Here is a 55829-nt window from a genome sequence, read left to right as displayed (position 1 = left end):
ACGCCGCCGCAAGCGACCGCGCCGCCATCCCCGCAACACGCCGCCGCCGACTGCGCCCCGCAGGAGCGCCCCAACCGCGCCACCGCGCCCGACGGCACCACCACGGGCCAGGCTCGGGAACCGCTCGGCGACAAGCTGGCCAAATCCGACGGCGTGCTCTGCCCGCCCGCCGGCGTCGACCCCGAAATGCACGCCCCGGCGCCGTCAACCGACGGCAAAATGCCCGTCATCCCGCCCCCCGGCAGCCCCGGCGGCGACCCCAATGTGAAGCCGAAATAAGGGAGTTTCCGTGCAGGCGCCCTTCGCCTCTCCCCGCCGGGGAGAGGCCGGAATCCGCGCTTGCGCGGATTCCGGGTGAGGGGGCCCATCCACGAGCCCAGTGCCGGAAAGGCCAGCTTTCCCGCGGACTTGTCGCGCCGAAGCCTTGGCGAAGGCGGAAGCTTTTCGGATTGACTTCCCACCGCCCCCTTCCTTATATGCCGCGCGTTCGCGAGATCGGCCGTTTCGGCCGCCGCGATCGGCTCGTGGCGGGGTAGCTCAGCTGGTTAGAGCACGGGAATCATAATCCTGGGGTCGGGGGTTCGAGTCCCTCCCCCGCTACCACGTATCCCCCACTATGATGGTGGGCGTCCGGAAAGACCCCTCCGCCGACCAGTGCGGCCAGCTTTCCCTTCACCTCGACCTCGAACCCTTCCCCAGGGCCTTTCGGGTGGACGATGACGCTGTACACAAGCGACCTGAAGTCGGCGACCAACGGGCCGCGGTCGTCCTCTGCGCTTGCGTGTCTCGCTATCGTGTCGGCAAGCGCATTAACTGTCTCGATGTAGCGGTCCAGCGTTGCCGGATGCAGAGAGATGGGGGCAGGGGCCTCCTCGAGGGCAGCTATTTCCGCCTCGACGCGCAACCGTTCTTGCTTCAACTCGGCGATCCGTTGCTTGGCATCCTCCTCGGAAATCACGTAGTTGATCACGAGATCAATGTTGCGCTGACGCTCGCCTTCGATCCGGTCACGTTTGGCCTCTAGCCGCAGGCGCTCCGCGGAAGCGTTTCGCGCAAGCCGCTCTCGTTCACTATTGTAGTTGCGGACGTAGGTCCCGATCAGCCGTGGGTCCTTCAACTCCTCGACCATCCCACCGAGCACAAGTGTTTCGATGTCGCGCAAGTAGATGATCCTGCGATTCGAGCAACTGCCACTCTCGCGCACAGCTGAGCAACGAATCCTTGTCTTTCCGGTCTTGTCGCGGTCGTGAACTGACAGGCCCGATCCGCAACAACCGCACCGAAGAAGACCCGATAGGAGATGTGGGGCTCGTCGCTTCATGTGGCTGGCCAAATGCCCCCTCTCAGTCTTCAAGGCGTGCGCCTGCTCCCAAACTGACTGTTCGACGATCCGCAGTTGGGGCGCATCGATGCTCTGCCACTCCTCACGAGGGTTCGGACGAGACAATCGCTTGCCCGTATCGGGATCCTTCACCATCCTGACCTTGTTCCAGACGATACGGCCAGCATAGAGCTCATTGAAGATGAGTCCCGTCCCGCGCTTGGCGTTGCCATTGATCGTCGACGCATTCCATCGCCGGCCTCGCGGCGGATGGATATTTTCCCGATTAAGATCCTGCGCGATCTCTCGTGGTGCCCGCCCCGCTGCGTATGCTGCAAAAATCCGTCGGACAATCGTAGCTTCATCTTCGATGATTTCGAGCTCGCCGGGCTTGCCAGGTGCCGCTCGATATCCGTAAGCTCGCCCTCCTGCGTGTCGGCCTTCGCGTACCACACCGGCCATGCCGCGGCGGACCTTCTTCGCGCCGTCCTCGCGCTGCATCTGTCCGACGAGGCCGCGGATCCCAATCAAGATGGAGTCCGCAGTGCCATCGTGGACGGCCTGGATCTCGATCCCCTGGAAAGACAACCTTTTGTGAATGCCGGCCAGATCCTCCATGTCACGTGAGAGCCGGTCCAATGCCTCTACGATCACCACCGTGAAGCGATGCTGACGTGCGGCGTCCATAAGCTGCATCAAACCATCGCGGCCAAATACTGATGCCCCAGAACGCGCCTTGTCTTCAAAGGTAGCAACGACATCGAGTTGGTGACGAGCCGCATAAGCGCGGCACAATGCAATCTGGTCTTCAGTCGATTTTTCGTTTTGAAGCTCGGTCGAGAACCGAGCATAGATCGCCGCGGGTTTCATCTCGAATACCAGTCCTGATGGGCTTGTCGCCAGCGGCATCAAGATAATTCTTCATGAGGCGCTCGCTATCGAGAAGATGATCGCGCCTTGCATCGGCGATTGCAAGTGCTTCAACAAATCGGACCAAAGCAGGATCTAGTTCGCCTGAGGTTGCGCGCCCTGGTCCGCGATCGACTACTCCTACCAATCTCGCGCGCTTCATCCGAGTAGGATGCAACGATAACTTGAGAAAAGGCAGGGCCTTTTTGCTCGAGCGTTGAATCGAATGTTATAGCGTAGAAAAAGGACGACCGCTTCGAAACTAGAGATATAAGTCTCGACCAGCTATCGGTATAGCAAGTACCCCACGAGTAGCGTGGTTAGTACCGGGATCGCCCCCAGCACCAAAATTGATCCACGACTTTGACGCTCCAGCACGAAGAGTGTCATGATCACAGCACAAAGAGCCAGCAGCGCGACACCATGTAAGGTCAATCGATCCCAGCCCACAATGACGTAGCGTGACAAGTTCCACCCGCTTTGCTGGAGATCCCATAAAACGCCCTCACTGGTCATGAGCAAAGCGAGAGCGCCCGCAGCAGTGAACGGCGGAACTGCGGCGAGCAGGCTTATGCGCTGTTGCCGCTTAGTAGCTAAGCGCACCGTTGCGGCTAGTCGCGTCAACACGAGGAAGTGGACGGCCATGAGGAGCAGCGCGCCGAAAACAATCGTTCCGGATGTAATTGTTGAATTGATCGTTAGAAATCGCCAAAGCGATGCACGTCTGTCGTCGAATGTGGCAAGAGTCGCGCTGGCCGAGGTAAACAGGAGTTGAAGTACAAATTCGAGGACGAAAGCACTGAAGAAGCCTAGCAGGCCGAAAAGCATCATGTCAGCACGGTACACCGCACTGTGATCAGTCATGGCAATGGCGCGCGTCGCTGGCGCCGGGTGCAGTCCGAGAAAGCGGGACGAAAACCTGCTCAGTGCGGTTGTGTCGCGCGTGGTCACTGAAAAGACGTTGGCGATAGGTCCAACAGCTATTGTCGCGGCGGCATCAGCATAAAACTCCCGAAGTCGCACTGCGGAGCGCCGCTCCAGCATCAGCACCAGGAAGATGCTTCCGAACAGCACTAAGTTTGCGACCATTCCAATTTCCATCCAGCCGAAGAGCGCCTTTCTCACTTCAGGCCATCCTCCAACATTGCCGATGTCTGCCAATGCAACCAACATATTGAATAGGGCCGATCCGTAAGCGATTGACAGAAAAAGCGTAGCGGTGGTGTAGACAACGGACAGCCAATTCTCATGAAGCGGGTCACCGGCGGCCAAATGTGCGTATTCATGAGCTAGTCGGTAGCGAAACCCTTCAGGTTCGCGTCTTATAAATGGCAAGGCCCCCCGACCGACGCCGACAACGTCGCGAGTTCCTATCCGCATCGCAAGAATGCGAGAGTCTCCCATTCCGCCGAGCGCTACCGCCACAACGCGCGCCCCGAAAGTGCGGTTCAAGTCCCGGAGCATCCGCCGGGCCGAGACTGTGCGTAAGGAAGTTATCCCGGATGACCGCCGACGGACGTATGTTGCCACGCAGAGCATCATGCCGACCACAGTCAAAGAGAAGGCAAACAGAATGAAGGCGACGACGAAATGTCCGATTGGTTGGAGCGCGGGGAATTGGTCTAGAGAAAACGGAAAAGAGCTGCCTAGGTAAACGACCGCGATCGTCGTGACGAAAATCGTCGCGAACCAGCCTCGGTATCGGCTCTCAGCACGTAGCGCATCGACAATCGTGGCGCGCTCACTGTCATTTCTTTCCGGTGTCATCTCCGAACAATCGGGTCGCGACTTTCTTGGTTAGCCGTTGGGCATCACGTGGCGACAGCTTAGCTTCAACAACGAGCCGGCCGACAATCGCCATGATCTCTGCCTTGCCCTTGGCGGTCACTATACCACTCAATTCTGCTTTTTTGGGGTCTCCAAGCCAAGTCTTCAGCCGTTCTTTGGCGCCATCAACCAGGAAGCCCTCAACTGTCTTCTTCGGTACGTCGGCTACCCAGGACTTTAGCAGTTCGAAAAGATAAAGCCCGATCGCCACTACGGCGGGACCAGCGCTCGCCAGTTCTGGAATCCCCCATTCTGGACCAAGTCGTCCACGCTGACCTTTGTGGCCCACAGCTTTGACGTATTCGCCGAAAAACTCCAATTCGTCTGGTTCGGTTTCGGCGAGCAATGCGCGAGCCAACGCCTGATGTTCCGCTGCAGACCTTGTCATTCTCTCTCCTAACGGAATTATCCCTGCTTCAGGCCGCGCCATTTCGCTGCCTGGGATAGCTTATTCGAGAACGCACTTAGGTACGATTCTAGTTTACAGGATACTAGAACCTCCATACTATTTATGCGGGTGGGGGCTTTGAGATGGCGAGCGCACACGTCGCTTACAAGGCGGCATTATTTTGTGCTGCGACAGCAATCGGCGGTTGTGCACAAGTGCCGAAGATGCCCGGTGATTTCATGTTGCCGGTGCAGGAGATTGTGGCTCACGCCGTCTGCGAGCTACGGTTCGCTATGCATGATGCTCAGCGCGATCATCCCTCTTTCTTGGCTCATCCCTGGGCGATCAGCATATCCGTCACTCCAAAGATTGATTCTGAAGTCAGTCTCCGAGCCGGTCTGACTGGCAAGAGCAGCAGTGTGACCGTGCCCTTTTTCAATACATGGGTTGCTGGCGCGGCGCCTGGCGCTGAGTACGACATGAAAGGGCACACTGACGGAGGCGTTAGCTATGTCGTGAAAAGCGGGCAACTGCTGGACGACAGGACTTATCCGTTACCTTGTAGGCGCGACAGTGCTAGCTATCATGCGCTTGCTCGCAATCTTGGTATCTATGACTGGTTATCTCGAACGGCAGCGGCTGCCGAGGGACACATCAGCAAGCTGACGAAGATCGACAAACCGAGTTACAATTCTCAGATCGTTGTCACGTGGGACGGAAGCGGCTCGTTCACTTATAATCAACCGTTCGGAACGGACTTCCTCGGGGCGATGGGGTCGTACAAGGTCGACGAGTCTGTCGCGATATTGTTCAGCGCCGAGGATAACCCCCCTCGGAGACCCATTCGGACCTTCCCGGGCGGTACGCCGTATTCAAGCATAAGTACAGGAACCGGCGTCTCACCTGCTACTCAAAATCGGCTCGACATCCTCGGGCTGCAGCAGTCGATCGTAAATCTCGAAACGGCCATCAATCGTAGAAGATGACGTCATGGACACCTTCTTAATGATCGTAATGTTCTTTGTGACGCCGCCCGCTCTCGGCGACAACAGGCCATGGGCGCTTCAGTCAACGCAATCCTCTCAGTTTGAATCGTGGGACGCTTGCAATGACGTTATCGAGCATCAGCTGATTCCGGCGGTCCAAACCACGGATACCGTTGCTCTGGTCGGGTGGTGCGTGCCTAAATCCTACAAGGGGAAGGCGCGAAACGAAACCTTCAGCCTCGAAGGGACGGCGCGTAGCCAACTCCCAGCAAGGAGATCTGAACTGAGGAAACTGGCCCAAGACCCGGATAGAAAGAAAGAGTTCGGGTCTTGTTACTCATTCGTTCCAGGATCGGGGGTAACCACGCGAGTTCTCGGGCAATGCGAGAATATTAGGCCGCACTGACCTGTTGGCGACAACGTTACTTCGTGGGCACTTGTCCATGCGCCGCGTTACCCGGCTCACGAACGCCTTCTCAAAGAAGGTGGAGTACCACTATCACGCGCTCTCGCTTTATTCGTCTGGCGTAACTTCATCAAGCCGCACAAGCCGCTCAAGGGCCTTACCCTTGCGATGCCTGCGGGCTTGGTGTCGGGCTCGCTTGCCGTAGCCGCGCGCGGTGTACCCGGGCCGATCAACTATGCACGCCGTGCCGGCGAGGGCGAGGCTTCCAAGGAAGTTCTTGTATTGGGACCAAAATCGGGCCGCTCAACATCCCCAATTTGTCCGAGCCTGGCAAAACCCTGTCTTTCAGCACGCATATCTGTGAAATGGAGAGGCTTTCTCACTTGCGGCCAATTGGCCAGAAATACCTTAAGTTTCTGCTTGGCCGTCTCTTCTTGCTCCTGATCGATTAGGATTCCACCGATCCCGAACCAATCGAACCATGCTTCGCTTTCGCAGACGGCGAGTCCGGGTGTCGAGATCCGGTCTCATCGATGTACAAATTGAGGATAGGTTTCTTGTCAGATGATTCCTGCGCCATAAAGGCGATATAGCACTGACTCTACAACCATGTGTCCATAGTCTCTAGCCGAAACTGAAGAGCCCACCGCTAATTTCAACTGACGCGCGACCCAAAGTTCTATTGAACAAATCAATGAACATGCAAATGAAGGGATCCGGGCTCCGGCCCGTACCGCTGGGGGTGAGGCGAAGCAGTTCGATCGCCTCGCAAAGTATAACGTAGGGCGTCGTTCCGCGGCGCTTGCGCCACAGTTCATGCAAACCGTGCATCACGTGCCTGCGACAGGGTGATCGATGCGCGACAAATCGGTGTTCAGGCTCAAGAATGCGCCTTCGTCCTGCTCACGCAGGCGCGAAGTAATATCGAGAAGCTCTCGTTCGCTGAGGACAAGGAGCCGCGAAGGACTGCCCCGAGAACCAGAGTATCGCGGCGGTCCGCCAGAGCACGAACAAGGGCCACCAGATCTTGGGACTTTTGCCGCCGATAAAGATTTTTTCCAGCCTGCGAGGAGACCCTCCCGAGTGACATCTCCTGTTCCTCGGGGGAGGAGCCGCGGCGGCCCGCATATACGCCAATCAGCCATGGTTCGACAAATGCTTGCGGCGAAGGAGCAGGTAAGCCTCGAGAATTGATCAGTGCTTTGCCGAAGTGCACCACTGGCGAGCCAGACATCCCGTGACGCGTGGCCGAATCCAAAGAAGATCGGCATCTGGCCTGCGATTGACCAGAGGCTCCGAAGCGCCGGAGCCACGCTTCCAAATCGGGAGAGTCCCCCGCAGGGCCAATCCCAGCGGAAAGCCCAGAATAAAAAACGCGGCTCCGACCGGCGCATAGCCGTATTCCCAATAGTCGGACTTACCGTCTTTCGAGGGTTGGTAGAGAAAAGCAGCTTTGAAGGACGTAATGCGGTTCCTTTTTTCTTCGTAGTTCGGCATCCAGTCATTGAGACAGATCACGCCGATGTCGACCTGTTGGGCCATCCTGCCCTGCTTAAGGAAGCCGCGATGTTGCCACCACGTGGGCTGCCCATCTTCGACTAGCCCGGCGCCGCAGTGCCCGCACTCCTCGTCGTAGCGGTTTCCATGGTGATTCCAACAGGGTCGAATGCGAACTCCCTTCAGGTAAGGACCAACGCACAAACTCAAGTGGCGATTGAGCCCTCCCTCGGGCAGCGAGCGACGCGGCTTCATCCTCATATTCGGTCGATGCGTCGCAGGCGTCACAATCGAAGGACCGAGCAGAAATTTTTTTCGGCGCAGCGCCTCGCTGCATGATTCGCTTTGCGCAACTGTGCAGGGAGTTCGCGCGCGAATCCTGCGGCATAAGTAGGAAACTGCAGAATTTATGCGCCGGTTGTGATCCGCTACGCTGCAGAGCGCGTGCGCATCTCGGATCGTGCGTGCATGTATGATTCAGATGACAATCGAGTTCAACCTTATGTAACCAATCCAAACTAGGGGTCTCGCGAAACGATCTCGAATTTCATTGGAAATCTCATGCCCGCTCCCAAAATCGCGAAACGGCTGGTATCAACAGTTCTTCGTCAGCTTCGACCGAGCCTACGCACCCAGATTGGCTTGCTGGGAATCGTGAGTGTGCTTGTAACTGCCGCGACTTGCGTTACGGGACTTAATTATCTCGCGAAGGCGCAGAGCGACGTGAGCGAGAGCGCCAATCTTCGCGCCCACCTGACATCCCTTTCCGAAGCCTTTCTTGAATCGCAGCAGCTGGCACTGGAGTTTCTGCGCAAGCGTGATGAAGCCGTGATCGCGCGACAAGCCCAGGGCATTAAGAACGCACTGGCGGACCTCAGCCAAATAGAGGAGCAGGCCGCTTCATTGCCCGAGGGCGATCCCCTGAGAGACGTGACGTTCCTTCGCGCCGGGATCAACCTTTACGCGACTCGTTTCAACAACGTTGTCTCTGCGCAGCGGGTGCTCGGGCTTACGGAGAATGATGGGCTCCAAGGTAAGCTCCGCGAAGCCGTGCATCAGGCAGAGGCGCGACTCGCACATTTCAACGAGCCACACCTGGCGGTATTGATGTTGATGATGCGACGGCACGAAAAGGATTTCATGCTGCGTCATGAGGAGAAGTACGGTGATGAGCTGGAAAAGCGCGTCGCCGAATTCGAGGCCGCGCTCGCTACCTCAGAGCTTCCTCCGGAATCCAGAGTTGAGTTGAAGAAGCTTGTTGCTTCTTATCGATCGAGCTTTCTGGCGCTTGTTGTATCGCAACAGGCGCTGGATGACCAAGTTGACGATCTCGTCCAAATCTACGGCCGGAATCGTCCCCTTCTGTTGAAGGCGATCGCAGCCGCGGACGCTCGCGCTGTCTCTGCGGAAGAGCATGCGTCGCGCCTCAGAGCGACTTTGGGTTGGACAATCGGGTTATCCACTCTCGCAATCGGCTTCGTCGCCGTGCTTATTGGGCAGAAGCTGGCGAAACTGATAACCCGCATGAGCGCAGCAATGCGTCAACTCGCGGCTGGGCAATTCGATGTCACGCTGCCGGGTCTTGGCCGTTCAGACGAGATCGGCGACATGGCTCAAGCCATGGAAGGGTTTAAGGTCAGATCGAGGGAGAAACTGCAAGAAGAGCTTGCGGCGAATCAGGAACAAGATCGCGCGGCCGCGAAGCGGCGCAAGGCGGAGCTTGGAGAGCTGGCCAGTACATTTGAATGCGCCGTGAGCGGCGTCATCGATACGATGTCTTCGGCATCGACCGAGCTGGAGTCTTCCGCTCGCGAGCTGACGTATACGGCTCACCTTACTCGGGAGATCTCTGATAACGTTGCTTCCGCGTCGGAGGAGGCGTCAGCCAATGTTCAGCTGGTTGCTGCCGCAACGGAAGAGATGATGGCATCCGCTTCCGAGATCGGTCGGCAGGTCGAGCAATCGACGGAGATCGCCAAGGGAGCCGTGCGGCAGGCTAAAGAAACGGATCGGCGGATGAAGCAGCTATCGGCCGCTGCAATCAAAGTCGGTGGCGTGGTTGACCTAATTGCAACGATCGCCAGGCAAACCAACCTCCTGGCGCTCAATGCAACAATTGAAGCTGCGCGTGCAGGCGGTGCCGGTCGCGGCTTTGCAGTTGTGGCGCTCGAGGTGAAGTCGTTAGCAACTCAGACGGCAAACGCGACCGTCGAAATTGGAGAGCAAATTTCTGACATTCAGGCAGCGACACTCGAGTCGGTCAGCGCCATCACAGACATCGGAAATAGTATTGGTAGAATCTCACAAATCGCATCAGCGGTTGCCGTTGCGATCGATCAACAGTGCGCGGTAACGAAGGATATTACCCAGAATATTCAGCGAGCGGCCGCGATGTCGACGGCGGTCGCGGGCAGCATCCGGCAGGTTGCGCAGAAGGCGTCCGTCACAGGTGCATCATCGTCGCAGGTGCTGACATCTGCCAACGTGCTTGCCCAAACCAGCCATCGTCTCAAAGTCGAAGCCGATGATTTTCTCGCGGGGATCCGATCATGATCCTTGGGTGAGATGTTCCGCAAGCCTCGCTGACAGTACAGCCAATAAGCAAAATGCGTGGCCTGGGCCCGATAGAAGAATGGGGTAACTGCTCAGCCGGGCCGGGCATCCATGGACAGGTTGCGAAGCCTTCCGAATTGCTGCCGGGGCACCAACTCGCGCTAACACAAATGGCCGCCGTCGTCGTCCGGAAGCGCCCGGAATCACAACGAACTGATCCTTGTTTTGACTTCCGATAGGTTTCAAGCCCCTCGCTTGATGATCTCGGCGCGGACGGCAAGCATTCGTGCGGTCTTGCCTTGCTCGACTAACGTGACGGAATCGGCGTCGTTCACGCGTTAATTCCTTCTGCGCTCCTCAAAGGAATCTATCATGGCCAAAATGACCAAGAACCAGCTAATTGACGCGATTGCAGAAGGAACGCGGGTTTCCAAGACTGACGTAAAGTCCGCCATCGAGCAGCTGGCGACGGTAGGCTACAAGGAGTTAAACCAGTCCGGCGAGTTCGTCATTCCCGGGTTCGTCAAAATGTCGGTCGTGAACAAACCCGCTACGGAAGCCCGCAGCGGCATCAATCCTTTTACGAAGGAGCCGATGGAGTTCGCGGCCAGGCCGGCCAGCAAATCGGTTAAAGCGTCGCCGCTCAAGGTTGCCAAAGACGCAGTAGCGGTATGATGAGGCCCGCTCTCCGTCAATACCTTGCACCCGGGCCACACGGCGGACGCCCCTTTGGCACGGTCGCGAAGAATTGGATGATGTCGGAGCGCTCTGGACGAAACTCTACGTCGACGTTTGCAAAACTTTCGGTAAAATGGTTTTGCTTTGTTGCGTGACCGGCGCGCATGAAACTTGCGATCGTCGGTGATCGCAGACGAGTGCGCGCGTGTGGACGAAGCGCTGCAGAGATTCAGGTGCTTTTCGGACATCATTCGGTCCGGTTTTGTCGTCCGCGCAGCGCATGAAGTCTTGAGTTGAGCGGAGACGATTGCAAATCTTTCAGCGCTTGCGCCGTCAGCGACGCGATCATTGCTTTGCATCAAAAACAAAGCTGATTTCGTTTCATTGACTGAATCCCGATCGCATTTACCATCCACGGTGTCCAAGCGAGGTCGTTCACATCTAACCTACGTCATGCGCAAGGCGTCTCGGCCGATTTCGGCCTGAACGCGCTATGCTCCGCCGAGGTGACGGCGGAGAGCTATATCACCGAGCTTCGCGCATGGCGGCTGGTTCGTTGTCCGCCGGAGCGCATCGCGGTCCGATAGGGCCGAAGCCAGAAATTCCTCCATTCGCTCTCCGCTGTCGCTCGCGCGACCAGTGAAAGGCGGAGCTTTGTCTAGAAAATCGCAATTGAGAGAACACGATCATGAGCAATATGAGAGCGATCCATAACGTCATCCCCAGCTCGGATATCGTCAAGCGCGCGGCCCGGCTCGAAGCCGAGATCAGGAACTTAAAGCGTCGCGGGATCTTCCCGACGAAGTGGTCCGCGCGATCAGCCAGGTGATGCTCGAGCACAAGGTCATCTTTTTCCGCGACCAGCAGCATCTGGACGACGCCGAACAGGAGCGGTTCGCCGGCAGGCTCGGAAAGCTGGTGCCACATCCGACCGTCGCTGCGACCAAGGGCAGACCGACGTCACGTTCGTGAATGTCTATCCCAAGATCTCGGTGCTGCGGGGCGTGGTGATTCCGCCCTATGGCGGCGATACCGTGTGTCGAACACCTCGGCTGCCTATCTCGATTTGCCGGCACCCTTGCGCAAGCTCGCGGACGAGCTCTGGGCGGTTCACAGTAATGCCTATGATTACGCCGTGAAGACCCGCGCGAGCGAGGCGGATAGGAAGCATTTCGAGGAAGTGTTCACCGGAACGATCTTCGAGACCGAGCATCCGGTGGTCAGGGTCCATTCGGAGACCGGCGAGCGCACCTGGTGCTCGGCAATTTCGTTCAGCGCTTCGTCGGTCTTTCGAAATTCGACGGACAAAAGCTGTTCGACCTGTTCCAGTCGCATATCACGTTGCCGGAAAATACGTTGCGGTGGAGCTGGAATATCGGCGACGTGGCGATCTGGGACAATCGCGCCACCCAGCGCTACGCGGTCAATGACTACGGCGATCAGCGCCGTGTCGTGCGTCGGCTACTATCGATGGCGATGTTCCGCTCAGCGTCGATGTTCGCCGCAGCGCGACGCGCATCAAGGTCTCGAAGCCGTAGGCGGCAAGGCCGCATGATCTGGATCACATCAGAAACAACGACCAGGGTGCACGCAATGATCAAATTTCTTCGCGCGGCAGGGGGCCGCGCGCCGGGTCGCAAAGTTTCTGCTCGCAGGCGCGTTGACCTTGGGGCTGGCGGCGCAGGCCTTCGCTGAGCCGCCGCTGGAGAAGATCGAGATTCGCTACTAGGGCTAGGCCGGGGAGGTGACGTTCATCGAACTCGCCGACGACCTCGGCTATCTCGCGCCACTGAAGCGGCAACACCATCCGCGGTCCGCAGGACATCCAGACCGTCGTGACCGGTGATATCGACATCGGTCTTCTACGGCGCGATCCTGAAGCTGATAGTGACGCGGGCACCTATCAAGGCCGTGGTCGGCTACTACGGCTCGGATGCCAACACCTATCAGGGCTACTACGTCAGGGATAACAGCCCTATCAAGACGGCGCGCGACCTGATCGGCAAGAAGGTCGCGGTCAACACGTTGGGCGCCCATCCGGAATTCGTTCTTCGCGAATACCTGGCGCGGAACGGACTCAGCGCTAGCGAGGCCAAGCAGGTCACACTGTTCGCGGTTCCTCCCTTCACGGGCGAGTAAGCGTTGCGTCAGGGCAGGTCGAGGTGAGCACGCCGAGCGGCATCCTGCGTGACAAGGCGCTGGAGCGCGGCGGAATACACGCGCTCTTCAACGACACTGATCTGTTCGGCTATTTCACCAGGCAGGGATGCCTTCAGGATCGAAGTTCGTTCTGCGAGGGCTATTTCGACGCTGAACTGCCTCGGCAGGAGCTATTCGAGTACATGCGCAAGACTGCGGCCCCGCCGTTCGTGTGGAAGAGTTTGCTTTGACTTAGTCGCCGCGTTCTTGATGGCTGCAGCAGCTGGCACAGGGCACGGCCTATGTCCCACCGCAAGTCAAGTTGACGGCGTGCGGTCGATCGGTCCACCAGATGAGAGCTGCGACATCAGGTGCCAAGTCCGTCAATTTGTCCTGAGGAGTTACCTTCCCGAGGGCCAGCCCACGCATCATGCCACTCAAGCGCACTTTTTGAGAAGGCGGCCGCCGTCTATTTGGCTTGCCTGCAACGTATCGGCGACGTCCGGTTCTCGCATTGGGCTGATCTCGTACGCATGGACACCGTCGGGTCCGGCGGCAGGCCGGTGTAGATCACGCCGGGCTCCTGGTGGAAGAAGTTGTCGACCCGGAAGTATTTCCGCTGCCCGTCGGCGATGTCGATGCTGAACGTGATCTCGACGATGCTGAACGTGATCTCCGTGACGATGTAGCCGGTGTATGGAGCAAACGCTTCCTAGTCTGGCCGGCGCGACGCTCGTTCAAAAACTGCCGATCGAGGCCTGGGTCAAAGGGCTGTGATCTGAGTCAGATGTTCAGTCCAGCGTTCCAGCGCGTCTCGTATTTCCGCTTCGTAACGGGCCCGATTATACACCCCAGCTACGCCTGCGCGGTGGCCGCTCACGTGGTTCAAGATCGCTTCAACGATATGCGGCAGGACGCCCAAGCGATCCGCCATCATGGTTGCGGCCGTGCGACGAAGATCATGCACGGTCCAGTGGGGCTGGGGCTTGGCATCCTCGTCCACTCCCCTCCGTGCCGAAAGAATGCGTGCGTCCAGCGCGGCCTTAGATTTGGACCAGCCGGAGAAACCTCGATTTTCACCACCTTTTCGGCGAGCACCATTACCGAAGACGCAGTCGCCATCATTTCGCCGAGGCGGTAGCAGAGCCAAGGCAGTTGGGACGAACGGCAGCACGTGCTCGCGATGGTTCTTGCTCCGAGCGCTCGGCAGAGTCCAACGGCCGGCAACGGTATCTAGCTCTGGCCATCTCATGCCGCCGACTTCGTCGCGCCGCTGAGCGGTGAGGATCAGCAAGCGTAGTATACGTCCGTGGTCGTCATCGCCGCATGCCTTCCAAATCTCGGACAGCTCTGTATCGGACAATACCCGCTCTCGGGATTTCGGCTGCTCGGGACGATTGGTGCCGAGCACAGGGTTTGCCGGAATATCGAGTCCCTCTCGAATGGCCCAATTGAACAACGTGGATAGGGCGGTGCGAGCGCGTGCGGCTGAGACGACTCCTTGCTGCGCCGCGATATCGGCGACTCGCGCCGCAACATGGCGCCTTGTAATCTTGAACACGGAGACTGAGTGCAGGGGCTTCCAGGCGACGAGCAAGTAGCGTTCGACCTCCGAATACGTCCGGGGCCGCTGCTTCTTCTTCGCGATGCTGAGGTATTCGCCGGTTATCTTGCGGAGTGTGTCGGCCGCCTGAAGGTTGGCCTCCGCTTTAGTATCTGCCGGGTCCTTCCCGTCCGCGACCAGTCCCAGCAATCTCTTGGCTTCCCGGCGCGCCTTCTCTGGCGTCCAGGGTGACCCGTGCCGACCGATCGTGAAGAAGCGCTGGCGGCCAAACAACCGATACTTGAGGACGTAGGTCGCTTGATCGCGCTGGCGCCGCACGCCAAAGCCCCGCACCGCTTCCTTATGGCCCGCATCCCAGATCGCTTGCCCTGGGACCAACGCCTGCACAGCTCTGATCGTGATACTTGCCGATGCCATGCGAAACCCTTTCGTGCTCCTAGCTACGACGTAGCTACCACGTAGCTACCACGTAGCTACCACAACAACGCTAGTCGGAGCGAACGACAGCGTGGTTACGGCGAGATATCATGTTGAAATTGTTGTGATATTAGTGGTCCGGCGTAGCGAGGCGTAAATCCGGCGGAGGCACTATTCTGTCTGTGGAACAGGAGGTCGGTGGTTCGAGCCCACCCAACTGTACCAGCGCTGTATCTCCGAAGCTGTTGAGCTGAAGCTTGTGTCGCTACTCGCGCGGCACAAACCCCTGATGGCCAGGCAGAAAGGACTACGCCTGAGCCTTGGCCAATTCATACTGGGAGGCGAGCAGCTCAATGGGGATGTGCCATTCAGCGCTGATTGTGCGGATCATATCGAGCGTCAACGGGCGGACGCGATTCAGGATCTCAGACGCGCGATTCCGTCCGATGAGTTCGCTGAGGCCAGCCTGAGTTTTTCCCATGGATTGAATCGCGAATTCCAGGACCTCCACTGGATCGACATGCGGAATTTCGAAGTGGGCGTCCTCGTACTCTCGGATGAGAGTTGCGAGCACCTCAAACCTGTCGCTCTCGGGCGTGCCGATTGCGGGCTGAGCCTCGAAATAACGAGTCACTTCGCCAATCGCCCAGTTGTAGTCATCCTCGTTATGGAGAGGTCGAACATCCATCATCACACCGTCTCCGCATCTATCTTGTCGTAGTCGTTGTGCGTACCGACAAATTTGATGAGCGCGGTTTTGTGGAGGTACGCAAAGTGCGCGATGAGGCGATAGGGTAAAGAAAATACATATCGAGAAAGCTCGCAACGAACTTCATGAGCTGCAATAAATCCGGTCAGAAAAACTAGCGAGCCCCCGCTGGATGCCCGGGGGGCGGCGGCTCGCCTGCCTGCCGCGCCTGAACGGAGATTTGGCCGCAGAATTGCAGTGACAGCACACCGTAGCTCCCCGCCACGCAATGCGCTATCGCTAGCGGTCCAACGACGTGCATCGCGAGCCAGGCGGGAGAGATCGTGAGCTTCTTCGAGCGTCTCAAGACAGCAGCATCCGCCGAGTGGCGGGCCTACGCCGAGCATCCCTTCACGAGCGGATTGGCGGACGGCTCGCTCCCCGAAGCTGCGTTCCGTCACTACCTCGTTCAGGATTATCTGTTCCTCATCGAGTTTGCCCGCGCCTACGCGCTCGCGGTCTACAAGTCGCCCAGGCTTGCCGACATGCGTGAAGCAGCGTCCGGCCTGTCGGCCATCCTCGATGTCGAGATGAACCTGCATGTGAAGCTCTGTGCGGATTGGGCTCTGTCCCCGGTCGACCTTGAACAGGCCGCTCCGGCGGCCGAGATGCTGGCCTATACACGCTATGTGCTCGATGCGGGAATGCGCGGCGATCTGCTGGCGCTCAAGGTGGCGCTTGCGCCTTGCGTGATCGGCTACGCCGAGATCGCAACGCGGCTCGCCTCGCGCCCCGATGCTGAGGCTACGACGAACGCCTATCGCGTCTGGATCGCCGAGTACGCCGGCGCGCCGTACCAGGAGGTCGCGGCCAAGGCGCGGGCGCATCTGGAGCATCTTGCCGATCTCTACGCCACGCCGGCCCGCGAGGCCGAGCTGATTGCGATCTTCAAGGAAGCCACCCGGCTCGAGGCCGACTTCTGGGAGATGGCCTGGCGCGCGGGCCAGCCTGTGAATAGCGGTTTCGGCCCATGATGGCCGAGCTGTCCCGCTGGACCAGATTCGCCATTTGGCGTACCCTTTTCGCATAGCAACATGTCAGCGGAGGTCCTCCGTGGAACATCGCGGCGTCAGCTTTTCCATCGTTGAAATGAGCTACCCCTATGGTTGGAAGTGGACCGTGGGGAAGGGCCGGACAGTGTCGGTCGGTGTCTGCGCGACGAGGCTGGATGCGATCCGCCAGGCCAAAACATTCATTGACGCGATCATGGACTGGGCTGCCTAGCCGAGCTTCCGCTGCGCCAGTTTGACGGTGAAGAAGCATCCACCCCGGAACGAAGTTGCGACGGTAGATCCTGCCGGCCCATCGCGTGTCAGGAGATGACAGCCTTGACGAGCGCAGTGTCCGCGTACTCGATCAGCTCGACGATCTTGCCATCCTGAAACTTGAAGAGGTCCAGCACCTCGGTGCTGAAGACCTTTCCACTTGGATTGTGTCGAATGACAAGGCGGGACCGGACGGCCGCATGATCTCCCTCGACCACCTCGGTCAGGATCTCGCGCTTCTGGAAGTCGAAATGCGCGATGAATTGACCGAAAGCCGCGAGCAGCGACTGGTGCCCCTGCACGCTTCCCGTCAGATGCAGCGCGCTGCTGTCGCCCACCAGGTTGAACCAACCCTCGGGATGAAAAGCTGCTACCAGGCCGTTCACGTCACCCTTGCCGCGCGCGGCGTAAGCGTGCCTGATGATTTCGAGCATTGCCTCGCGATCCATATCTGCCTCCCCGTGATATCAGCTCAGAGTAGCTACTTTTGCGTGCGGAGGCAAAATCATGCCCGGCTTGCCGAGATCGGCTGACAGTGCACCAAACTCCCGGGCGATTTCGTGCACTGCCACCGCCCTTGCGCGCCTGCAGCGCGTAGGATGGGGTGAGCCCTTGCGAAACCCATCTCTTCTTGGCCGCCGCCGCTCTCCATAGAGCGCGAAACGATGCGTCAGCCGTGCACCCCGAACACCGGCGGATCTCATCACTCGCTCATGAGCGAGATCTCTCCCGTATCCAAACCGATCCGCAACCAGGTGCCGGCCGGTCGCATGTCTCCAGCGACCGCGAATGGTTCGGCAAGCTGTGAGACGACGGTCCTGCCCCGCACTTCGAAGCTCCCGCTGTTCAACGGCACGCCACGAAGGACGATCGTCTGGCCGTGTCCCGACCGGATGCGCACCAGCCGCCCATCACCGGCAACGTCCAACGTGACTCCGACCGGGGCCATCGTGTCCAGCATCGGGATGTAGGCTTCGCTCGCCGAGAGAAGAAAGCTCCAGGGCTCCGCGTCGTTGCCGCGTCGGATCGTCGTCTGGGCCGGCAGCTTCAGCCCGAGCAGCTCGTGCGGCGCACCGAGCGTGAAGCGGTGAAGCGTACCGTCCTTATCGAACAGAACGCCGCCGAACCGGTCGTTCGCGTAGGGCCCACCTTTGCACGGCAATCCGTCGATGATTTGATAGCCGTGCAGATCGCCGCCCCAATGCGTGACGTCATTGCCCTGTCTCTTCCACGGCTTGAGCGTTCCCGTGATCCGCATGCCGAGGATCTCGGTCACGTGCGGCAGCTCGATCGAGACGACGATGGAATGCGCCTTGTCGGCGAACTGGATTTTGCTGCCGGCCGGCAAAGGCAAATCAGCGATGGTCTCGGCGGTCTCGAGCGTGCGCCAATATTTGGTTGCGTCGTAGCTCTGGTAAAGATAGAGGGCGCCGGCCGCGGGAAATGGCAATGTCAGAAAGGCGGCGCAAGCGATCAATACAAAGCGCAATCCGCCGATCCAGGGCGAGCCATACCAGGCCGAAAATGCCAACGCGAGCGCCAGCGGTATGGTCACGAACCAATTGTTGACGACGGCATATCCGAACAGAAGCGGCCATGGCAGGCGCAAGATCGGTCTCCTTCGGATCAGTCATCGGACCGAGCGCAAGGGCGCCGTGCCATCAGCAACGCGCGTATGCAGCCAATTTGTCGACGACAGATCGGTCCTGGTTCACGGGTGATTGCCGGATCAAGAACCTAAACTCCCGATCCTCCCGAGTACGCGCAAACGCCGGCTAAGTCCGATTTACGCGCCTTCGTCGCGATCGCCAAGAATCCGCACAAGCTCCACCTCGAGCCTCAAGCCCGGCGCTTGCTTCGCAAAGCCCGTGCACAACGTCGACGAGCCATCCACCGACCGCCCCGACACCACGATGTCGATCTCATCCAATCCGAACACGCCGGGCGGCCCCGGTTCGACGCGTCGGGCGGAAAGAGTAGCTTTGAAGTGCTTGCCCTGCTGCGTCCAGTGTCCCGCATAGGCAAAGGTGGAATCGCCGCCGGCGAGTTTTCCGTCGGGACCGAACTCGACCACACCGGCGCCTTCGCCGACCGGCGTCTTGAACCAAACGGAGTATCTGCCCGGGGTGATCACTCAAGCCCACCACATCGACCGTTATTCCGGCCGAATTGAGCTGGACCAAAATGGCTATCGCGTGGCGCTGCGGGGCTCTCACCGCGCGGGTATCGGCTGTTTAAGGCTCTCTGCTACCTCACCCCAGCCACCACCATCACCACCACCGGCAGCGTCACTGCGGCCAGCAGCGTGCACAGCGCCACCGCGCCCGAGACCGGGTTCACCATCCGCTGATACTGAACCGCGAAGATGTAGGCATTCGCGCCTGTCGGCATCGCCGCGAACAGCACGACGACGCCGGTCACGACAGGCGGCAGGTTCAAGAGCTTGGCCAGCGCGAAGGCCACCGTCGGCATCGCCAGCAGCTTGAGTGCGCTGATCGCGGCGACGCTTGTCATCTCGCCCTTCACCTCGAAGCGGAACAGGGTGATGCCGAGCGCGATCAGCGCGGCCGGCGATCCCGCCTGCGCCAGCAGCTCGATGGTCTTGTCGACGACGGGTGCAAGGCCAAGGCCGGTGAAGCGCCAGATCACGCCGAAGCCGATCCCCAGCATCAGCGGGTTCTTGGCGAGGTCTGCGAGGATGGGCCAGATCACCGAGAGCACCGAGCCGGTGCGCTTGCGGCTGACCAGCTCCATCTGCAGGATGCCGCAGAGCCAGAGCAGCGGCGTGTTCACCGACAGGATCAGCGACATCGGGCCGGCCGCCTCGTTGCCGAGCGCGGAGAGCACCAGGGGAATCCCCAACATGACGATGTTGCCGTAGACCGAGCCGATCGCGAACACGACGCCGTCCTCATGGTCCTCGCGCCGCTGGCGGAGCAGCGCCGAGATCAGCAGCGCCGCGATCCAGGTGATGGCGAGCGCGCCGTAATAGGCGCCCCACATGCGCCACGGGCTGACGTCGGGGAATTCCGACACCACGATGGTGCGGAACAGCAGCGCGGGGATCGCGATGCTGAAGGCGAATTCGGAGATGCCCTTGTGCGCGCCCTCGGAGACGAAGCGAAACAGCACCGCCGCATAGCCGGCCGCGATCAGCGCAAACACCGGCGCGACGATCAACATGGTGGCCATGCGGTCCTCCCCTCACGGGGATTTCGGCCGACCACCCCACGCGCCTCTCGATGCTGCCATCATGCCGGTGTTTTGCCCGACAAGTCAAAGGAAAATTCGTAAAATCCGCAGGAGGCGGGATTCCGTGAAGCGGCCCAGGGCCATGGCTACTGTGCATGGGGTTGTTTTCGCGGTTTGGGGATCGACCACCACACCACCGCTGTCATCCCCCGCGCAGGCGGGGGATCCAGTACGCCGCAGCCCTTCGGCTCCATCACAACCGTCTCGGCGTACTGGGTCACCCGCCCCGGTGCGCAACTGCGCACAAAGCCGGACGACGACAGCGGAGAAGACGGCGCCCCGCCGCTGTTGCCGGGAGCGCACAGGTCGCCGTTTTCGCCTCGGCCCTCGTTGCCAACCAACGCCCGTTCACCCACACTCCCGTCCTGTTCGACATTTGGGGGGATCGATGCCGGTATCTCGCGTCACGACGTCCATGGCTGCTAAGTTCATGGCTGCTGCGACCTTTGGGGTTGCCCTCGCCGTTCTGCTCCAGCCGGGCGCTGGCTTTGCCTACACGCCCGAGCAGCAGCAGGCCTGCACGCCGGATGCGATGCGGCTGTGCGGCGAGTTCGTGCCCAACGTCGATGCCATCACCGCCTGCATGATCCAGAAGAAGGCGCAGCTGTCGCCGCCATGCGCGGTGTTCTTCCGCCGCGGGCCGGAGCCGGTTGCCGGTCAGCCCACCAGGATCGCGCCGAAGACCGCCAAGAAGGCCAAGCCGAAGGCGAAGAAGAAAAAGACCGACGACGGCTAGGCACGTTCCTTCGCGAAACCTCCTCATGCCCCGCGCGCCATCGTGACGTGAAGGGCGACACCAGCCACGCGACAGCCACCGGACTCGTTTTGTTCGCGCGAGGTCAGCGCGCCGGCTTGCAGCCATCGCTGCTTCGCTCTGCTGAAAAAAAGCATCGCGAGAATTTGCGCGGCAAGGTTGTCCTGCTTGAAGAGATTTGGAATTGCCGGCGTGGTCTGCAGTTCATGATGGTTGATGTCATCAGCCGCACAAGGCAGTGTGACTCAAAAGCCAACATGTCTTGTTATTTCATGGCGCCGGCACGACAGCCGATAAATTTTTCTTTCCCGAATCAGCGCGGTGATTCATTTTCTCGGCCTGGGGTCAATCTGGAGGCCAGAGGATGAATGTAATTGTTTTCGCATCGCGCAAAGGCGGCTCGGGCAAGAGTACCCTGGCTGCACATCTCGCTGCGCAGATCAAGGCGAGCAAGCAGGTGATGCTGGTGGATGCGGACCCGCAGGGTTCGCTGACGCTGTGGCACAAGCTGCGGGGCACCAACGAGCCGCCGATCAAGGCGGCCGTGAATTCGGTCAGCGGCATCGTCTCCGCGGCCAAGCGCGACGGTTACGAGTGGGTGCTGATCGACACGCCGCCGAACCTGTCGGCCGTGGTCGATGATGCGATCCGCAACGCGACGATGGTGATCATTCCGGCGCGGCCCGGCGTGTTCGACGTCAACGCGGTGCAGGAAACCATCCAGATGTGCCGCGCGGCGCGCAAGCCCTACGCGGTCGTGCTCAACGGCGCACCGGCGCGCCGCGACGAAGCCGAAAGCCCGATCGTCACCATCGCCCGCGAGGCGCTGGCCAAGTTCCGCGCTCCTGTTTGGGGCGGTCAGATCACCAATCGTTCGGATTTGTTGATGGCACTCAGCCACGGCGAAGGCGCGCGTGAGTATCAGGCCGAAAGCCGTGCGGCCCAGGAAATTGCAAGACTGTGGGCAGCGATCGAGCGTTCAGTAAAAGCTATTCGCGGCACGGCGTCGGCATCCGGCGCAATGCACAAGCAGGCGGCATAATTCATCAATCATTTCCCCGGACGACAAACGCGCGGCATCCCGCGCGTTTTGCGTTTTCAGGGGTTGATGGTGACGTTACGCCACCATCAGCATGTAGAACACGATCACCGGCGACAACGTCAGGATCACCGACCAGACGCCGGCGGCCCAGAGAATGTCTCCGGTGGAAAAGCCCTGCTGCTCGCTGTCGTCGAAGCTTGGCGTGGCGCCGTAATGCGGCACCATATCGTTCTGATTGTTCAAGATCGCCCCCGCGATTTCTTCGCTTATGGGGAGAACGATACGCGGGATGTTTTAAAATTCCGGCTCAGCGCCACGCTCGCATTTTGAGCGCATTTGCCACCACGGATTAACCATCGCCGCGGCCTTGCCTCGTCAGGCGAGCCAGAGCCGGAATAGCAGCACCGGCATCAGGCCGAGCATCACGGCCCAGAAGCCGAACGACGACACCACCAAAATTCCCCGCAAAAGATCGGCAGGCGCGAATATTTCCGCCGCAGTCGGGCGAACGCGTTGCCTCATGGTCCTTCCCCCTTTTGAAAGACGTTGCTGGGGAACGATAGGCGCCATTGCGTAAACGAGACGTGGATGCGCCATGCGGCAGCTGCGAAGCGCGTTGGTGTGCGGTTAACCAAGGCGCCTCTCCCCGCACGCGGGGAGAGGCGAGCGAAGAGCTACGCCGCAACCTTCATCCGCCGTTCGATCTCGCGGTCGAGCGTGGCGGCGAGCTCGCTGCTGACCTCCACCATCGGCAGGCGCACCTCGGGGCTGTCGATCAGGCCCGTCCGCCACAGCCAGTACTTCGCCGGCGCCGGGCTCGGTTCGGTGAACAACAGCCGCGTCAGCTCGGCGACCTCTTGCCAGCGCGCCGCGGCCGCGTCGGCATTGCCTTGCTTCAGCTCGCCATAGACTGCCGCGAACGTCGCGGTCTCGAGATGAGCGGACAGCAGGATGCCGCCGTCAGCACCGTCGCTGAGCGCCTCGAGATAATTGGCATCCTCGCCGGTGAGCACGCGGAAATCCTTCGGCCGGTCGCGCAGCAGCGCGACCGACTGCTCGCGGCTCGCGCTGCAATCCTTCAAGCCCACGATGTTGGGATGCTCGGCGAGCCGCAGCATGGTCTGGTTGGTGATCCCGACCGCGCAGCGATAGGGGATGTTGTAGAGCGCGAGCGGCCAGGCGGCGTGATCGGCCAGCGCCTCGAAATGCGCAACGATCCCGCGCTGCGACGGCCGCACGTAATAGGGGCTCGCGATCAGATAGAAGTCGATCGGCCAGTCCGCGGTCTCATCCAGCCGCTCCTTCATCCGCGAGGTGTCCGCGCCGGACAGCCCGAGGCCGATCGGAACGTTGCGGCATCCCGCCGCCATCTCGTCGCGGACGATGGCAACGAGGCGTTCGAGCTCGGCCTCGCGCAGCGTCATGCCTTCGCCCGAGGTCGCCCCCAGGATGAAGCCGTCGATGGCTTGCGCGGCGTAGTGCCGCGTCAGTCGCCGCAGCGAGTTCTGGTCGAGACGACCGTTCCGAAACGGCGTCACCAGCGGCAGCCACAGCCCATGCATGTGGGTTCGCAAATCAGTCATGTTCCTATCTCCTTCTCGGTGATGGACCTGAGACGGAGGGCACATGAAAAAACCCCGTCCAGGCGGCGGGGTTTTCGGGATTTGGCAGCGATGACGAAGTCAGCTAGCGCGCGCAAAAATCCGAGGTCCCCGGATGGGGGCCTTTTTTCGAAACGATTGCGCACGACTTCGTGATCATTGGGAAATGATGCGGGCCATGCCCAAAACTGTCAATACACGCGGAGGGCGAAAGCCTGATTGGGCAGAAAAAAAGCCGGACCCGAGGGCCCGGCTTAGGTATTGGCCACGTGAGGCCGACACAATCACCTTCCAAGAGGGATTACTGAACTCCCGCGCCACTGGAGGAGGGGGACAAATGCGCAACGCGAAGGCTCAGCGTGCAAACATTATGGGCTTCTCCAGCGCCATGCAGCAACAGCCGAGGTCGCATGTCAGACATGCGGAAATCAGGACGGCCAGCGCTGCGCCTTGCTCACCACGAAGTCGCGGAACACCTGCACGCGCGCGACCGTCTTCAGCTCTTCCGGATAGACGAAATAGGTGTCGAGCTGGATCGAATCCGATTCGCCGAACAGTTGTACGAGGCGGCTCTGGTCTTCGACAAGGTAGTCGGGCAGCGCGGCGATGCCGAGGCCCTGCTGGCACGCGCGCACCAGGCCGAGGATGTTGTTGACCTTGAAATAGGCCTCGCGCGGACCCGAGCCGTTGCGCGCAGCTTCGACCAGCCAGTTGCGGTTCTGCAGATGCGGCGCGAAGTTGCCGTCGGAGAGCGTGATGATGCGGTGGGAGTCGAGCTCCTCCAGCGTGCGCGGCGTGCCGAAGCGCTTGATGTATTCCGGCGAGCAATAGGCGTGGAAGCCCATCGCGAACAGCTTGCGCTGGATAAGATCCGGCTGCGTCGGCTTGCGGGTGCGGATCGCAACGTCGGCCTCGCGCATGGACAGATCCAGTTCCTCGTCGGTGACGATCAGCGAGATCCGGATCTCCGGGTAGAGCGCGGTGAATTCGCCGAGCCGCGGGATCAACCAATTGATGCCGACGCCGGGCGTGGTGGTGATCTTGAGATCGCCGCTCGGCCGTTCGCGGCTGTCGGTCAGTTTGGCGCGCGCCGCCTGCAGCTGCATGAACACGTCATGCGCGGTGCGGAACAACAGGTCGCCCTGCTCGGTGAGGATCAGGCCGCGGGCATGGCGGTGGAACAGCGAGACCGAGAGCTCCTGTTCCAGCGCCGAAACCTGGCGCGAGACCGCCGATTGCGACAGGCCGAGCTGCTCCCCCGCATGCGTGAAGCTGCCCGCTTCTGCCGCCGCGTGAAACACCTTCAGCTTGTCCCAGTCCATATCCGTGAATCCGTCGCGTGTTCGGGGCATGATCGTTATTCCGCTGCCGCGCGCTCGCTGGCGCGCAGGGCCAAGAAACGTTCGGCCTCGAGCGCTGCCATGCAGCCGAGGCCTGCGGCCGTCACGGCCTGGCGATAGGTTTCGTCGGCGACGTCACCCGCGGCGAACAAGCCGGGCACGGACGTCGCGGTCGAGTTCGGGGCGACCTCGACATAGCCCGACGGTTTCAGCTTGACCTTGTCTTTCACCAGCTCGGTTGCCGGGGCGTGGCCGATGGCGATGAAGACGCCGTCGGTCTTCACATCCGTCAGCGCGCCGGTCTTGACGTTCTTGAGGCGGACATGGGTGACCTTGTTCGGGTTTTCAGTGCCGCAGATCTCGTCGACCGCACAGTCCCAGATCACCTTGATCTTCGGGTGCTTGAACAGGCGCTCCTGCAGGATGCGCTCGGCGCGGAAATGATCGCGGCGATGCACGATGGTGACCTGCGAGGCGTGGTTGGTCAGGTACAGCGCTTCCTCGACCGCGGTATTGCCGCCGCCGACCACCACGACCTCCTTGTTGCGGTAGAAGAAGCCGTCGCAGGTGGCGCAGGCCGAGACGCCGCCACCCTGGAATTTCGCTTCAGAGGGCAGCCCGAGCCAGCGCGCCTGCGCGCCGGTGGCGAGGATCACGGTGTCGGCGAGATAGACATCGCCGGAGTCGCAGGTGAGGCGGAACGGCCGCTGCGAGGTGTCGAGCTTGATCACCAGGTCGGTCACGATCCTGGTGCCGACATGCACTGCCTGCTTTTCCATCTGTTCCATCAGCCAGGGGCCCTGGATCACGTCGGCGAAGCCCGGATAGTTCTCGACGTCGGTGGTGATGGTGAGCTGGCCGCCGGCCTGCATGCCCTGGATCAAGATCGGCTCGAGCATCGCGCGCGCGGCGTAGATCGCGGCGGTGTAGCCGGCGGGGCCGGAGCCAATGATGATGACCTTTGCATGAACAGGAGCGGACATTTCGATGGACGCCTTTCACGGGGGATTTGCAGCGCGGGCGCGGAACGTGCCGGGAGGCCTCGCGGAGGCGCTGAAATATCAGAGCTAATCTAAGCGTTCTGGTGAGCTATGCAAGAATTGCATTCCCTCTCGGCGGATTTTTCCAACAAGGAACAAAAGTCGATTGCGCTGCACGCGCAATAAAATTGCTCATTTGGCGCAGACTGGCTATGAGGATTGCGACAGACCCACCGAATACCGCCGATAAGGCCAGGAGTTCCAATCACGTGTCGCGGAACCTAGACGAGATCGACCTCAAGATCCTGTCCGAAATCCAGGCCGACGGTCGAATCACCAATGTCGAGCTCGCCAAACGGGTCGGTATTTCGCCTCCACCCTGCCTGCGCCGGGTCCGAGCACTGGAGGAGGAGGGCTATATCCACGGCTACCGCGGGCTGCTGGACGCGCGAAAGCTCGGTTTCGACGTCACGGTGTTCGCCGCCGTGCACCTCTCCAGCCAGGCGGAGGCGGATCTGCGCGCCTTCGAGGAGTTCGTCCGCGCCGAGCCCTTGGTGCGGGAATGCTGGATGCTGTCCGGCGAGGTCGATTTCATCCTCAAATGTGTCGCCCCTGACATGGCGACCTTCCAGGACTTTGTGACGCACCTGACCGCGGCGCCGCACGTGCGCAACGTGCGCACCTCGCTGGTGCTGCACAATTCGAAATACGAGGCGGCGGTGCCGCTCGACGTGAAGGGAAGAAGGTAGCTTCCAAAACGGCATAGCAGTTCCGTCATCCTGAGGTCCCGAGTGGCGCGATGCGAAGCATCGCGCCGGGAGCCTCGAAGGATGAACGGCCAAGCTGGCAGTTGGGCCGTCGCCCCTCGAGGCTGGCCGAACAGGCGAGCGCCTCCAGCGACAACGGCTTCGCCGTTGCGCGGGGGTGACGGTGATGGATTCGCGTTCGCAATGACGGCGGGGAGCAGGGTTACCGCCGCAGCGCATCCACGCTGATCGGACCGCTTCCAGCGGCTGCGAGGAACAGGCACGCGAAGCACAGCACGATCGCAAGCGCGCCGTCGTTGACGACGGGAAAGAAGCTGTGCGGCATGTGCTCGATGAAATAGGCGAAGGCCATCTCACCGGACAGGATGAAGGCCGCCAGCCGCGTGAACAGGCCAATCATCAAGAGACCGCCGAGCACGAATTCGAGCATGCCGGCGATACCCCAGAGCGACAACGGCGTCACGTCGGCAAACATTTCCACCGGCGGAAACTTGAACAGCTTGGCTACGCCATAGTGAAAGAACATTAGCCCGGTGATGAAGCGGAAGAGGCTGAGCAGATAGGGCTGGCTTTGCGCAGCGATGCGATCGATGTCCATCGTGATCTCCTGAGGCCGCCAATGCTGCGGGCCTCAGCATGGCGGAGGAATGGCCGGTTCACAATCCTGTCGGCGCGGCCGACGGGCGGCGCCGTTCAGGGGATCGCATAAACCCGCAGCCGCCGCACGGCCATGTCGTGGCCGACGGGATCGGCCGGGATCTTGCCGGCATAGTCCATCAGAGCCGTGGAAAAGCGGATGTCGGTCCGACCCGTGATCGAGCCGTTGGTACGGATCGCTGCGACGGGCTCGCCGTCGACCGCGAACACAATGTCGTTCGCCGTCCACAGCACGCCGAAGTCGTGGAACGCACCGGAGAAATTCTCGGCGAAACGGCTGTCGAAACCGACCGCGATCGGAAATTTGCCGTCGATCCTGTTGTTGTCGTGCAGCGTCATGCGATCGATGTTGGGAAAGTGCACCTCGCAGACGTCAATTTCGAAATGATCCTCCGTAACGAGCCAGAAGGCGTTGTTAAGACCGTCGATGTCGGCCGCCTTGATGCTTGCTTCGTAGTATCCGTAGCCGAAATGCTGCCGACTGATCATGAAGCCGGTCGACCATCGCGCATGGCAGCCGGGGCTCGCCCCAGTCCGGAGCAACAGGCCCGCAGCGCTGGCAACGACGTTTTCCGGACGCCGGCAGGATTTCAGGTAATCATCCGATTGCAGCAGCCAGTTGGAATTGAGCGTCCGTGGATCGGTAAAGTCGGCCCCGAAGACCGGCTTGTCGTGCCCTGTCCGGAATTGCGTGATCGCTTTTCGATCGGCCTCCGTCACTGGCCGTCGCGTTCCCCAGGGCTGGTCAGGATTGCCCCAGGTCAGCTTTTGCAGCGTCGCGGCAAGCGACGCATGTCCCGAAACCATGCCGAGGATGAAGGAGGCTGCGAAGGTTGTGCTCAGCCGGAACCGTCTTGTGCCAATCACGAGACACTCCTCAAAAAGGTGCCAGGACCTGCCTGCCAGCGTCGCTGATGCTGCCGCATCGGGTGAGGTCGAATTGCCCATCGCCGGTCCAGGAATAGTAGATCAGGCCCGTGAGCCGGCCTTCCTTCGCAAGCCGTGTGAAATCGCCAATCATCTCCTGCACGAGGAGCGCGTGATCTCTCTCCTCGGAGGCGGGGCAAGCCTTGCTCGCATAGGCAAAGCCCCACTCCGTGATCCAGCACGGCTTGCCGTTCGTGCCGCAGATCGGATCGACCAGCGCCCCTAGACGGCGCATGCGATGGATGGCCGAAGTCTTGTCACCGGGACGATCGCCCCAGGGATAGGTGTGAAGGTTATAGGCATCGACCAACCGGTCGAGTCCGTGAGCCCGAAAGAAGGCGATCGCAGCCAGGACACTGACCCCGTCATAGGGCTTGGGCGTCGGCCAGGGTCCTTCCTGTTCAATGTCGACAAGGCTCGTCGGCAGGAGCGGCGTGTGCTTGTTGAGGCGTCGCTCCGGGGCGCCGGGCGTGTAGAGGCCGTGGAGGATGAGGACCGTTGAGATGTGATGGGCTTGGGCGCGCTTGATGAAGTCGAGGTTCTTGTCCTTATCCTGCGCATACATGCCGAAGCGCATGACTTGCACGCCTGCAGCCTGCAGTTCGTTCAGCTTTGCATTCTGCTCCTCCAGACTGAACTGGATCGGACGAACGAAATTGACGCCGCGGAGCACGTCGCCTGCCTGAACGGTGCCGGGCAGAATTCCGGCGCTCATGACGTCGCCGATCTTGATGCGCGCCTCGAAGAACCCGTAGGCGTATGTGGCCTTGCTCGCGACATAGCCGGTCGACCAGCGGGCACGGCAGCCGTTCGCGAGCAGGGTCTTGAGCCGCAGTCCGGCGGTCGAGGATTCGATGTTGCCGGGACGGCGACACGACTGATTGCCCGCATTGTCGTCGCTGACCGCGCTCCAATCCGACTGCAGCTCCGAGACGCTGGTGAAATTCGTCGCGAAGATCGGGGCCTTGCGACCGGACCGGTAAGCCGCGATCGCGCTCCGATCTGCGGCGGTGACGGCCCTGCGCTGACCCCAAGGCTGGTCTGGCGAGCCCCAGCTCACCGGTGATGAGAGTGTTGCGGCCGCGCCGGCTTGTGCGAAAGAGAGCCAGATTGCGAGCACGATGCTGCGCGGGATCCAGCTTTCGAGCCAAATCCTCCGTTGCATCGGCGCATTTCCAATTCCAACCGCACATCGCGCGGCACCGCGAGAGCCACCATGGCAAGCGCGTTGTGAATGATCGCTGAATCCTCGGATCGCGCCGCAACAAAAAGGGCCGCAGTGCGCGGCCCTGATGTCTTTTTCGTGAGCGGCGCGTTACCGCCACTCCACCTTGGTGATTTCGTAGGCCTTGGCGCCGCCGGGGGCGTTGACCTCGACGGTCGAGCCTTTCTTCTTGCCGATCAGCGCGCGCGCCAGCGGCGAGGTGATGGAGATCCGGCCTTTCTTGGCGTCGGCCTCGACCTCGCCGACGATCTGCCACACCGTCTTCTTCTCGGTGTCCTCGTCGACCAGCGTCACGGTTGCACCGAACTTGATGGTGTCGCCGGAGAGCTTGGAAATGTCGATGATGTCGGCCCGCGCGAGCTTGTCCTCGAGCTCGGCGATGCGGCCCTCATTATGGGACTGCTCTTCCTTCGCGGCATGGTATTCCGCGTTTTCGGAGAGGTCGCCGTGGGAGCGCGCTTCCGCGATATGCTCAATGATGCGCGGACGGTCCTCGGACTGGCGCTTCTTCAATTCTTCCCCGAGCGCGGCAAAGCCGCTCGCAGTCATCGGAACCTTTTCCATCTTTTCTCTCGTCTTCCAGTCGCGCGCCCACCGAAAACGGAGGGCGCGGCAACCCTGATTCGTCAGTGCTTTCCAGATCCGAGCACACGGCCACCGGAACGTTAAGTGGGCTGGCGCCGGAACAAAACAACCACGTGGCCAGACGGTTCCTCCGGCCATTATGGCTTGATTGCCAATCACTTAGCGCAAGGCTTAACCCTCAGGGCCGGGCCTTTCGCTAACGATCAGGTTTCCGAAAAGTAGCTCTGCAGGGTCCGAACCTCAAGGTCCCCGCCCAGATAGGCGCGGATGCCCTGCGCGGCCGCCACGGCCCCGGAAAGAGTGGTGTAATATGGCACTTTATGCAAGAGGGCCGCGCGCCGCAGCGAGCGGCTGTCGGCGAGCGCCTGCGGACCTTCGGTGGTGTTGAGAACGAGCTGGACATCGCCATTGGTGATGGCGTCGACGATATGCGGCCGTCCCTCCAGCACCTTGTTCACCTTCTCCGCCGGGATGCCCTGATCGGTCAGGAAGCGCGCCGTCCCTGATGTCGCCAGCACCTTGAAGCCAAGCGAATGCAGCTGGCGCACGGCTTCGGCGATACGAACCTTGTCGCTCTCGCGTACCGAGACGAACACCGTGCCCTTGCGCGGTACTCTTGTGCCGCCGCCAAGCTGGCTCTTGGCAAAGGCAACCGCGAAAGAGCGATCGATGCCCATGACCTCGCCGGTCGAGCGCATCTCCGGACCCAGCACCGTGTCGACGCCGGGGAAGCGGGCGAATGGAAACACCGATTCCTTCACGCCGACATGCCTGAAATCTGCCTTCTTCAGCTTGAAGTCGGCGAGCTTCTCGCCGGCCATGATGCGCGCGGCGATCTTGGCGACCGGCGTGCCGATCACCTTGGCGACGAAAGGCACCGTGCGCGAGGCGCGCGGATTGACTTCGAGCACGTAGATCTCGCCGTCCTTGATGGCATATTGCACGTTCATCAGGCCGACGACGTCGAGGCCGAGCGCGAGCTCGCGGGTCTGCCGCTCCAGCTCCGCGATCATCTTCGCGTCGAGCGAGTGCGGCGGCAGCGAGCAAGCGCTATCGCCGGAATGGATGCCGGCTTCCTCGATGTGCTCCATGATGCCGACGATGAACGTGTCCTTGCCGTCGCTGAGGCAGTCGACGTCGATCTCGGTGGCGTCGGACAAATAGCGGTCGAACAGCAGCGGGTTCTTGCCGAGAACGGTGTTGATCTGCCCGGTCTTGTCGTTCGGATAGCGCGCCTTGACGTCGGCGGGCACCAGCTCCGGCAGCGTGCCGAGCAGATAGTCGTTGAGCTGGTTCTCCTCGCGGATGATCTGCATCGCCCGGCCACCGAGCACGTAGGACGGGCGCACCACCAGCGGCAGGCCGAGATCGGCGGAGACCAGGCGAGCCTGCTCGACCGAATAGGCGATGCCGTTCTTCGGCTGCTTGAGGCGGAGCTTGTCGAGCACCCGCTTGAAGCGGTCGCGGTCTTCGGCGAGGTCGATGGCGTCGGGCGAGGTGCCGAGGATCGGCACTTCGGCGGCTTCCAGCGCGTGGGCAAGTTTCAGCGGGGTCTGGCCGCCGAACTGGACGATCACGCCGTGCAACGTGCCGTTGCTGCGCTCCTTGGCGATGATCTCCAGCACGTCCTCGGCGGTGAGCGGCTCGAAATAAAGCCGGTCCGCGGTGTCATAGTCGGTCGACACCGTTTCCGGGTTGCAGTTGACCATGATGGATTCATAGCCGGCGTCATGCAGCGCGAAGCAGGCATGGCAGCAGCAATAATCGAACTCGATGCCCTGGCCGATGCGGTTCGGGCCGCCGCCGAGGATGATGACCTTCTTCTTGTCCGACGGCGTGCTCTCGTCGGCGGCGCTGCCGGCAAACGGCGCCTCGTAGGTCGAGTACATATAGGCGGTGGGCGAGGCGAATTCGGCCGCGCAGGTGTCGATGCGCTTGTAGACCGGACGGACGCCCAGCGCGTGGCGCTTGGCGGTGACGTCGGCTTCGGTCGTCTGGGCGAGCACCGCAAGGCGCGCATCCGAGAAGCCCATGGCCTTGAGCGTGCGCATGCCGAAGGCGTTGCTTGGCAGGCCGTGCCTCCTGACCTTCTCTTCCATGTCGACGATGCCGCGCATCTCGCCGAGGAACCACGGATCGATCTTGCAGGAGTTGAAGATATCCTCGTTCGACCAGCCGAGCCGCATGGCCTGTGCGACCTGGAGCAGGCGGTTCGGCGTCGGCGTGCCGAGCGCTGCGCGGATGGCGTTCTTGTCGTCGTCCTGGCCGAGGCCTTCGATCTCGATCTCGTCGAGACCGGTGAGGCCGGTCTCGAGCCCGCGCAGCGCCTTCTGCAGGCTCTCCTGGAAGGTGCGGCCGATCGCCATGACCTCGCCGACCGACTTCATCGAGGTCGTCAGCGTCGAGGAGGCGCCGGGGAATTTCTCGAAGGCGAAACGCGGGATCTTGGTCACCACGTAGTCGATCGTCGGCTCGAACGAGGCCGGCGTCGCGCCGCCGGTGATGTCGTTGGCGATCTCGTCGAGCGTGTAGCCAACGGCGAGCTTGGCCGCGACCTTGGCGATCGGGAAGCCTGTCGCCTTCGAGGCCAGCGCAGAGGAGCGCGACACGCGCGGATTCATCTCGATCACGACCATCCGGCCGTCTTCCGGATTGACGCCGAACTGCACGTTGGAGCCGCCGGTCTCGACACCGATCTCGCGCAGCACCGCCAGCGAGGCGTCGCGCATGATCTGATATTCCTTGTCCGTCAGCGTCAGCGCCGGCGCCACCGTGATGGAGTCGCCGGTGTGCACGCCCATCGGATCGAAATTCTCGATCGAGCAGACGATGATGCAATTGTCCTTCTTGTCGCGCACCACCTCCATCTCGAACTCTTTCCAGCCGAGAACGGATTCCTCGATCAGGACTTCGTTGGTGGGGGACGCGTCAAGACCGCGCTCGATGATGTCGAGGAACTCTTCCTTGTTGTAGGCGATGCCGCCGCCGGTGCCGCCCATGGTGAAGGAGGGGCGGATGATCGCGGGCAGGCCGATCTCGGACAGCGCCATCATGGCCTGGCCGAACGCATATTCCTGGTAGCGCTTGCGGCGATCGCTCTCGCCGAGCGTCCACTGCCGGTCGAGCTCCTCGAGGGCCGCGCCCGACAGCTTCTCGCGTTCGGCGTGGTATTTGTCGCGGAACGCCTTCTTCAGCTCGGAGGCGTTGGCGAGCCGCGACTTCGGCGTCTCCAGCCCGATCTTGGTCATGGCCTCGCGAAAGAGCTGGCGATCCTCCGCCTTGTCGATCGCGTCGGCGGTCGCGCCGATCATCTCGACGTCGAATTTCTCCAGCGTGCCCTGCCGGCGCAGCGACAGCGCGCAGTTCAGCGCGGTCTGGCCGCCCATGGTCGGCAGCAGCGCAAAGCCGCCGGGAACGACATGGCGTTCCTTCTCGATGATCTTGGCGACGATCTCGGGCGTGATCGGTTCGATGTAGGTGGCATCGGCCAATTCCGGGTCGGTCATGATCGTGGCCGGATTGGAATTGACGAGGACGATGCGATAGCCCTCTTCCTTCAGCGTCTTCACCGCTTGCGTGCCCGAATAGTCGAACTCGCAGGCCTGGCCGATCACGATGGGACCGGCGCCGATGATCAGGATGGTCGAGATGTCGGTTCGTTTAGGCATCACCGCTCGCGGGCTGGATTTTGGGCACAAAAAAAGGGCGCGCTTGCCGCGCGTCCCCTAAGCCGAGAGCGCGGGGGTCTCCCTCGCGCGCGGGTGGGTCTTAGACCAGTTTTCGGGGCGGCGAAACCCCGAAAAACGCCCATCAACCAGCAATTTTGACTGGTTTCGGCCGGGCCTGCCAGCCGCGGGCGAGGTGCACCAGAAGCGAGGCCGCAACGCTCGTTCCGCCGATCCAGCCGAGGTCATCGGGCGCGAGGGTGGCCAGCACGGCGCCGCCCAAGGCACCACCGATGGCGAAGCCGAGATACATCGCGGAGGCATTGAGTGAGAGCGCAATCATCGAGGCCTGCGGATCGATCCTGACGATGCTGGCGATCTGGGCCGGATAGAACGCCCAGCCCGACAGGCCCCAGAGGAAGATCGCGCCGAGCACCGCGTAATGCGCCTGTCCGGGCAGCAGCTTCAGGACCAGCGAATGCAGAATGAGCGCGCTCGCCATGCCGGCAAGCCCGAGCGCGGCGGTGGTCATCGTGCCCAGCCGGTCAGCAAGGATGCCCCCGAGCATGTTCCCGATCGCGGCAGCGCCACCGAACACCAGCAGGGCAAGGCTGATTTGCGAGGCATCGAAGCCGAGGCCGCGCAGCGGCACCGCGAAATAGGTGAACACGGTGAAGCCGCCCAGCGCCCATAAAATCGTGATGGCGAGTGCAATCACGACATTGCTGTGGCGCGCCACCGCCAGCCGTTCGCTGAGCGAAGCGGTGTTCCGCGGCAGACCGCGGGGCAGGCCGAGCAGCAGGCCGGCCAGCGCGACCGCGCTGATGATGGCGACCATGGCAAACGTCGCGCGCCAGCCGAGCAGGCTGCCAACGAGATTACCCAGGGGCACGCCGATGACGGTCGCGACCGTGAGGCCCGAGGTCACCAGCGCAACCGCGCGGCCACGCCGTTCGGGCGAGGCGACAGCAACCGATACGGCGAGCGCCGTCGGCATGCACAGCCCGGAGCCCAGAGCCATCAGCATGCGCGAGGCCAGCAGCAGCGCGTAGTTGGAGGCCACCATCGCCGCGAGGTTGCCGGCGATGAACGTCGACAGCGCCAGCGCCAGCACCGTGCGGCGGTCGATGTTGTTCAGCGCCACGGCCAGGATCGGCGAGCCGACCGCGTAGGTGAGGGCGTAGGCGGTGACCAATTGGCCGGCGGCCGAGACCGAAATCGACAGGTCGCCGGCGATTGCCGGCAAAAGCCCAGCAATGACAAAGCCTTCGGTACCGATCGCAAAGGCCCCCAGGGCCAGCCAGACCACGCTCATTGCTCGAATTCCTATGTTCAATGTTTATTGAACTATCGAATAAATCGATTTGGGAGTCAATTGGTTCAAGAACTATTGAACATTGCGCCCGCCTCGCTATGATTCCTCACATCATGAGCCGCACCCCTCCTCATCCCACGCGAGAGCAGATCGAGCTGCCGCTGGTCCTGGATTGTCTGAGCGATCCGATCCGATTGGCGATCGTGTATCAGCTCGCACAGCAGGAACGTGTCAGCAGCGAGCTCTGCTGCGGCGACTTCAACGGTCTCGCTGGCAAGTCGAACCTCACCTATCACTTCGCAAAGCTGCGCGATTGCGGGCTGATGCAGACCCGCGTGGCAGGCACGAACCGCTTCATGCGGCTGCGCCGCGCGGATCTCGAGGCGCGCTTTCCGGGCCTGCTCGATGCCGTGCTCAAGTCGGCGGCCAAGGACGCGGACAGGCTTCAGCTCGTTGCGGAGTGCGATGTGGTTGAGGCGAAGTAGCGCGCTGCGCCACGCCCGGCTTCGCCGAGGCAGCCTTCGCTACGACAGGGCTCGCCTAGCCGAAGCTGGCGAAGCCAGCGAAGGCTGGAGACCCGGCCTGGATTTGAACCAGGATGAAGAGCGATGCACCGCTCTCGCGTAGACGCTTCCGCCACCGGGCCGCGGCGATCATTGCCCGATCGAGCTGCGACACGCCACCTCAGGTGGTGGTTATGCTTAACGCACCAGGGGTGGCCGGGCGATGAAGGTCATGCGCCAGCGGTTGTGGCCGATATTGGTGTTGGCGCGCTGGCTGGCGAAACCCGCCGCCTTCAGCTTGGCGGTGATCTCGTCCTCACTGTAGCGCTGCAATCCGATGCGCGAGCGCAAATGACGGTAGTCCGACAGCGCGGTGCTGATGAGCCCGATCAGCGCATCTTTCAGAAAGCCGTGACGCAGTCCGAAGGACAGCAGTGCCGCCACGTCCCTGAGCATGCCGACATGCGGCTGAAGGATATCGCCCAGCACCAGCTTGCCTGATGGCTTCAGGATCCGCCTGATATTGAGCAGCGCGGCATCGAGCTCCTCGGATGTCATATATTGCGCGACCGAGTTCATCACGACGAGGTCGATGGATTGGTCCGGCATCTTGCGCACGTCGTCGAGCGAGCGGACGCGGATCTTGGTGTCGGGCGCAAACCGGGCGATCAGGCGGCCGCGCACACCGGGCGCGGGCTCGGCCAGGATCAGCTGGCCGCAGGCGGTCGCCACCTGGCTCGCCGAAAGCGCCTCGCCACAGGCATAGTCGAGCACGATCGCGTCAGGCGAGGTGATGTAGCCGATGATGTCCCGCGCGATGATCTGGAAGTGCAAATCGCGATGCAATTTGCTGACATAGATCGTATGCGTCGAGTCGTAATAGTCGATCCAATCGTCCATGAGATCCCGCCCAGTGGTTCCTGTCCAGGAACCGCGTTGCCCCCCTTGCGTTAGGGGTGCGACGGCGCGCCGTCAATGTGCGCGTCCTAACAGGAAGGTTTCCCGTGAGCAAAGCCCCCAACAAGGTCTCGCCCGATCTCGATACCCCCACCGATCTGCAGCCCCAGGCGGTCAACAAGGTCTCCGAGGCGCTCAACGTGCTTCTGGCCGACGCGTTCGCGCTGTACCTCAAGACCAAGAATTTCCACTGGCACATCAGCGGCCGGCATTTTCGCGACTATCACCTGCTGCTCGACGAGCAGTCCGAGCAGATATTCGCCACCACCGACCAGCTCGCCGAGCGCGTCCGCAAGATCGGCGGCACCACGCTGAAGTCCATCGGCCAGGTCGCCAAGCTCCAGACCATCAAGGACAACAACGAGGACTACGTCCCGCCGCGCGAGATGCTGCGCGAGCTGATGCAGGACAACAAGCATGTCGCTGCCAGCATGCGCAAGGCGCACGAGGTCTGCGACGACGCCGGCGACGTCGCCAGCGCCAGCATCTTGGAGGTCTTCATCGACGAGACCGAGCGACGAACGTGGTTCCTGTTCGAGGCAACACGGCAGGAAGGCGCGAACGAGGCGTAAGGGCACACTGCCGTAGGGTAGGCAAAGCGCAAGCGTGCCCACGCATTTTTCGCGATCGATAGATGTGGTGGGCACGGCGCGCGAAAGCGCGCCTTTGCCCACCCTACGGCACCGCCCGTGTCGCTACCGCCACAACCGCATCAACGCGCCGTGCTTCCCCGTCACCGGATCGGCTGGCGGCAGCGGCACCTTCGGGATCGTCTGCAACGCCTTGGCGTGGTTCTCGGGCGTTGCCCGCGTGATCTCCATCTTCGATCCCGGCGGATAAGCGCCGATCACGCAGAAATCATCGCTCGCCGTGAGGCATTGATGCCCGGTGCCAGCAGGCAAAATCGCGACGTCGCCGGCCTTGATCTCCAGCTCCTGGCCGTGATCGCCGCCGAAGCGAACGCGGGCATGGCCGCGCGCGACGCCGAGCACCTCATGCACGGTCGCGTGGTAATGCAGATAGTCGTAGACGCCGTTGCGCCACGTGCCGCCCCATCCGTTGGTTTCGAACAGGTTTTCGATGGTCTGTTCGGGCTGCTTCGGATCGAGCGTCACCGCGCCCTGGTAAATGAGGAAGGGAAGGATGTTGTTCGGCACGAGCCCGTCATCCTCGAACACGATGGCGAGCGGCTCGGCATAGTCGCGAACGACGGACATGACAGAACTCCTGCACGACGGTCACAGGAATTAACGATGAGCGCGAACGCGTGTTCCTCCGTCATTCCGGGGCGACGCGCAGCGTCGAGCCCGGAATCCATCGCGCTGCAGAGTCTGTTGCCCGATGGATTCTCAGATGCGCAATTGCGCATCATAGCTCGCGCTACGCGCGCCCCGGAATGACGAGGACGAGGAGCCGCCTTACGCGCTTTTCTTCTGCCGCATCAGATCGGCAAAGCGCTGGAACAGATAGTGTGAGTCGCGCGGACCGGGCGAGGCTTCCGGGTGGTACTGCACCGAGAACACCGGCTTGCCGTCGAGCTGGATGCCGCAGTTGGACCCATCAAACAAGGAAATGTGGGTCTGCGTCGCGCCCTTGGGCAGCGTCTTTTCGTCCACGGCAAAGCCGTGATTCATCGAGGTGATCTCGACCTTGCCGGTGGTCTCGTCCTTGACCGGATGATTGGCGCCGTGATGGCCCTGATGCATCTTCTTGGTCTTCGCGCCGACGGCAAGGCCCAGCATCTGGTGGCCGAGGCAAATGCCGAAGGTCGGCGTGCCCGACTTGATGACGTCCTGGATCACTGGCACCGCGTATTTGCCTGTGGCGGCCGGATCGCCCGGGCCGTTCGACAGGAACACGCCGTCGGGCTTCATCGCCAGAATGTCTTCGGACGAGGTCGTCGCCGGCACCACCGTCACCTTGCAGCCGACGCCGGCGAGCAGGCGCAGAATGTTGCGCTTGATGCCGTAGTCGATCGCGACCACGTTGAACTCGGGCTGGTCCTGACGGCCAAAACCCTTGTTCCACAGCCAGGGTGTCTCGTCCCAGGTGAAGCGCTGGCCTGACGTGACCATCGGCACGAGGTCCATGCCCTCGAGGCCGGGCCATTCGCGCGCTTCTTCCTTCAGGCCATGCAGGTCGAACTCGCCGTCCTTGGCGTGCGCGATCACGGCATTGGGCATGCCCTTGCTGCGGATCAGCGCGGTCAGCGCGCGGGTGTCGATGCCGGACAGGCCGATGATGCCGCGCGCCTTCAGCCAGGCGTCGAGGTGCCTGGTGGCGCGGTAGTTCGAAGGATTGGTGATCGCGGTGCGCAGGATCACGCCGCGCGCGCCCGGCGTCGCGGCCATGTTCACCGTCTCGATGTCTTCCTCGTTGGTACCGACATTGCCGATATGCGGGAAGGTGAAGGTGATGAGCTGGCCGGCATAGGAGGGATCGGTGAGGATCTCCTCATAGCCGGTCATCGCGGTGTTGAAGCAGACTTCGCCGACGGCTTGGCCTTCGGCGCCGAGACCAAAGCCTTCGAGCACCGTGCCATCGGCAAGCACGAGGAGCGCGGTCGGTTTATGGTCCGGCCAGGCGGGATCGTTGTCATGTTGTGTCATGAGCCCGCTTCATAAGCCCCCCACGCCCGCCCGTCAAAGCGGGAAACGGCGGATTCACATGCGTTTTTGCATATTTGACAGGCCTCTTCAGGGACTTAGGGCGGGTCTTGGGGTGGGGCCTGAAATTTTGCGCCGTTTTGGCCGTCAGGCGGGAAACAATGAACCCCCGGTGACAGGCCCGCACTGGCCTCTTTCCCGCGAAGGGCTTAGATCAGGGGGACAGATCAAGAGGATACGATCATGCTGCGCGACGACATCAACAATGCGGTCAAGGAGGCCATGAAGGCCAAGGACGAGCGCAAGCTCTCCACGCTGCGCATGGTCAACTCGACCATCAAGAACGCCGACATCGACGCCCGCGGCCAGGGCAAGCCGCCGCTGTCCGACGCCGACCTGCTCGCCGTGCTGCAGAAGATGATCAAGCAGCGCCAGGAGGCGGTCGAGCTCTACGAGAAGGGCGGCCGTGCCGAGCTTGCCGCACAGGAGCGCGAGGAGATCGCGGTGATCTCGGCTTACTTGCCGAAGCAGATGGCAGAGGACGACGTGAAGAAGGCGATCTCCGATGCCATCGCCGAGACCGGCGCTGCCGGCATGAAGGACATGGGCAAGGTGATCGCGGTATTGCGCGCCAAGTTCGCGGGACAGATGGATTTTGGCAAGGCGTCTGGTCTGGTGAAGGCGGCGCTGTCGGGCTAGGCCGTCACTGCGGGGCGACGCGAAGCGTCGAACCCGGAATCCATCGTGCCTCCGGCTCTGTTGCGAAATGGATTCCGGGCTCGCGCCAAGAGGCGCGCCCCGGAATGACAGCAAGAAAAATGGGGAGGCCGCCGATGACCGCCATAAAACCATTCCGCATCGCCATCAGCGACGACATCCTCGCCGATCTCAAATCACGCCTCGCCCGCACCCGCTGGCCGGAGGCGGAGCTGGTCGACGACTGGAGCCAGGGCGCGCCGCTGAAATGGATCCAGGAGATGTGCAGCTACTGGGCCAACGGTTACGACTGGCGTGCCCGTGAGGCAAAACTCAACCGCTTCGACCAGTTCACCACCGAGATCGACGGGCTCGACATCCACTTCCTGCATGTTCGTTCGAAGCAAGCGGGGGCGCTGCCGCTGATCATCACCCACGGCTGGCCCGGCTCGATCGTCGAATTCCAGAAGGTGATCGCGCCGCTCACTGATCCTGCCGGTCACGGTGGCAATCCCGCGGACGCCTTTCACGTGATCTGTCCCTCGCTGCCGGGTTTCGGCTTCTCGGCCAAGCCAACGACCACCGGCTGGGGCGTCGATCGCATCGCCGCGACCTGGGCGAAGCTGATGGACCGGCTGGGCTATGCGCGCTACGGCGCGCAAGGCGGTGACTGGGGCTCGGCAGTGACGAGCTCGCTGGGCGCGCAGGACTCGGAGCATTGTGCCGGCATCCACATCACGCTCGCCTTCAACGCCGCGCCGCGGGTCGAGGGCGAGCCGACACCGGAAGAAAAGCGCGCACTCGCCGGCCTCAAGCACTACGTCGATCTCGACTCCGGTTATTCTAAGCAGCAATCGACCCGGCCGCAGACGCTCGGCTATGGGCTGACGGATTCGCCAAGCGGGCAGGCGGCGTGGATCCTGGAAAAATTCTGGGCCTGGACCGATTGCAACGGCCACCCCGAGAACATTTTCGACAAGGACGAGCTGCTCGACAACGTCATGCTCTACTGGGCGACGGAAACGGCGACCTCGTCGGCACGGCTCTACTGGGAGAGTTTTGGCAAACGCCGCGCCACGCCGGCCGTGAAAGTGCCAACGGGTGTGGCCGTGTTCCCAAAGGAGATCATCACGCCGGTGCGGCGCTGGATGGAGCCGAACTTCACCAACATCACTCATTGGAGCGAGATGGAGCAGGGCGGGCATTTCGCCGCTTTCGAGCAGCCCGAGCTGTACGTGCGCGATGTCAGGAAATTCTTCGCGACGGTGCGGTAAGCCCCCGCTGTCATTCCGGGGCGATGCGAAGCATCGAACCCGGAATCCATCGCGCGACATTCTCTGCGGCTGGATGGATTCCGGGTTCGTCCTTCGGACGCCCCGGAATGACGCCGCGGGGCTTGTCCTGAATATTCCCGGCTCTAGACTGCGCCATAACAACAAGACACCGGGAAAACGCCAGGCCCATGCTCACCGAAGCCGCAACCTACGACGAGCTCTACCGCAACTTCCGCTGGGACATCCCGGCGCGCTTCAACATCGCGGATGCGTGCTGCGATCGCCATGCCGACGGAACCGGCCGGCTTGCGCTTGTTTATGTCGACGAAAACGGTGCCACCACGCGCACCTCGTTCGACGAAGTCGCCGAGATGTCGCGCCGTTTCGCCAATGTGCTGAAGGCGGATGGGCTTTCGCGTGGCGACCGCGTCGCGGTATTCCTGTCGCAGTCGCTGGAATTGCCGATCGCGCATATGGCGGCATTTCGCTCCGGGCTGATATCGATCCCCCTGTTCGCGCTGTTCGGCGAGGACGCGCTGGAATTCCGCCTGTCGAATTCACAAGCGAAGGCGATCGTCACCGATGAGGCTGGCTGGGAGAAGCTCACCAAGATCCGCGATCGGCTGCCTTATCTGCAGGACATCTACATCACGAGCGGTGCCGTCCACGCCGGCGCGAAACCGTTCTGGTTGGCAATCGAAACCGCGTCCGAAGATTTTACTGACGTCGACACATCCGCCGATGATCCCGCGCTGATCATCTATACCTCGGGCACCACGGGTAATCCCAAGGGCGCGCTACACGCGCATCGCGTCGTGCTCGGCCATCTTCCCAATGTCGAGATGTGTCATAACTTTCTGCCGCGCCCTGGCGATCTGATGTGGACGCCGGCGGACTGGGCCTGGATCGGTGGTCTCATCAACGGCCTGCTCTCGTTCTGGTATCACGGCATTCCGCTGGTTGGACATCGCGCGCGAAAATTCGAGCCGCAGGCGGCGATGCAGATGATGGCCGATCTCGGCGTCCGCAACGTCTTCCTGCCGCCGACCGCGCTGAAGCTGATGCGACAGGCGGGTGTGAAACACGCGAGCGTCAAGCTGCGCAGCATCTTTACCGGCGGTGAATCGCTCGGCGGCGAACTGCTCGGCTGGGTGCGGGACACCTTCGGCATCGATGCGCACGAAGTGTTCGGCCAGACCGAGTGCAATCTGGTGATCGGCAGCAACTCCAATCTGTTTCCGATCCGGCCCGGCTCGATGGGCAAGGCGACGCCAGGGTTCGACGTCCGCATCGTCAACGACAAGGGCGAGGAGCAGCCACGCGGCCAGCGCGGCATCATCGGCGTGCGCCAGCCATGTCCCGTCACCATGCTCGAATACTGGCGCAACCCGGACGCGACAGCGAAGAAATATGCCGGCGAATTTCTGTTGACCGGCGATCTCGGCGTGCAGGATGAAGACGGCTATTTCTGGTATGTCAGCCGCGAGGACGATGTCATCACCACGGCCGGCTATCGCGTCGGACCGTCCGAGATCGAGCATACGCTGATGAAGCATCCGTCGGTGGCGATGGCCGCCGTGGTCGGCATTCCAGATCCGATCCGCACCGAATCGATCAAGGCCTGGATCGTGCTGCGCCCGGGGTTCGCGGCGGGTGATGCGCTCGCACGCGAAATCCAGCAGTTCGTCAAGGTGCAGCTCGCCGCCCACGAATATCCGCGCTACGTGGAGTTCGCCGAGACCTTGCCGATGACGGCGACAGGAAAGGTGCTGCGGCGCGAATTGCGGGCGAGAGGTTAGAGCGTATTTTAGCGCGGCGGCGCCGACAGTGTAGACCGCAGCATCGCGGCAAGATCCTGCCGCTTGAACGGCTTGGTCAGAATGCGGGCGTCGACGCCGTCGGGCATCTTGACCGGATTCTGGCTGTAGCCGGAGGTGAACAGCACCTTGAGACCGGGCCGCAGCGCCGTCGCCTGCCGCGCAAGCTCCGGCCCGAACATGCCGCCGGGCATCACGACGTCGGTGAACAGCAGATGGACGTCGCCGGGCTTTTGCAGCACTTCCAGCGCCGCGGGCCCGTTCGACGTCGTGATGACGCGGTAGCCGAGCGTTCGCAGCTCATTCTCGACATAGGCGCGCACCATGTCGTCATCCTCGACGACGAGAATAGTTTCGCGTCCGTCGGGGACCGCGATCGGTTCTGCCGGAGCCGAGGCTTCGTCCTGTGCTGCAACGATGCGCGGGAAGAATAGCCTGACGACGCTGCCTTGCTTCGGTTCGGATTGTAGCTGCACCAGACCTCCTGACTGTTGCGCAAATCCGTAGACCATGCTGAGGCCGAGGCCTGTGCCCTTGCCGACCTCCTTGGTGGTGAAGAACGGCTCGAACGCGCGGCTCACGACGTCATCGGCCATGCCGCAGCCGGTATCGGTCACAGCCACCATGACGTAGTCGCCCGGCCGCGGCTCGCCGTTGACGTCGAGATCGGATGGACCGAGCGAAATGTTGCGCACCTCGACCGTCAGTTTGCCGCCCTCAGGCATCGCGTCGCGCGCGTTGAGCACGAGGTTGAGCAGGGCGGTTGCGAGCTGGCCGGCATCGACGCTGGCCCGCCACAGATCTGCTCCAAAGGCAAAGCCGCATTCGATGTGCTCGCCGAGTGATCGCCGCAACAACTGCTCCATGCCGACGACCTGCTCGGCGATGTCGATCTCGCGCGGCCGCAACGGTTGTTTGCGCGCGAAGGCAAGCAGGCTGCGCGTCAGGTCGGAGCCGCGCTCGGCCGCGGTCGCGATATCGCCGGCGATCCGCTGCAATTCCTTGTTGTCCGCCAGCCGGTCGGCGAGATGCTCGGAGTTGCCCAGGATGACGGTCAGGAGATTGTTGAAGTCGTGCGCCACGCCGCCGGTGAGCTGGCCCATCGCCTCCATCTTCTGGGACTGGCTGAGCTTGTGGCTGAGATCGGCGATGGCGGCGCGCTGCTGCTCGAGCGACTCGGCGGTGCCGTTGAGCAGCATCATCAATCCGCCAAGCTCCCCGCGCGGATGCGGCGGCGGAATCCGTGCGCTGAGATCGCCGAGCCCGAGTCGCTTGGCCATCGCCGCGAGGCGGCCGACCTGGCGCCCGACGCTGACGGTCGCCAGGATCCAGACACCGGCGAGCAGCAGCAGCGAGGCCACAGTGAGGATCGCCAAATCCTCGTAGAGCCGGCGGTTGGCGGCGGCGACCAGCCCGTCCTTGGAGCGCCCGACCAGGATATAGAGGCCGGCCTTGCGGATCGACGGCGACCGGGCGACGGCCCAGACCTGCGCGCGGCCGTCACGATCGGTGAGTTCGCGAGAAGGTTCACCGTCGGGCGCTGCCGCAAAGCGGAACAAATCAGAGCCAGCGATCGACGCGCCGATCGGATCGCTCCAGCCGCCGCGCGTGGGGGCCACCAGCACCGTACCCTTGCTGTCGAGGAACAGGATCTCCTTTTCGGCGAGCAAGCGCCTGTCGTGAAACTCCGCGAACTTGTTCAGGTTGAACGAGGCAAGCAGGATGAATTTCAGCGCGCCGGCGTCCGAGCGCACCGGATAGGCAATCTGGAGGACCGATAGTCCGGTCAGGCGGCCGAACACCGGCTCCACCGCGACGGCTCCTTGCGAGACCTTGGCCTGCTTGAAATAGGCACGGTCATTTAGATCGAGCCTGCGGTTGGTCCGGAGCGAGTCGCAGAACAGGCTGCCGTCCGGATTGATGGTCAGGATTCCCGTGAACTGCGGATATTCTTCGCGCACATCGGACAGGAAGGCAGAGCATGCCGCCTTGTCGCTGGTGTCGAGGTCGCGGGCGCGAGCAAGGCCATAGTGAAGCTGAGCCGTGCCCTGGATCTTCTCGCCGAGATCACTCGCGATGTCATCGGCCGAGGCAACGAGATTGGCCAGCGCAGCGTTGATCTCGCTGGAGCGGTTCTGCACGAAGCGCAAGCCGACGAGGCTCGCCGGTACCAGCATGGCCGCGATGACGAGGATCAGTAACCGGGTACGCAGGCTCATCGATTGGCCGGTCCGCTGTTCGCGTGTATATGTTTGGAGGTACAATTTGCGGCACGATCGTCGGCCCCGTCCATAGGCATCGGCGCGAAATTTGCCCGGAAGGCTAAAGATTTTGTCACGCGTGCATCGCGGCGACGCTACAATCGCCCCGCCATCCGGCGTCAAGTTGCGCCCGGGCGCAGTGGCGCTAATATCGCGGCCTGCGCGCGACAAAAGATCGCGCCGATGCGCGGAGGAAGCTGATGTCCATCTCGGGCAAGGTCGATCCGGTGGTGCGTCCCGTTGTGGCGACCGATATCGCCGAGGCGCTGGCGGAGGGCCTGCGCGATTTCCAGGCGCTGCCGCTTTACGGGCTCTGCTTCGGCGCGCTCTACGCCGCCGGCGGCATCACCATCATGCTCTGCCTCACCGCCTTCGGCATGGTCTATCTCATCTATCCCTTGGCCGCCGGTTTCGCGCTGATCGGGCCGTTCGTGGCCATCGGCCTCTACGAGGTGAGCCGCCGCCGCGAGCGCGGCCAGCCGGTCTCTTTCGGTGCGATCTGGTCGGCGATACGCTCGCGCAGCGAAATCGGCTGGATGGCCTTCGTCACGCTGTTCGTGTTCGTGATCTGGATGTACCAGGTGCGGCTGTTGATCGCATTGTTGCTGGGCCTGCACGCCTCGTTCTCGAGCTTGCAGGAATTCATGACGGTGGTGCTGACCACCAATGAGGGTTTGCTGTTCCTCGCGATCGGCAATGCGGTCGGCGCGGCGTTGTCGTTGATTCTGTTTTCACTGACCGTGGTGTCGTTTCCGCTGCTGCTCGATCGCGAGGTCGATTTCGTCACCGCCATGGTGACGAGCGTGCGTGCGGTGGTGACCAGTCCGCTGCCGATGGTCGGCTGGGCCGCTGTCATCGTGATGCTGCTGATCGTGTCGGCGCTGCCGTATTTCCTCGGCCTGGTGGTAACGCTGCCGGTGCTCGGGCATGCGACATGGCATCTTTACCGGCGCCTGGTGGTGCCAGTGCCAGGCTAGCCGTCATTCCGGGGCGCCCGCAGGGCGAACCCGGAATCCATTGTTCCACCAACTCTGCTGCGCGATGGATTCTCAGCTGCGCAATTGCGCACCATAGCTCGCGCTCCGCGCGCCCCGGAATGACTAGGTCAGGCCGACGGCGTCTTGATCCCCATCGCCTTCAGCGCATCCAGCATCCGCTGTGGCGGGCCGAGATTGACCACGAGTGGCTTGCCGGTCTCGAGCAAGCTCTTGAGGCTGGACAGGATCGCGGGCCAGCCGGAGCGTCCGCCTGACAGGATGTCGTCGCTGAGCGGACGATCGTGGCCTTCGCTCATGGTCAGCCGGACAGCGTCGCCGACCTGCTCGATGTCGTAAGTGACGAGGGTCGGCCCCAGCTTCTCGATCAGCTCGGGCCAGTTGACGTTGAAGGTCACCGCAAGCTTGCGCGGCGGATCGTAGGCGAGCACCTCGCCGCTGATATGCAGGGCGCCGTCGGGCGTCCGCAGGATGAAGGCGCCGCCGAGCCGCGGCTCGACCTCCACGGTATTGCCGAAGAAATATTGCCTGCTGAACTCGGCTGAGGTCAGCGCCTCCCACACCTTCTCCGGCGTGGAGGCGATGTAGATCGAGTAGACCGTCAGGGGTTGGAACTGGTCGAGGCTCATTTCGCATCAAATCCCTTGTTGAGGGCTGCACGCGGGATAGAGGTGACATAGACGAATTGCGGCTTACTCATCACGCTTCTCCAGCTGGCGTTTCAACTCGCTGAGTGCGGCGAGCTTGCCGCGCTCGAATTTCCTGATCCAACGGTCGCCGATCTGGTGGATCGGCATCGGGTTGAGATAGTGCAGCTTCTCGCGGCCATGCTTGATGGTCGTAACCAGATTGGCCTCTTCCAGGATGACCAGGTGCTTCGTCACCGCCTGGCGCGTCATCGCCAAGCCCTCGCAAAGCTCGTTCAGCGATTGGCCGTTCCTGGCGTGGAGCCGGTCCAGCAGCGACCGTCGCGACGCATCGGCGAGCGCCTTGAAGACCTCATCCATGGCGGCGATAATAGGCAACTAAATGGTTGCATGTCAAGAGCGACGTCATTCCGGGACGTATTAGCGTCGAACTACGATGCGCGCTTGCGCACCTCAATCTCGAGATTCCGGATAACCGCAGCGCGGTTTCCGGAATGACCTGCAAGCGATCGTGTCTTTGGCGCGTGTGAGCGGCCGTGCTAGCGTTGAAGCTCAGCCAACGCAGATTGGTTCCTGGGAGGACTTTGATGTTCCGTTGCGTCCTGACTGCTGCCGCCCTCGTCCTTTTCGCCGGCAGCGCTTCTGTTCACGCCCAGAAGCAGACCATCGGTGCGCCGCCCGAGGCATCGAACATGAAGCTGGTCGGCAGCAACGATCTTCAGGCCCGTAGCGCCTATCAGCCGACCATCCATCATCAGGGTGACCGCTGGATCGCCTATATCGGGCACCACGGCGGCACCGACGACGTGCCGGCTCCGGTCAATCCGATGACCGGCAATGCCGAGCCGAACGGGACCTCGATCGTCGACGTCACCGATCCCGCGCATCCCAAATATCTCAGGCACCTGCCGGGACAGGCGGGCAAATATGAATCCGGCGGCGCGCAGATGGTGCGCGTGTGCGACGGCAAGACCTTGCCGAAGGGCGATCCCAACGCGGTCTACATGCTGCGCACCTTCGGCGGCCAGGCACACGAGATCTGGAACGTCGCTGACCCCGCCAATCCCGTGATGATCACGCGCCTTGGCGGCTTGAAGGACACGCACAAGAGCTGGTGGGAATGCGACACCGGCATTGCCTATCTCGTCTCGGGCGCGCCGGACTGGCGCACGCGGCGCATGACGCAGGTCTACGATCTCTCCGATCCCGCTCATCCGCAGAAGATCCGCGATTTCGGCCTGCCCGGCCAGGAGCCCGGCTCGACCGGCGCGGTGCCGACCGAATTGCACGGACCGATCTCGACCGGGCCCGACGGCAACCGCGTCTATTTCGGTTACGGCACCAACAAGGGCGGCATCCTGCAGATCGTCGATCGCGAGAAGCTGCTGACGGGGCCGAAGGAGCCGACGCCGGACAATCTGCGCTTTCCGGAAATCTCGCGGCTGCCGATGTCCGCCTTCAACGGCGCGCACACCACGTTCCCGATGCTCGACATGCCCGTGGCGGAATTTGCCGAGGACAAGGACGGCAAGACCCGCGACATCGTCATGATCGTGGATGAGGCGATTCTCAACGAATGCGGCGAGGCGAGGCAGATGGTGTGGTTCGCCGACGTCACCACCGAGACGCGGCCGATGATGATCTCGAGCTACACCGTGCCGGAGGCGAGCGGAAAGTTCTGCCAGCGCGGTGGCCGCTTCGGCTCGCATTCCTCGAACGAGAGCATGGCGCCGGTCTATTACAAGAAGATGGCCTTCATCGCCTTCTTCAATGCCGGCGTTCGCGCGCTCGACGTCCGCGATCCCTATCATCCAAGGGAAGTCGGCTATTTCATCCCGGCGATCACGGGCGCGACCGACAAGCGCTGCATTCCTGTGGAGGGCGGCGAGCGCTGCAAGGTCGCGATCCAGACCAACAATGTCGAAACCGACGACCGCGGCTACATCTACATCGTCGATCGCGCCAACACCGGCCTGCACATCCTCGAATTGACTGGCCCTGCGCGCGCCGTTGCCGGCCTGCCGAAGAATTGACGATACGGCGTGGTGCTTCCACCACCTCTGCTGTCATACCCCGCGAAGGCGGGGTATCCAGTACTCCGCAGCCTCTCCGTATCTCATGAAGGTCTCGGCGTACTGGATCACCCGCCTTCGCGGGTAATGACACCCCTGATTGCAGGGCCTCTGTGTCACACAGTGATGACTTCCGTTCCTGCTCTTCTCATGCATTAATAGCTGCAAACGCCATCGCGCAGAGTCCCCCCATGATGTCCATGCAAGCCTATCTCGCCTTTATCGCCGCCTGCATTGCGCTGGCGCTGCTGCCGGGGCCGATCGTGACCCTCGTCATCGCCAACGGCCTGCGGTACGGCACACGCTCGGCGCTGACCAACATTCTGGGCGTGCAGATGGGGCTGCTGATCGTGATCGGCATCCTTGCGGTCGGCCTCACCACCTTGATGGCGACGATGGGCTATTGGTTCAACTGGGTGCGCTTTGCGGGCGCGGCCTATCTGGTTTGGCTCGGCATCAAGCTGATCCGCTCGCCAGTCGAGGGCGTCAACGCCGACGCGCCGCCGCCTCCGCCGCGTGGCGGCTTCCTCTTGCAGGGCTTCGTCGTCGCCTTGTCGAACCCGAAGCTGCTGGTATTTTTCGGTGCGTTCATTCCGCAGTTCATGGACATGAGCAAGGATCATTTGTCGCAGGTCCTGGTGCTCGGCATCACCTTCATGGTGCTGGCCGGCTTGACCGACGGCATCTACGCGCTGCTTGCCGGCCAGGTCCGCGGCTTCTTCTCGGCGCGCCGCACCCGCCTGGCGTCGCGCGTCTCCGGCGGCTTCATGATCGGCGGCGGCATCTGGCTGGCGCTGATACGGGCCAAATGAGGATGCTAGCCGACCAGCAGCGCCGGTCTCAGCTCCGCCTCGATCTCCGCAAAGATCCTTGCCAGCCGCTCCGCCCATTGCCGCTGGCCGGATTGATCCGCGATCAGATCCTGGCGGATCTCGATGCCGGTGTTGACGAGACCGCGCGCCTCGCCATGAACGGGAATGGTGTAGTCGCTGAGATCGCTCACCGCATAGGGCTCGTTGTCGCCGACGACGAGATCGCCCTCGCTGCGTAAGTGTTTCAGCAGCAGCTGCGGCAGCACCTTGTCGTGATTGTACAGCGCGCCGATGTGCCAGGGCCGGGCGACGCCGGCATAGACGGGCGTGAAGCTGTGCAGCGACACCAGCACCGTCGGCCGCTTGTCGCGGCTCCGGCCGTCGATCACCGCATCGATGCGATCATGATAGGGCTGAAAAATCTCGCGTCGCCGTGCCGCGCGCTCACCGTCCGAGATGCCTTCGTTGCGCGGGATCGCGGTCGCCTCCGATATCACGGGGATCGAGCTCGCGACAGCGGGTGGACGGTTGCAGTCGATCACCAGCCGCGAATAGCGCTGTGCGATCAGATGCGCGTTAAGCATGTTTGCCAGCCGCTCGGAGACGCCGGCGATGCCGATGTCCCAGGCGATGTGCCTCGTTAGCTCGTCTTCCGATACACCGAGATCGCCGAGCGCGCGCGGCAGAATGCGGCCGTAATGGTCCGATGTGAGCAAAAAGGGTGATGTGCCCTCTGCATTCACCTCATGCACTGGCGGAATATCGCCGTCGCCCAGCAGTTGATCCGTCGCCTCGGCTGTGTTGAAAGCCATTCCTGATTGCCTGTGGAAAAAGCAGTCGCCCCGGACATTGGGCAAACATTAACAAATGGGCCTGCCCAACATCACCATGATCTCCCGACGATGCCGCTGCTGACGATTCATCACAAGACCGAATATCGCTACTATCGTCCCGTGGCCTTCGGCGAGCACAGATTCATGCTGCGTCCGAGCGACGGCCATGATCTGCGCGTGCTCGATTCCAGGCTCGATATCTCGCCGAACCCGATGTCGCTGCGCTGGATTCACGATGTGTTCGGCAATTCGGTCGCGATCGCCGATTTCGACGCGCGCGCGGACAGGCTGGTGTTCGACTGGCACGTCACCGTCGAGCACAATCCGGTGGACGAGTTCGCGCTGACGCCCGACGATCCCGCTTATTTCTATCCCTTCGCCTATGACGATGCGGAATTGCCCGATCTCGTCCAGTACATCACGGCGCAATATCCCGATCCCGAGGGCAGGATCGCGTCATGGGCGCGCGGCTTTCTCGACGAGACTGCGCCGTCGCCAACCTTCGACATCCTCAGCCGCATCACCCACGCCATCCGCAACCAGTTCACATACCAAAGGCGTCACGCGCCGGGCACGCAGAGCCCGTGCGAGACTTTGCTGCGGGGCACCGGCACCTGCCGCGACTACGCGCTGTTCATGATCGAGGCGCTGCGCCGGCTCGGCATCGCCGCGCGCTTCGTCTCCGGCTACGTCTTCGTGCCCGAGGATATCGCGCAGCACCATTTCGGCGGCGGCTCGACCCATGCCTGGGTGCAGGTATACTTGCCGAGCGCGGGCTGGATCGAGTTCGATCCGACCAACGGCATCGTCGGCACCCGCGACCTCATCCGCGTCGCCGTCGCCCGTGACCCGCGCCAGGCCATCCCGCTGCACGGCATCTATATCGGCACCCAGGATGCGTTCGACGTCATGGATGTCAGCGTCAAGGTGGTCGCGGCCGAGGCGCGCGGCGAGGCGCTGGAAGCCGAGGTTGTGTAGGCTTTCGCCAGGACGACGTAGCGGCCCTGTCACTCGCCGTGATTGCCAGCTATAGACACCCCCATGACCTCCGACCGTCTTTTCGTCTACGGCACCCTGATGCGCGGCTTCGACCATCCGATGGCGCGGCTGCTCTCGCAGCATGCGGATTTCCTCGGTGAAGCCACCTGCCGCGGCCGGCTCGTGCTGGTGAAGCATTATCCGGGATTGCTGCTGTCTGAGGTGTCATCGGATGTCGTGCATGGCGAGCTGTTCGCCTTGCGCGCCGGCGAGGAGCTGTTGCGCGAACTCGACATGTACGAGGCCTGCGGCGAAGGCTTTCCGGAGCCGACCGAATATCTGCGCCAGCTGATCGAGGTATCAGGCGCGGATGGCGTCTCGGAGAAGGCCTGGACTTACGTCTACAACTGGCCGGTGACGGACCTGCCGCACATAGCGTCCGGCCGCTTTCTTGACCACTGAGCCTGATCCGGAAAAGTGCGCAGCGGTTTTCCGACAAGATCATGCTCAAACAAAAACTTAAAGCGCGATTTCATCGCGCGTTAAGCCGACAGCACTTCCTTCACCAGGCGCACATCGACCTCGCGCTCGACATAGCTCCATTCCTCGGTGTGCCTGAGCATGCCGACCAGCTCCTCGAACAGCGAGGCATGCGCGGGCGCGAATTCGAACCAGGTCAGGAAATCGAAGGGCTCGCCGAGGTCGCGGCAGTGATACAGCTGGCGCGCGATTGCGGGCAGGAAACGCATGCTGCTGGCGATATGGTGCGACTTGTCTTCAAAGATCTTGCGCCGCTCCTCTTGCGTCAGCTCCCACCAAGCGGCCGATTTGCGGATCGGGATCAGCGCCGCGCTCGTCGCTTCCAGCCGGCCGAGGCCGGCCTGCACGGCGACGAGTTGCTGCTTCTCTGCCCGCTCGGTGTAGCGCAGGCTGCTCGGCACGCCGACCAGGCGCCAGGCATTCCGCGAGGGCACCAGCGGCAGCGCGACGGCATCGCCGTCGGTCACCGACAGCGCCGGCATGAAGGGCAGGGGCTCGCCCGTCACGGGCGACATCGAAGTCACGCGCCAGCCCCCGCTCTGGCCACCCCGAAAGGTCCTGAACATGGCCTATGGAAGCGTGGAACCGGGCGGGGTTCAAGTGGGGCTCCCAAGCCAGACCCGTCATCCTGAGGCGCTCACACTGCAAAGCAGTGTGAGCCTCGAAGGATGAATCGGCCCGTATATAGCCGCCAGCCGGGCCGTCGCCCTTCGAGGGCCGCTGAAGAAGCGGCCACCTCAGGGTGACGGATCGGGCCCTGTGCATATGTCGGATAACCCGGATAATCCCGCGTAAACCTGACTTCTGGCCGCCCCGCACCTATATCCCAGATCCTTCGCCCGACTCACCCCGGTTCGCGCTACACCATGGCCATGCGCTTCACGCCCCAATTCCTTGACGAGCTTCGTGCCCGGCTTTCGGTCTCCGAGGTCGTGGGCAAGCGCGTCAAGCTGAAGAAGGCGGGGCGGGAGTGGAAGGGGCTGTCGCCGTTCCAGCAGGAGAAGACGCCGTCCTTCTACGTCAACGACCAGAAGGGTTTTTACCACGACTTCTCCTCCGGCAAGCACGGCGACATCATCACCTTCGTGATGGAGACCGACGGTGTGCCGTTCGGCGAGGCGGTCGAGCGGCTCGCCGGCATGGCCGGGCTGCCGCTGCCGGCGGTGACGCCGGATGCGGCGCGGCACGAGGAGCGGCGCCGCACGCTGCATGACGTCATGGATCTCGCCGCAAAGTATTTTGCGGAAACGCTGGCCTCGCGCTTGGGTGCGAAGGCGCGCGGCTATCTCGCCGACCGCGCCATCTCGCCGACGACGCAATTGCAATTCCGCCTCGGCTATGCCTCGCCCGATCGCTTCGCGCTGAAGGAGCATCTCGGCAAGCTCGGCGTGTCCGTCGAGGACATGGTCGAGACCGGCCTGCTCGTTGCCGGCGACGACATTCCCGTGCCCTATGATCGCTTTCGCGATCGCGTGATGTTTCCCATCACCGATCTGCGCGGCCGCGTCATCGCCTTCGGCGGACGCGCGCTGGAGAAGGACGTTCCGGCCAAGTACCTGAACTCGCCGGAGACACCGCTCTTCCACAAGGGCGACAATCTCTACAATCACCAGACCGCGCGCAAAGCCACCCATGATGGTAGCCCGCTGATCGTGGTCGAAGGCTATGTCGACGTCATCGCCATGGTCACCGCGGGCTTTACAGGCGCGGTGGCGCCGCTCGGCACCGCGCTCACGGAAAGCCAGCTCGCCCTGCTCTGGAAGATGGCGGACGAGCCGATCCTCTGCTTCGACGGCGACCGCGCCGGACAGAAGGCGGCTTATCGTGCCGCCGATCTCGCGCTGCCATTCCTCGCACCCGGTAAGAGTCTTCGTTTCGCGCTGCTCCCCGAGGGGCAGGACCCCGACGATCTCGTGCGCACCAGTGGCCGCGGCGCGATGGAAGAGGTGATTTCGGCGGCGCGTCCGCTTGCCGACATGCTGTGGTCGCGCGAGCTCGAAGGCGGCAACTTTGCCACGCCCGAGCGCCGGGCCGCGCTGGAAGCGCGCATCAGGGAATTGTCGAACGGCATCCGCGACGAGGTTGTCAGGCGCTATTATCGCGACGAGTTCATCGAGCGGCTGCAGCGCACCTTCTCGCCGGACGGTGGCCGCGGCGGCTTTGGCAACAGGGGCGGTTTCCGCCAAGGGGGCGGCGGCCGCCCCTTCCAGCTCCGCGGCGGTCAGGCGAATCGATTCGGTGGGCAGGGCTTTGGAGGAGGCCGCCGCGGCGGCCCACCCGGGCCGGCCCCGCTGCCATCGGGCCCCTACCAGGCGGCGAGCCCGCAGCTGGCGGCGAGCCCGATCATGCGCGGCCAGCGCAGCGCCATCTCCCGGCGGGAGGCGCTGATTCTGCAGTGCCTGATCAACCACCCCTGGCTGCTGCATGACCATCTCGAGGAGGTGGCAGCCCTGGAGATCGCCCATCCCGAGGCCCACAAGCTCCGGGCCGCCATTATCAGCGCCTTCGTCAACGATCATTACCACTCCCCCGACCCCGAGGAGCAGGCCGAGAAGATGCGCGGCGACCTCGAAAAAGGTGGATTATCTCAGGTTCTTCAACGGGTTGAGGGCGCCATCACCACCGCGGCGGTGTGGGGCGCCCGCGAGGGGGCGGCACGGGACGACGTTCTCTCGACCTGGCACCAGCTCGTTGCCTTGCATCGGCAATGGCATTCACTACTTAGAGAGCTGAAAGACGCCGAGCTGGCCTTGGGGGAGGACCCCAGCGAGGCCAATTTGGCGTGGCTGCGTGACGTCAAGGCTCGGATAGGAGAGGTCGACGGTACCGAGGCCCTGATCGAGGGTTTTGGCGAGCTGTCGGGCAGGTTCCAGAAGAGCGTGTGATGAAAGATTCATGCGGACGGCCGGGTTAGGTGTCGCTAAAAGACTCGCCAAATCCAAGGTTTGGCGGCAAAAACAGGGTTAATCGAGGCTTAACGGTCTTGTAGCACTTTGGCCCCCGCGGCCGCAGGCAGAACAGACGCGTCAGGAATGAATCCGCGCAACAGCTGTTGGCACTTCACCTGCATCCGCCGCGACAAAGAGGCTCACGAAGCGTTAGGCAAATCCGGCGAGAGAAAGGTCGGGGTGGCGAGATGTGTGCGCGCCGCCCTTTCCGTGTCGAGATCTGACGAAGCGAGAGCGTCGAGCAACAGGTTCAAGTGATTTCACGCAGGCGCAGCGCACGTCTGCATGAAACGCGTTTAGGAGCAATGGATGGCCACCAAGGCAAAGACGCTGCAGGCGAAGGACAAGGAAAAAGACGACAAGGCAGCGGACGCTCCCGAGAAGGATTCCCAGGACGCGCCGTCGCCCTTGCTCGATCTGTCCGACGCGGCAGTGAAGAAGATGATCAAGCAGGCCAAGAAGCGCGGCTTCGTGACCTTCGATCAGCTCAATGAAGTGTTGCCGTCCGACCAGACCTCGCCGGAGCAGATCGAGGACATCATGTCCATGCTCTCCGACATGGGCATCAATGTCACCGAAGCCGAGGATAGCGAAGGCGAGGAAGAGAAGGACGAGGCCGACGACGAGACCGATAACGAGCTCGTCGAGGTCACCCAGAAGGCCGTCACCGAGGTCAAGAAGAGCGAACCGGGCGAGCGCACCGACGATCCCGTGCGCATGTATCTGCGCGAGATGGGCACGGTCGAGCTGCTCTCCCGCGAAGGCGAAATCGCCATTGCCAAGCGCATCGAGGCCGGCCGCGAGGCGATGATCGCGGGCCTCTGCGAAAGCCCGCTGACCTTCCAGGCCATCATCATCTGGCGCGATGAATTGAACGAAGGCAAGATCTTCCTTCGCGACATCATCGATCTCGAAGCGACCTATGCCGGCCCCGAGGCCAAGGGCGGCATGAACACCGCGATGATCGCAGGTCCCACCGGCGAGAACGGCGAGGCGCCGGCCGAAGGCGAGGCGGCGGCTAGCGTCGCCGGCGCACCCGCGCATGTCGCGCCGCCCGCGGCGCCCCCGGCACCGACCCCGTT

The 55829-nt window shown here is 62.2% G+C and carries 55 protein-coding genes, 1 tRNA gene and 3 pseudogenes (1 of these 59 running past the window's edge); 28 read left to right on the top strand and 31 right to left on the bottom strand.

Going from position 1 to position 55829, the window contains the following annotated elements; genetic code table 11:
• The 3 genes from XH98_RS18400 to XH98_RS18390 form a co-directional block, all read left to right on the top strand.
• Nucleotides 1–279: the 3' portion of a hypothetical protein gene (locus XH98_RS18400; protein ID WP_271619488.1), read on the top strand. It extends 87 nt beyond the left edge of the window; only the last 279 of its 366 coding nucleotides appear in the window; the start codon falls outside the window, past its left edge; it ends in the stop codon at nucleotides 277–279.
• Between the two features lie 247 nt (nucleotides 280–526).
• A tRNA-Met gene (locus XH98_RS18395) sits at nucleotides 527–603 on the top strand.
• A 13-nt stretch (nucleotides 604–616) separates the two neighbouring features.
• Complete coding sequence (locus XH98_RS18390; RefSeq protein ID WP_271596861.1) at nucleotides 617–1024, top strand: hypothetical protein; 408 nt, start codon at nucleotides 617–619, stop codon at nucleotides 1022–1024.
• A gap of 123 nt (nucleotides 1025–1147) precedes the next feature.
• Here XH98_RS18390 and XH98_RS18385 read toward each other — a convergent pair.
• The 3 genes and pseudogenes from XH98_RS18385 to XH98_RS18375 all read right to left on the bottom strand — a co-directional run.
• Nucleotides 1148–2122, bottom strand: a pseudogene (locus XH98_RS18385) (recombinase family protein); the annotation flags it as partial.
• A 393-nt stretch (nucleotides 2123–2515) separates the two neighbouring features.
• Nucleotides 2516–3997, bottom strand: coding sequence for a hypothetical protein (locus XH98_RS18380; RefSeq protein ID WP_271619487.1), 1482 nt, complete (start codon nucleotides 3995–3997; stop codon nucleotides 2516–2518).
• A complete protein-coding gene (locus tag XH98_RS18375) occupies nucleotides 3978–4445 on the bottom strand; it encodes a hypothetical protein (protein ID WP_271596863.1) in 468 nt (155 codons plus the stop codon). Before XH98_RS18375 ends, XH98_RS18380 begins: the two co-directional genes overlap by 20 nt.
• Before the next feature lie 143 nt (nucleotides 4446–4588).
• On the opposite strand from XH98_RS18375, the gene XH98_RS18370 reads away from it, so the two are divergent.
• Both XH98_RS18370 and XH98_RS41165 read left to right on the top strand, forming a co-directional pair.
• Nucleotides 4589–5431: a hypothetical protein gene (locus XH98_RS18370; RefSeq protein WP_271596864.1), complete on the top strand. Its 843-nt coding sequence runs from the start codon at nucleotides 4589–4591 to the stop codon at nucleotides 5429–5431.
• A 437-nt stretch (nucleotides 5432–5868) separates the two neighbouring features.
• Nucleotides 5869–6044: pseudogene (locus XH98_RS41165) on the top strand (IS1 family transposase); the annotation flags it as partial.
• 987 nt (nucleotides 6045–7031) lie between these two features.
• On the opposite strand, the gene XH98_RS18365 reads toward XH98_RS41165, so the two are convergent.
• On the bottom strand, nucleotides 7032–7379 hold the full coding sequence (locus XH98_RS18365; protein ID WP_271619486.1) for a hypothetical protein: 348 nt from the start codon (nucleotides 7377–7379) through the stop codon (nucleotides 7032–7034).
• A 516-nt stretch (nucleotides 7380–7895) separates the two neighbouring features.
• Between XH98_RS18365 and XH98_RS18360 the strand changes: the two genes are divergently transcribed.
• From XH98_RS18360 to XH98_RS18350, 3 genes and pseudogenes are all read left to right on the top strand, one after another.
• Nucleotides 7896–9887, top strand: coding sequence for a methyl-accepting chemotaxis protein (locus XH98_RS18360; RefSeq protein WP_271619485.1), 1992 nt, complete (start codon nucleotides 7896–7898; stop codon nucleotides 9885–9887).
• 372 nt (nucleotides 9888–10259) lie between these two features.
• Nucleotides 10260–10562 (top strand): HU family DNA-binding protein, encoded by a 303-nt coding sequence (locus XH98_RS18355; RefSeq protein WP_271596867.1) that lies wholly within the window; start codon nucleotides 10260–10262, stop codon nucleotides 10560–10562.
• Nucleotides 10563–11253: 691 nt separating this feature from the next.
• Nucleotides 11254–12103: pseudogene (locus XH98_RS18350) on the top strand (TauD/TfdA dioxygenase family protein).
• 59 nt (nucleotides 12104–12162) lie between these two features.
• Here the strand turns inward: XH98_RS18350 and XH98_RS18345 are convergent.
• A complete protein-coding gene (locus XH98_RS18345) occupies nucleotides 12163–12372 on the bottom strand; it encodes a hypothetical protein (RefSeq protein WP_271619484.1) in 210 nt (69 codons plus the stop codon).
• A gap of 35 nt (nucleotides 12373–12407) precedes the next feature.
• On the opposite strand from XH98_RS18345, the gene XH98_RS18340 reads away from it, so the two are divergent.
• Nucleotides 12408–12704 carry an ABC transporter substrate-binding protein gene (locus tag XH98_RS18340; protein ID WP_271619483.1) on the top strand — a complete coding sequence of 99 codons (297 nt, stop codon included), beginning with the start codon at nucleotides 12408–12410 and terminating at the stop codon, nucleotides 12702–12704.
• Nucleotides 12705–12727: 23 nt separating this feature from the next.
• Nucleotides 12728–12955 carry a hypothetical protein gene (locus XH98_RS18335; protein ID WP_271596869.1) on the top strand — a complete coding sequence of 76 codons (228 nt, stop codon included), beginning with the start codon at nucleotides 12728–12730 and terminating at the stop codon, nucleotides 12953–12955.
• Nucleotides 12956–13467: 512 nt separating this feature from the next.
• Here XH98_RS18335 and XH98_RS18330 read toward each other — a convergent pair.
• From XH98_RS18330 to XH98_RS18320, 3 genes are all read right to left on the bottom strand, one after another.
• Entirely contained in the window at nucleotides 13468–14685 is a 1218-nt protein-coding gene (locus XH98_RS18330) for a tyrosine-type recombinase/integrase (RefSeq protein WP_271596870.1), read from the bottom strand.
• 307 nt (nucleotides 14686–14992) lie between these two features.
• Nucleotides 14993–15376: a helix-turn-helix domain-containing protein gene (locus XH98_RS18325; RefSeq protein WP_271596871.1), complete on the bottom strand. Its 384-nt coding sequence runs from the start codon at nucleotides 15374–15376 to the stop codon at nucleotides 14993–14995.
• The gene (locus tag XH98_RS18320; protein WP_271619482.1) at nucleotides 15376–15780 is read right to left on the bottom strand and encodes a type II toxin-antitoxin system HigB family toxin; all 405 of its coding nucleotides are present in this window, start codon (nucleotides 15778–15780) and stop codon (nucleotides 15376–15378) included. The genes XH98_RS18325 and XH98_RS18320 overlap by 1 nt, the downstream gene beginning before the upstream one ends.
• Between XH98_RS18320 and tenA the strand changes: the two genes are divergently transcribed.
• Entirely contained in the window at nucleotides 15718–16407 is a 690-nt protein-coding gene (tenA, locus tag XH98_RS18315) for a thiaminase II (protein ID WP_271596873.1), read from the top strand. The two genes, XH98_RS18320 and tenA, sit on opposite strands and share 63 nt — an antisense overlap.
• 79 nt (nucleotides 16408–16486) lie before the next feature.
• A complete protein-coding gene (locus XH98_RS18310; protein ID WP_220004600.1) occupies nucleotides 16487–16657 on the top strand; it encodes a hypothetical protein in 171 nt (56 codons plus the stop codon).
• A gap of 88 nt (nucleotides 16658–16745) precedes the next feature.
• Here the strand turns inward: XH98_RS18310 and XH98_RS18305 are convergent, their stop codons facing one another.
• The 4 genes from XH98_RS18305 to XH98_RS18290 form a co-directional block, all read right to left on the bottom strand.
• Complete coding sequence (locus XH98_RS18305; RefSeq protein ID WP_271596874.1) at nucleotides 16746–17147, bottom strand: nuclear transport factor 2 family protein; 402 nt, start codon at nucleotides 17145–17147, stop codon at nucleotides 16746–16748.
• A 254-nt stretch (nucleotides 17148–17401) separates the two neighbouring features.
• Entirely contained in the window at nucleotides 17402–18307 is a 906-nt protein-coding gene (locus XH98_RS18300) for a hypothetical protein (protein ID WP_271619481.1), read from the bottom strand.
• Between the two features lie 177 nt (nucleotides 18308–18484).
• Nucleotides 18485–18832 carry a hypothetical protein gene (locus XH98_RS18295; RefSeq protein WP_271619480.1) on the bottom strand — a complete coding sequence of 116 codons (348 nt, stop codon included), beginning with the start codon at nucleotides 18830–18832 and terminating at the stop codon, nucleotides 18485–18487.
• Nucleotides 18833–18945: 113 nt separating this feature from the next.
• The gene (locus XH98_RS18290) at nucleotides 18946–19890 is read right to left on the bottom strand and encodes an AEC family transporter (RefSeq protein WP_271596877.1); all 945 of its coding nucleotides are present in this window, start codon (nucleotides 19888–19890) and stop codon (nucleotides 18946–18948) included.
• A 448-nt stretch (nucleotides 19891–20338) separates the two neighbouring features.
• Here XH98_RS18290 and XH98_RS18285 point away from each other — a divergent pair, with 448 nt between their 5' ends.
• Genes XH98_RS18285 through XH98_RS18275 form a run of 3 tightly spaced genes read left to right on the top strand, consistent with a single transcriptional unit; the run spans nucleotide 20339 to nucleotide 21746 of the window.
• Nucleotides 20339–20686: a hypothetical protein gene (locus XH98_RS18285; RefSeq protein ID WP_271596878.1), complete on the top strand. Its 348-nt coding sequence runs from the start codon at nucleotides 20339–20341 to the stop codon at nucleotides 20684–20686.
• A 47-nt stretch (nucleotides 20687–20733) separates the two neighbouring features.
• Entirely contained in the window at nucleotides 20734–21072 is a 339-nt protein-coding gene (locus tag XH98_RS18280; RefSeq protein ID WP_271596879.1) for a hypothetical protein, read from the top strand.
• The gene (locus XH98_RS18275; RefSeq protein ID WP_027575286.1) at nucleotides 21069–21746 is read left to right on the top strand and encodes a ParA family protein; all 678 of its coding nucleotides are present in this window, start codon (nucleotides 21069–21071) and stop codon (nucleotides 21744–21746) included. Before XH98_RS18280 ends, XH98_RS18275 begins: the two co-directional genes overlap by 4 nt.
• Nucleotides 21747–21821: 75 nt before the next feature.
• Here the strand turns inward: XH98_RS18275 and XH98_RS18270 are convergent, their stop codons facing one another.
• The 5 genes from XH98_RS18270 to trxB form a co-directional block, all read right to left on the bottom strand.
• Nucleotides 21822–21989, bottom strand: coding sequence for a hypothetical protein (locus XH98_RS18270; RefSeq protein ID WP_157083341.1), 168 nt, complete (start codon nucleotides 21987–21989; stop codon nucleotides 21822–21824).
• A gap of 132 nt (nucleotides 21990–22121) precedes the next feature.
• Entirely contained in the window at nucleotides 22122–22268 is a 147-nt protein-coding gene (locus tag XH98_RS18265; RefSeq protein ID WP_167353956.1) for a hypothetical protein, read from the bottom strand.
• A gap of 152 nt (nucleotides 22269–22420) precedes the next feature.
• Nucleotides 22421–23329: a 4-hydroxy-tetrahydrodipicolinate synthase family protein gene (locus XH98_RS18260; protein ID WP_271619479.1), complete on the bottom strand. Its 909-nt coding sequence runs from the start codon at nucleotides 23327–23329 to the stop codon at nucleotides 22421–22423.
• A gap of 446 nt (nucleotides 23330–23775) precedes the next feature.
• Nucleotides 23776–24699, bottom strand: a complete 924-nt coding sequence (locus XH98_RS18255; RefSeq protein ID WP_057741302.1) for a LysR family transcriptional regulator — start codon at nucleotides 24697–24699, stop codon at nucleotides 23776–23778.
• A 5-nt stretch (nucleotides 24700–24704) separates the two neighbouring features.
• A complete protein-coding gene (gene trxB, locus XH98_RS18250) occupies nucleotides 24705–25670 on the bottom strand; it encodes a thioredoxin-disulfide reductase (protein ID WP_057741300.1) in 966 nt (321 codons plus the stop codon).
• Nucleotides 25671–25936: 266 nt separating this feature from the next.
• On the opposite strand from trxB, the gene XH98_RS18245 reads away from it, so the two are divergent.
• The gene (locus XH98_RS18245; protein WP_057741909.1) at nucleotides 25937–26416 is read left to right on the top strand and encodes an Lrp/AsnC family transcriptional regulator; all 480 of its coding nucleotides are present in this window, start codon (nucleotides 25937–25939) and stop codon (nucleotides 26414–26416) included.
• 220 nt (nucleotides 26417–26636) lie between these two features.
• Here XH98_RS18245 and XH98_RS18240 read toward each other — a convergent pair whose 3' ends face one another.
• From XH98_RS18240 to XH98_RS18215, 6 genes are all read right to left on the bottom strand, one after another.
• Complete coding sequence (locus XH98_RS18240; protein WP_442868608.1) at nucleotides 26637–27032, bottom strand: DoxX family protein; 396 nt, start codon at nucleotides 27030–27032, stop codon at nucleotides 26637–26639.
• 95 nt (nucleotides 27033–27127) lie between these two features.
• Nucleotides 27128–27958, bottom strand: a complete 831-nt coding sequence (locus XH98_RS18235) for a glycoside hydrolase family 16 protein (protein WP_271619478.1) — start codon at nucleotides 27956–27958, stop codon at nucleotides 27128–27130.
• A 10-nt stretch (nucleotides 27959–27968) separates the two neighbouring features.
• Nucleotides 27969–29183 (bottom strand): hypothetical protein, encoded by a 1215-nt coding sequence (locus XH98_RS18230; RefSeq protein WP_271619477.1) that lies wholly within the window; start codon nucleotides 29181–29183, stop codon nucleotides 27969–27971.
• 150 nt (nucleotides 29184–29333) lie between these two features.
• Nucleotides 29334–29807 (bottom strand): transcription elongation factor GreA, encoded by a 474-nt coding sequence (gene greA, locus XH98_RS18225; RefSeq protein WP_018318257.1) that lies wholly within the window; start codon nucleotides 29805–29807, stop codon nucleotides 29334–29336.
• A 224-nt stretch (nucleotides 29808–30031) separates the two neighbouring features.
• Nucleotides 30032–33496, bottom strand: a complete 3465-nt coding sequence (gene carB / locus XH98_RS18220) for a carbamoyl-phosphate synthase large subunit (protein ID WP_271619476.1) — start codon at nucleotides 33494–33496, stop codon at nucleotides 30032–30034.
• 142 nt (nucleotides 33497–33638) lie between these two features.
• Nucleotides 33639–34808, bottom strand: a complete 1170-nt coding sequence (locus XH98_RS18215; protein ID WP_271596885.1) for an MFS transporter — start codon at nucleotides 34806–34808, stop codon at nucleotides 33639–33641.
• A 113-nt stretch (nucleotides 34809–34921) separates the two neighbouring features.
• Here XH98_RS18215 and XH98_RS18210 point away from each other — a divergent pair, with 113 nt between their 5' ends.
• Nucleotides 34922–35293 carry an ArsR/SmtB family transcription factor gene (locus tag XH98_RS18210; protein ID WP_271619475.1) on the top strand — a complete coding sequence of 124 codons (372 nt, stop codon included), beginning with the start codon at nucleotides 34922–34924 and terminating at the stop codon, nucleotides 35291–35293.
• A 216-nt stretch (nucleotides 35294–35509) separates the two neighbouring features.
• On the opposite strand, the gene XH98_RS18205 is transcribed toward XH98_RS18210, so the two are convergent.
• Complete coding sequence (locus XH98_RS18205; RefSeq protein ID WP_220004609.1) at nucleotides 35510–36211, bottom strand: class I SAM-dependent methyltransferase; 702 nt, start codon at nucleotides 36209–36211, stop codon at nucleotides 35510–35512.
• A gap of 104 nt (nucleotides 36212–36315) precedes the next feature.
• Between XH98_RS18205 and XH98_RS18200 the strand changes: the two genes are divergently transcribed.
• Nucleotides 36316–36840 carry a Dps family protein gene (locus tag XH98_RS18200; RefSeq protein ID WP_271596888.1) on the top strand — a complete coding sequence of 175 codons (525 nt, stop codon included), beginning with the start codon at nucleotides 36316–36318 and terminating at the stop codon, nucleotides 36838–36840.
• A 123-nt stretch (nucleotides 36841–36963) separates the two neighbouring features.
• Here XH98_RS18200 and XH98_RS18195 read toward each other — a convergent pair whose 3' ends face one another.
• A complete protein-coding gene (locus tag XH98_RS18195; RefSeq protein WP_271596889.1) occupies nucleotides 36964–37485 on the bottom strand; it encodes a cupin domain-containing protein in 522 nt (173 codons plus the stop codon).
• 201 nt (nucleotides 37486–37686) lie between these two features.
• A complete protein-coding gene (gene carA / locus XH98_RS18190) occupies nucleotides 37687–38877 on the bottom strand; it encodes a glutamine-hydrolyzing carbamoyl-phosphate synthase small subunit (RefSeq protein ID WP_271596890.1) in 1191 nt (396 codons plus the stop codon).
• A 240-nt stretch (nucleotides 38878–39117) separates the two neighbouring features.
• On the opposite strand from carA, the gene XH98_RS18185 reads away from it, so the two are divergent.
• The 3 genes from XH98_RS18185 to XH98_RS18175 all read left to right on the top strand — a co-directional run bounded on the left by XH98_RS18185 (nucleotide 39118) and on the right by XH98_RS18175 (nucleotide 42643).
• The gene (locus XH98_RS18185) at nucleotides 39118–39573 is read left to right on the top strand and encodes a GatB/YqeY domain-containing protein (protein ID WP_271619474.1); all 456 of its coding nucleotides are present in this window, start codon (nucleotides 39118–39120) and stop codon (nucleotides 39571–39573) included.
• Between the two features lie 134 nt (nucleotides 39574–39707).
• On the top strand, nucleotides 39708–40844 hold the full coding sequence (locus XH98_RS18180) for an epoxide hydrolase family protein (protein ID WP_271619473.1): 1137 nt from the start codon (nucleotides 39708–39710) through the stop codon (nucleotides 40842–40844).
• Between the two features lie 188 nt (nucleotides 40845–41032).
• Complete coding sequence (locus XH98_RS18175) at nucleotides 41033–42643, top strand: acyl-CoA synthetase (protein ID WP_271596893.1); 1611 nt, start codon at nucleotides 41033–41035, stop codon at nucleotides 42641–42643.
• Nucleotides 42644–42651: 8 nt separating this feature from the next.
• Here XH98_RS18175 and XH98_RS18170 read toward each other — a convergent pair whose 3' ends face one another.
• The gene (locus tag XH98_RS18170; protein ID WP_271596894.1) at nucleotides 42652–44880 is read right to left on the bottom strand and encodes an ATP-binding protein; all 2229 of its coding nucleotides are present in this window, start codon (nucleotides 44878–44880) and stop codon (nucleotides 42652–42654) included.
• Nucleotides 44881–45122: 242 nt separating this feature from the next.
• Here XH98_RS18170 and XH98_RS18165 point away from each other — a divergent pair, with 242 nt between their 5' ends.
• Nucleotides 45123–45899: a DUF2189 domain-containing protein gene (locus tag XH98_RS18165; protein WP_271596895.1), complete on the top strand. Its 777-nt coding sequence runs from the start codon at nucleotides 45123–45125 to the stop codon at nucleotides 45897–45899.
• A 128-nt stretch (nucleotides 45900–46027) separates the two neighbouring features.
• Here XH98_RS18165 and XH98_RS18160 read toward each other — a convergent pair whose 3' ends face one another.
• Together XH98_RS18160 and XH98_RS18155 are read right to left on the bottom strand one after the other, a co-directional pair.
• Complete coding sequence (locus tag XH98_RS18160) at nucleotides 46028–46546, bottom strand: SRPBCC family protein (RefSeq protein WP_271619472.1); 519 nt, start codon at nucleotides 46544–46546, stop codon at nucleotides 46028–46030.
• A 63-nt stretch (nucleotides 46547–46609) separates the two neighbouring features.
• Entirely contained in the window at nucleotides 46610–46924 is a 315-nt protein-coding gene (locus XH98_RS18155) for an ArsR/SmtB family transcription factor (RefSeq protein ID WP_271619471.1), read from the bottom strand.
• Nucleotides 46925–47151: 227 nt separating this feature from the next.
• Here XH98_RS18155 and XH98_RS18150 point away from each other — a divergent pair, with 227 nt between their 5' ends.
• Both XH98_RS18150 and XH98_RS18145 read left to right on the top strand, forming a co-directional pair.
• The gene (locus XH98_RS18150; protein ID WP_271619470.1) at nucleotides 47152–48597 is read left to right on the top strand and encodes an LVIVD repeat-containing protein; all 1446 of its coding nucleotides are present in this window, start codon (nucleotides 47152–47154) and stop codon (nucleotides 48595–48597) included.
• 233 nt (nucleotides 48598–48830) lie between these two features.
• Nucleotides 48831–49448 carry a LysE family translocator gene (locus tag XH98_RS18145; protein WP_271596905.1) on the top strand — a complete coding sequence of 206 codons (618 nt, stop codon included), beginning with the start codon at nucleotides 48831–48833 and terminating at the stop codon, nucleotides 49446–49448.
• A gap of 5 nt (nucleotides 49449–49453) precedes the next feature.
• Here the strand turns inward: XH98_RS18145 and XH98_RS18140 are convergent, their stop codons facing one another.
• A complete protein-coding gene (locus XH98_RS18140) occupies nucleotides 49454–50260 on the bottom strand; it encodes an N-formylglutamate amidohydrolase (protein WP_271619469.1) in 807 nt (268 codons plus the stop codon).
• Nucleotides 50261–50350: 90 nt separating this feature from the next.
• Between XH98_RS18140 and XH98_RS18135 the strand changes: the two genes are divergently transcribed.
• The gene (locus tag XH98_RS18135; RefSeq protein WP_271619468.1) at nucleotides 50351–51259 is read left to right on the top strand and encodes a transglutaminase family protein; all 909 of its coding nucleotides are present in this window, start codon (nucleotides 50351–50353) and stop codon (nucleotides 51257–51259) included.
• Between the two features lie 63 nt (nucleotides 51260–51322).
• Complete coding sequence (locus XH98_RS18130) at nucleotides 51323–51721, top strand: gamma-glutamylcyclotransferase family protein (RefSeq protein ID WP_271619467.1); 399 nt, start codon at nucleotides 51323–51325, stop codon at nucleotides 51719–51721.
• An 80-nt stretch (nucleotides 51722–51801) separates the two neighbouring features.
• Here the strand turns inward: XH98_RS18130 and XH98_RS18125 are convergent, their stop codons facing one another.
• The gene (locus tag XH98_RS18125; RefSeq protein ID WP_271619466.1) at nucleotides 51802–52365 is read right to left on the bottom strand and encodes a chlorite dismutase family protein; all 564 of its coding nucleotides are present in this window, start codon (nucleotides 52363–52365) and stop codon (nucleotides 51802–51804) included.
• Nucleotides 52366–52671: 306 nt separating this feature from the next.
• On the opposite strand from XH98_RS18125, the gene dnaG reads away from it, so the two are divergent.
• Both dnaG and XH98_RS18115 read left to right on the top strand, forming a co-directional pair.
• On the top strand, nucleotides 52672–54684 hold the full coding sequence (gene dnaG / locus XH98_RS18120; protein ID WP_271619501.1) for a DNA primase: 2013 nt from the start codon (nucleotides 52672–52674) through the stop codon (nucleotides 54682–54684).
• A 372-nt stretch (nucleotides 54685–55056) separates the two neighbouring features.
• A partial coding sequence (locus XH98_RS18115; protein WP_271619465.1) for an RNA polymerase sigma factor region1.1 domain-containing protein occupies nucleotides 55057–55829 on the top strand: 773 nt, incomplete at its 3' end.

This window comes from Bradyrhizobium sp. CCBAU 51745 (genome assembly GCF_028128715.1).
Classification (GTDB): domain Bacteria; phylum Pseudomonadota; class Alphaproteobacteria; order Rhizobiales; family Xanthobacteraceae; genus Bradyrhizobium; species Bradyrhizobium manausense.
This window is presented reverse-complemented; position numbering and strand designations above follow the sequence as displayed.

Bases quoted from the DNA above. Each gene is read 5' to 3' on its own strand.
- XH98_RS18210 (WP_271619475.1), top strand. From the start codon at position 34,922: ATGAGCCGCACCCCTCCTCATCCCACGCGAGAGCAGATCGAGCTGCCG.
- XH98_RS18285 (WP_271596878.1), top strand. From the start codon at position 20,339: ATGCCGGTATCTCGCGTCACGACGTCCATGGCTGCTAAGTTCATGGCT.
- XH98_RS18125 (WP_271619466.1), bottom strand. From the start codon at position 52,365: ATGTTCAGGACCTTTCGGGGTGGCCAGAGCGGGGGCTGGCGCGTGACT.
- carB (WP_271619476.1), bottom strand. From the start codon at position 33,496: ATGCCTAAACGAACCGACATCTCGACCATCCTGATCATCGGCGCCGGT.
- XH98_RS18130 (WP_271619467.1), top strand. From the start codon at position 51,323: ATGACCTCCGACCGTCTTTTCGTCTACGGCACCCTGATGCGCGGCTTC.
- XH98_RS18370 (WP_271596864.1), top strand. From the start codon at position 4,589: ATGGCGAGCGCACACGTCGCTTACAAGGCGGCATTATTTTGTGCTGCG.
- XH98_RS18260 (WP_271619479.1), bottom strand. From the start codon at position 23,329: ATGACTGATTTGCGAACCCACATGCATGGGCTGTGGCTGCCGCTGGTG.
- XH98_RS18380 (WP_271619487.1), bottom strand. From the start codon at position 3,997: ATGACACCGGAAAGAAATGACAGTGAGCGCGCCACGATTGTCGATGCG.
- carA (WP_271596890.1), bottom strand. From the start codon at position 38,877: ATGACACAACATGACAACGATCCCGCCTGGCCGGACCATAAACCGACC.
- XH98_RS18320 (WP_271619482.1), bottom strand. From the start codon at position 15,780: ATGCTCGGCGTAGGCCCGCCACTCGGCGGATGCTGCTGTCTTGAGACG.
- XH98_RS18175 (WP_271596893.1), top strand. From the start codon at position 41,033: ATGCTCACCGAAGCCGCAACCTACGACGAGCTCTACCGCAACTTCCGC.
- XH98_RS18330 (WP_271596870.1), bottom strand. From the start codon at position 14,685: ATGGCATCGGCAAGTATCACGATCAGAGCTGTGCAGGCGTTGGTCCCA.
- XH98_RS18170 (WP_271596894.1), bottom strand. From the start codon at position 44,880: ATGAGCCTGCGTACCCGGTTACTGATCCTCGTCATCGCGGCCATGCTG.
- greA (WP_018318257.1), bottom strand. From the start codon at position 29,807: ATGGAAAAGGTTCCGATGACTGCGAGCGGCTTTGCCGCGCTCGGGGAA.
- XH98_RS18325 (WP_271596871.1), bottom strand. From the start codon at position 15,376: ATGATGGATGTTCGACCTCTCCATAACGAGGATGACTACAACTGGGCG.
- trxB (WP_057741300.1), bottom strand. From the start codon at position 25,670: ATGTCCGCTCCTGTTCATGCAAAGGTCATCATCATTGGCTCCGGCCCC.
- dnaG (WP_271619501.1), top strand. From the start codon at position 52,672: ATGCGCTTCACGCCCCAATTCCTTGACGAGCTTCGTGCCCGGCTTTCG.
- XH98_RS18145 (WP_271596905.1), top strand. From the start codon at position 48,831: ATGTCCATGCAAGCCTATCTCGCCTTTATCGCCGCCTGCATTGCGCTG.
- XH98_RS18355 (WP_271596867.1), top strand. From the start codon at position 10,260: ATGGCCAAAATGACCAAGAACCAGCTAATTGACGCGATTGCAGAAGGA.
- XH98_RS18185 (WP_271619474.1), top strand. From the start codon at position 39,118: ATGCTGCGCGACGACATCAACAATGCGGTCAAGGAGGCCATGAAGGCC.
- XH98_RS18150 (WP_271619470.1), top strand. From the start codon at position 47,152: ATGTTCCGTTGCGTCCTGACTGCTGCCGCCCTCGTCCTTTTCGCCGGC.
- XH98_RS18305 (WP_271596874.1), bottom strand. From the start codon at position 17,147: ATGGATCGCGAGGCAATGCTCGAAATCATCAGGCACGCTTACGCCGCG.
- XH98_RS18160 (WP_271619472.1), bottom strand. From the start codon at position 46,546: ATGAGCCTCGACCAGTTCCAACCCCTGACGGTCTACTCGATCTACATC.
- XH98_RS18365 (WP_271619486.1), bottom strand. From the start codon at position 7,379: ATGGCCCAACAGGTCGACATCGGCGTGATCTGTCTCAATGACTGGATG.
- XH98_RS18165 (WP_271596895.1), top strand. From the start codon at position 45,123: ATGTCCATCTCGGGCAAGGTCGATCCGGTGGTGCGTCCCGTTGTGGCG.
- XH98_RS18275 (WP_027575286.1), top strand. From the start codon at position 21,069: ATGAATGTAATTGTTTTCGCATCGCGCAAAGGCGGCTCGGGCAAGAGT.
- XH98_RS18290 (WP_271596877.1), bottom strand. From the start codon at position 19,890: ATGGCCACCATGTTGATCGTCGCGCCGGTGTTTGCGCTGATCGCGGCC.
- XH98_RS18375 (WP_271596863.1), bottom strand. From the start codon at position 4,445: ATGACAAGGTCTGCAGCGGAACATCAGGCGTTGGCTCGCGCATTGCTC.
- XH98_RS18390 (WP_271596861.1), top strand. From the start codon at position 617: ATGATGGTGGGCGTCCGGAAAGACCCCTCCGCCGACCAGTGCGGCCAG.
- XH98_RS18140 (WP_271619469.1), bottom strand. From the start codon at position 50,260: ATGGCTTTCAACACAGCCGAGGCGACGGATCAACTGCTGGGCGACGGC.
- XH98_RS18135 (WP_271619468.1), top strand. From the start codon at position 50,351: ATGCCGCTGCTGACGATTCATCACAAGACCGAATATCGCTACTATCGT.
- XH98_RS18205 (WP_220004609.1), bottom strand. From the start codon at position 36,211: ATGGACGATTGGATCGACTATTACGACTCGACGCATACGATCTATGTC.
- XH98_RS18360 (WP_271619485.1), top strand. From the start codon at position 7,896: ATGCCCGCTCCCAAAATCGCGAAACGGCTGGTATCAACAGTTCTTCGT.
- XH98_RS18215 (WP_271596885.1), bottom strand. From the start codon at position 34,808: ATGAGCGTGGTCTGGCTGGCCCTGGGGGCCTTTGCGATCGGTACCGAA.
- XH98_RS18240 (WP_442868608.1), bottom strand. From the start codon at position 27,032: ATGGACATCGATCGCATCGCTGCGCAAAGCCAGCCCTATCTGCTCAGC.
- XH98_RS18265 (WP_167353956.1), bottom strand. From the start codon at position 22,268: ATGAGGCAACGCGTTCGCCCGACTGCGGCGGAAATATTCGCGCCTGCC.
- XH98_RS18180 (WP_271619473.1), top strand. From the start codon at position 39,708: ATGACCGCCATAAAACCATTCCGCATCGCCATCAGCGACGACATCCTC.
- XH98_RS18195 (WP_271596889.1), bottom strand. From the start codon at position 37,485: ATGTCCGTCGTTCGCGACTATGCCGAGCCGCTCGCCATCGTGTTCGAG.
- XH98_RS18345 (WP_271619484.1), bottom strand. From the start codon at position 12,372: ATGGTGTTGCCGCTTCAGTGGCGCGAGATAGCCGAGGTCGTCGGCGAG.
- XH98_RS18230 (WP_271619477.1), bottom strand. From the start codon at position 29,183: ATGCAACGGAGGATTTGGCTCGAAAGCTGGATCCCGCGCAGCATCGTG.
- XH98_RS18255 (WP_057741302.1), bottom strand. From the start codon at position 24,699: ATGCCCCGAACACGCGACGGATTCACGGATATGGACTGGGACAAGCTG.
- XH98_RS18155 (WP_271619471.1), bottom strand. From the start codon at position 46,924: ATGGATGAGGTCTTCAAGGCGCTCGCCGATGCGTCGCGACGGTCGCTG.